This is a genomic window from Nocardia sp. NBC_00508, assembly GCF_036346875.1.
Taxonomy (GTDB): Bacteria; Actinomycetota; Actinomycetes; order Mycobacteriales; family Mycobacteriaceae; genus Nocardia.
This window is the reverse complement of the sequence record NZ_CP107852.1, coordinates 3,265,165-3,322,038: the sequence shown is the minus strand read 5'-3', so window position 1 is coordinate 3,322,038 and position 56,874 is coordinate 3,265,165. Positions and strand designations below refer to the sequence as shown.

At 68.6% G+C, this 56,874-nt stretch carries 49 protein-coding genes and 1 pseudogene (1 of these 50 only partly in view); 24 read left to right on the top strand and 26 right to left on the bottom strand.

Going from position 1 to position 56,874, the window contains the following annotated elements:
• The 4 genes in view from OHA40_RS14800 to OHA40_RS14785 are tightly spaced (at most 1 nt apart) and all read right to left on the bottom strand, a layout consistent with a single transcriptional unit that may run on beyond the window.
• On the bottom strand, positions 1-202 hold the 5' end (the start) of the coding sequence (locus tag OHA40_RS14800) for a CHAT domain-containing protein (protein ID WP_330233620.1). The gene continues 1,052 nt to the left of window position 1, outside the view; 202 of the gene's 1,254 nt are visible here — the first part of the coding sequence; its start codon is at positions 200-202; the stop codon falls past the left edge of the window.
• Positions 199-1,725 (bottom strand): tetratricopeptide repeat protein, encoded by a 1,527-nt coding sequence (locus OHA40_RS14795; RefSeq protein ID WP_330233619.1) that lies wholly within the window; start codon positions 1,723-1,725, stop codon positions 199-201. Before OHA40_RS14795 ends, OHA40_RS14800 begins: the two co-directional genes overlap by 4 nt.
• 1 nt (position 1,726) lies before the next feature.
• The gene (locus OHA40_RS14790; protein WP_330233618.1) at positions 1,727-2,749 is read right to left on the bottom strand and encodes a hypothetical protein; all 1,023 of its coding nucleotides are present in this window, start codon (positions 2,747-2,749) and stop codon (positions 1,727-1,729) included.
• The gene (locus OHA40_RS14785; protein WP_330234180.1) at positions 2,749-4,113 is read right to left on the bottom strand and encodes a hypothetical protein; all 1,365 of its coding nucleotides are present in this window, start codon (positions 4,111-4,113) and stop codon (positions 2,749-2,751) included. The genes OHA40_RS14790 and OHA40_RS14785 overlap by 1 nt, the downstream gene beginning before the upstream one ends.
• 564 nt (positions 4,114-4,677) lie before the next feature.
• Between OHA40_RS14785 and OHA40_RS14780 the strand changes: the two genes are divergently transcribed.
• The 3 genes from OHA40_RS14780 to OHA40_RS14770 all read left to right on the top strand — a co-directional run bounded on the left by OHA40_RS14780 (position 4,678) and on the right by OHA40_RS14770 (position 8,364).
• The gene (locus OHA40_RS14780; RefSeq protein WP_330233617.1) at positions 4,678-5,205 is read left to right on the top strand and encodes a lipoprotein LpqH; all 528 of its coding nucleotides are present in this window, start codon (positions 4,678-4,680) and stop codon (positions 5,203-5,205) included.
• A gap of 98 nt (positions 5,206-5,303) precedes the next feature.
• Complete coding sequence (locus tag OHA40_RS14775) at positions 5,304-6,104, top strand: hypothetical protein (RefSeq protein WP_330233616.1); 801 nt, start codon at positions 5,304-5,306, stop codon at positions 6,102-6,104.
• 196 nt (positions 6,105-6,300) lie between these two features.
• A complete protein-coding gene (locus tag OHA40_RS14770) occupies positions 6,301-8,364 on the top strand; it encodes a PhoX family protein (RefSeq protein WP_330233615.1) in 2,064 nt (687 codons plus the stop codon).
• A gap of 182 nt (positions 8,365-8,546) precedes the next feature.
• Here the strand turns inward: OHA40_RS14770 and OHA40_RS14765 are convergent, their stop codons facing one another.
• Positions 8,547-9,299, bottom strand: coding sequence for a glycoside hydrolase family 25 protein (locus OHA40_RS14765; RefSeq protein ID WP_330233614.1), 753 nt, complete (start codon positions 9,297-9,299; stop codon positions 8,547-8,549).
• 142 nt (positions 9,300-9,441) lie between these two features.
• Entirely contained in the window at positions 9,442-9,849 is a 408-nt protein-coding gene (locus OHA40_RS14760; protein ID WP_330233613.1) for an SdpI family protein, read from the bottom strand.
• 163 nt (positions 9,850-10,012) lie between these two features.
• Between OHA40_RS14760 and leuS the strand changes: the two genes are divergently transcribed.
• Entirely contained in the window at positions 10,013-12,859 is a 2,847-nt protein-coding gene (gene leuS / locus OHA40_RS14755; RefSeq protein WP_330233612.1) for a leucine--tRNA ligase, read from the top strand.
• A gap of 218 nt (positions 12,860-13,077) precedes the next feature.
• Here leuS and OHA40_RS14750 read toward each other — a convergent pair whose 3' ends face one another.
• Complete coding sequence (locus OHA40_RS14750; RefSeq protein ID WP_330233611.1) at positions 13,078-13,767, bottom strand: SDR family oxidoreductase; 690 nt, start codon at positions 13,765-13,767, stop codon at positions 13,078-13,080.
• 228 nt (positions 13,768-13,995) lie between these two features.
• Here OHA40_RS14750 and ggh point away from each other — a divergent pair, with 228 nt between their 5' ends.
• Complete coding sequence (gene ggh / locus OHA40_RS14745) at positions 13,996-15,333, top strand: glucosylglycerate hydrolase (RefSeq protein ID WP_330233610.1); 1,338 nt, start codon at positions 13,996-13,998, stop codon at positions 15,331-15,333.
• Positions 15,334-15,358: 25 nt separating this feature from the next.
• Here ggh and OHA40_RS14740 read toward each other — a convergent pair whose 3' ends face one another.
• The 4 genes from OHA40_RS14740 to OHA40_RS14725 are packed head-to-tail and all read right to left on the bottom strand — an operon-like array spanning position 15,359 to position 19,856.
• Complete coding sequence (locus OHA40_RS14740; protein ID WP_330233609.1) at positions 15,359-16,417, bottom strand: aminotransferase class I/II-fold pyridoxal phosphate-dependent enzyme; 1,059 nt, start codon at positions 16,415-16,417, stop codon at positions 15,359-15,361.
• Positions 16,414-17,460, bottom strand: coding sequence for a 3-oxoacyl-ACP synthase III family protein (locus OHA40_RS14735; RefSeq protein ID WP_330233608.1), 1,047 nt, complete (start codon positions 17,458-17,460; stop codon positions 16,414-16,416). The genes OHA40_RS14740 and OHA40_RS14735 overlap by 4 nt, the downstream gene beginning before the upstream one ends.
• Before the next feature lie 7 nt (positions 17,461-17,467).
• Positions 17,468-18,127, bottom strand: a complete 660-nt coding sequence (locus OHA40_RS14730; RefSeq protein WP_330233607.1) for an SRPBCC family protein — start codon at positions 18,125-18,127, stop codon at positions 17,468-17,470.
• A 49-nt stretch (positions 18,128-18,176) separates the two neighbouring features.
• On the bottom strand, positions 18,177-19,856 hold the full coding sequence (locus OHA40_RS14725) for a thiamine pyrophosphate-binding protein (RefSeq protein WP_330233606.1): 1,680 nt from the start codon (positions 19,854-19,856) through the stop codon (positions 18,177-18,179).
• Between the two features lie 138 nt (positions 19,857-19,994).
• On the opposite strand from OHA40_RS14725, the gene OHA40_RS14720 reads away from it, so the two are divergent.
• The 3 genes from OHA40_RS14720 (at position 19,995) to OHA40_RS14710 (ending at position 22,458) form a co-directional block, all read left to right on the top strand.
• Complete coding sequence (locus OHA40_RS14720; protein WP_330233605.1) at positions 19,995-20,525, top strand: EXLDI protein; 531 nt, start codon at positions 19,995-19,997, stop codon at positions 20,523-20,525.
• A gap of 191 nt (positions 20,526-20,716) precedes the next feature.
• Complete coding sequence (locus tag OHA40_RS14715) at positions 20,717-21,691, top strand: ATP-binding cassette domain-containing protein (protein WP_330233604.1); 975 nt, start codon at positions 20,717-20,719, stop codon at positions 21,689-21,691.
• The gene (locus OHA40_RS14710; RefSeq protein WP_330233603.1) at positions 21,688-22,458 is read left to right on the top strand and encodes an ABC transporter permease; all 771 of its coding nucleotides are present in this window, start codon (positions 21,688-21,690) and stop codon (positions 22,456-22,458) included. Before OHA40_RS14715 ends, OHA40_RS14710 begins: the two co-directional genes overlap by 4 nt.
• 60 nt (positions 22,459-22,518) lie before the next feature.
• Here the strand turns inward: OHA40_RS14710 and OHA40_RS14705 are convergent, their stop codons facing one another.
• From OHA40_RS14705 to OHA40_RS14695, 3 genes are all read right to left on the bottom strand, one after another.
• Entirely contained in the window at positions 22,519-23,298 is a 780-nt protein-coding gene (locus tag OHA40_RS14705) for a zf-HC2 domain-containing protein (protein ID WP_330233602.1), read from the bottom strand.
• The gene (locus tag OHA40_RS14700; protein WP_330234179.1) at positions 23,295-23,780 is read right to left on the bottom strand and encodes a sigma-70 family RNA polymerase sigma factor; all 486 of its coding nucleotides are present in this window, start codon (positions 23,778-23,780) and stop codon (positions 23,295-23,297) included. The genes OHA40_RS14705 and OHA40_RS14700 overlap by 4 nt, the downstream gene beginning before the upstream one ends.
• A 174-nt stretch (positions 23,781-23,954) precedes the next feature.
• On the bottom strand, positions 23,955-24,599 hold the full coding sequence (locus OHA40_RS14695; RefSeq protein WP_330233601.1) for a YqgE/AlgH family protein: 645 nt from the start codon (positions 24,597-24,599) through the stop codon (positions 23,955-23,957).
• A 137-nt stretch (positions 24,600-24,736) separates the two neighbouring features.
• On the opposite strand from OHA40_RS14695, the gene OHA40_RS14690 reads away from it, so the two are divergent.
• Positions 24,737-25,498, top strand: coding sequence for a lysophospholipid acyltransferase family protein (locus OHA40_RS14690; protein ID WP_330233600.1), 762 nt, complete (start codon positions 24,737-24,739; stop codon positions 25,496-25,498).
• Between the two features lie 92 nt (positions 25,499-25,590).
• On the opposite strand, the gene OHA40_RS14685 is transcribed toward OHA40_RS14690, so the two are convergent.
• Entirely contained in the window at positions 25,591-25,902 is a 312-nt protein-coding gene (locus OHA40_RS14685) for a GNAT family N-acetyltransferase (RefSeq protein WP_067477949.1), read from the bottom strand.
• A gap of 157 nt (positions 25,903-26,059) precedes the next feature.
• Between OHA40_RS14685 and OHA40_RS14680 the strand changes: the two genes are divergently transcribed.
• Together OHA40_RS14680 and OHA40_RS14675 are read left to right on the top strand one after the other, a co-directional pair.
• The gene (locus OHA40_RS14680) at positions 26,060-27,649 is read left to right on the top strand and encodes an alpha/beta hydrolase (RefSeq protein WP_330233599.1); all 1,590 of its coding nucleotides are present in this window, start codon (positions 26,060-26,062) and stop codon (positions 27,647-27,649) included.
• 403 nt (positions 27,650-28,052) lie between these two features.
• Positions 28,053-29,177, top strand: a complete 1,125-nt coding sequence (locus OHA40_RS14675; protein ID WP_330233598.1) for a glycerate kinase family protein — start codon at positions 28,053-28,055, stop codon at positions 29,175-29,177.
• Here the strand turns inward: OHA40_RS14675 and OHA40_RS14670 are convergent.
• Positions 29,174-29,524 (bottom strand): winged helix-turn-helix transcriptional regulator, encoded by a 351-nt coding sequence (locus OHA40_RS14670; protein ID WP_442944003.1) that lies wholly within the window; start codon positions 29,522-29,524, stop codon positions 29,174-29,176. The two genes, OHA40_RS14675 and OHA40_RS14670, sit on opposite strands and share 4 nt — an antisense overlap.
• An 86-nt stretch (positions 29,525-29,610) precedes the next feature.
• Between OHA40_RS14670 and OHA40_RS14665 the strand changes: the two are divergent.
• Together OHA40_RS14665 and OHA40_RS14660 are read left to right on the top strand one after the other, a co-directional pair.
• A pseudogene (locus OHA40_RS14665) lies at positions 29,611-30,546 on the top strand (NAD(P)-dependent oxidoreductase); the annotation flags it as partial.
• A gap of 232 nt (positions 30,547-30,778) precedes the next feature.
• Positions 30,779-31,228, top strand: a complete 450-nt coding sequence (locus tag OHA40_RS14660) for a nitroreductase family deazaflavin-dependent oxidoreductase (RefSeq protein ID WP_330233596.1) — start codon at positions 30,779-30,781, stop codon at positions 31,226-31,228.
• 40 nt (positions 31,229-31,268) lie between these two features.
• On the opposite strand, the gene aroQ is transcribed toward OHA40_RS14660, so the two are convergent.
• Both aroQ and OHA40_RS14650 read right to left on the bottom strand, forming a co-directional pair.
• On the bottom strand, positions 31,269-31,724 hold the full coding sequence (aroQ, locus tag OHA40_RS14655; protein ID WP_330233595.1) for a type II 3-dehydroquinate dehydratase: 456 nt from the start codon (positions 31,722-31,724) through the stop codon (positions 31,269-31,271).
• Between the two features lie 58 nt (positions 31,725-31,782).
• Complete coding sequence (locus OHA40_RS14650) at positions 31,783-32,379, bottom strand: hypothetical protein (RefSeq protein ID WP_330233594.1); 597 nt, start codon at positions 32,377-32,379, stop codon at positions 31,783-31,785.
• A gap of 424 nt (positions 32,380-32,803) precedes the next feature.
• On the opposite strand from OHA40_RS14650, the gene OHA40_RS14645 reads away from it, so the two are divergent.
• Positions 32,804-34,432, top strand: a complete 1,629-nt coding sequence (locus tag OHA40_RS14645) for an NTF2-like N-terminal transpeptidase domain-containing protein (protein WP_330233593.1) — start codon at positions 32,804-32,806, stop codon at positions 34,430-34,432.
• On the opposite strand, the gene OHA40_RS14640 is transcribed toward OHA40_RS14645, so the two are convergent.
• From OHA40_RS14640 to OHA40_RS14630, 3 genes are all read right to left on the bottom strand, one after another.
• Entirely contained in the window at positions 34,403-34,804 is a 402-nt protein-coding gene (locus OHA40_RS14640; RefSeq protein WP_330233592.1) for a DUF3054 domain-containing protein, read from the bottom strand. The two genes, OHA40_RS14645 and OHA40_RS14640, sit on opposite strands and share 30 nt — an antisense overlap.
• Positions 34,805-34,868: 64 nt before the next feature.
• Positions 34,869-35,957 (bottom strand): lysylphosphatidylglycerol synthase transmembrane domain-containing protein, encoded by a 1,089-nt coding sequence (locus OHA40_RS14635; protein WP_330233591.1) that lies wholly within the window; start codon positions 35,955-35,957, stop codon positions 34,869-34,871.
• Between the two features lie 4 nt (positions 35,958-35,961).
• Complete coding sequence (locus OHA40_RS14630; protein ID WP_330234178.1) at positions 35,962-37,482, bottom strand: adenylate/guanylate cyclase domain-containing protein; 1,521 nt, start codon at positions 37,480-37,482, stop codon at positions 35,962-35,964.
• Positions 37,483-37,621: 139 nt separating this feature from the next.
• Between OHA40_RS14630 and OHA40_RS14625 the strand changes: the two genes are divergently transcribed.
• From OHA40_RS14625 to OHA40_RS14605, 5 genes are all read left to right on the top strand, one after another.
• Complete coding sequence (locus OHA40_RS14625; protein WP_442944002.1) at positions 37,622-38,962, top strand: AI-2E family transporter; 1,341 nt, start codon at positions 37,622-37,624, stop codon at positions 38,960-38,962.
• Complete coding sequence (gene macS, locus OHA40_RS14620; protein WP_330234176.1) at positions 38,943-40,115, top strand: MacS family sensor histidine kinase; 1,173 nt, start codon at positions 38,943-38,945, stop codon at positions 40,113-40,115. Before OHA40_RS14625 ends, macS begins: the two co-directional genes overlap by 20 nt.
• 45 nt (positions 40,116-40,160) lie before the next feature.
• Positions 40,161-40,826 (top strand): response regulator transcription factor, encoded by a 666-nt coding sequence (locus OHA40_RS14615; RefSeq protein ID WP_330233590.1) that lies wholly within the window; start codon positions 40,161-40,163, stop codon positions 40,824-40,826.
• Positions 40,827-40,962: 136 nt separating this feature from the next.
• On the top strand, positions 40,963-41,607 hold the full coding sequence (locus tag OHA40_RS14610; protein ID WP_330234175.1) for a DUF1707 SHOCT-like domain-containing protein: 645 nt from the start codon (positions 40,963-40,965) through the stop codon (positions 41,605-41,607).
• A 5-nt stretch (positions 41,608-41,612) separates the two neighbouring features.
• Positions 41,613-41,981 (top strand): MerR family transcriptional regulator, encoded by a 369-nt coding sequence (locus OHA40_RS14605; protein WP_330233589.1) that lies wholly within the window; start codon positions 41,613-41,615, stop codon positions 41,979-41,981.
• Here the strand turns inward: OHA40_RS14605 and OHA40_RS14600 are convergent.
• Complete coding sequence (locus OHA40_RS14600; RefSeq protein ID WP_330233588.1) at positions 41,978-43,168, bottom strand: helix-turn-helix domain-containing protein; 1,191 nt, start codon at positions 43,166-43,168, stop codon at positions 41,978-41,980. The genes OHA40_RS14605 and OHA40_RS14600 overlap by 4 nt on opposite strands.
• Before the next feature lie 374 nt (positions 43,169-43,542).
• On the opposite strand from OHA40_RS14600, the gene OHA40_RS14595 reads away from it, so the two are divergent.
• Complete coding sequence (locus OHA40_RS14595) at positions 43,543-43,995, top strand: hypothetical protein (RefSeq protein ID WP_330233587.1); 453 nt, start codon at positions 43,543-43,545, stop codon at positions 43,993-43,995.
• A gap of 222 nt (positions 43,996-44,217) precedes the next feature.
• Positions 44,218-46,575 carry a DUF2339 domain-containing protein gene (locus tag OHA40_RS14590; protein WP_330233586.1) on the top strand — a complete coding sequence of 786 codons (2,358 nt, stop codon included), beginning with the start codon at positions 44,218-44,220 and terminating at the stop codon, positions 46,573-46,575.
• Positions 46,576-46,878: 303 nt separating this feature from the next.
• On the opposite strand, the gene OHA40_RS14585 is transcribed toward OHA40_RS14590, so the two are convergent.
• The 4 genes from OHA40_RS14585 to OHA40_RS14570 are packed head-to-tail and all read right to left on the bottom strand — an operon-like array spanning position 46,879 to position 52,881.
• Entirely contained in the window at positions 46,879-49,938 is a 3,060-nt protein-coding gene (locus OHA40_RS14585) for an MMPL family transporter (protein WP_330233585.1), read from the bottom strand.
• Positions 49,938-50,666 carry an NYN domain-containing protein gene (locus OHA40_RS14580; RefSeq protein WP_330233584.1) on the bottom strand — a complete coding sequence of 243 codons (729 nt, stop codon included), beginning with the start codon at positions 50,664-50,666 and terminating at the stop codon, positions 49,938-49,940. The genes OHA40_RS14585 and OHA40_RS14580 overlap by 1 nt, the downstream gene beginning before the upstream one ends.
• Complete coding sequence (gene trmB, locus OHA40_RS14575) at positions 50,663-51,475, bottom strand: tRNA (guanosine(46)-N7)-methyltransferase TrmB (RefSeq protein ID WP_330233583.1); 813 nt, start codon at positions 51,473-51,475, stop codon at positions 50,663-50,665. Before trmB ends, OHA40_RS14580 begins: the two co-directional genes overlap by 4 nt.
• Before the next feature lie 59 nt (positions 51,476-51,534).
• A complete protein-coding gene (locus tag OHA40_RS14570; RefSeq protein WP_330233582.1) occupies positions 51,535-52,881 on the bottom strand; it encodes a lipase family protein in 1,347 nt (448 codons plus the stop codon).
• Positions 52,882-53,033: 152 nt separating this feature from the next.
• Here OHA40_RS14570 and OHA40_RS14565 point away from each other — a divergent pair, with 152 nt between their 5' ends.
• The 3 genes from OHA40_RS14565 to OHA40_RS14555 all read left to right on the top strand — a co-directional run bounded on the left by OHA40_RS14565 (position 53,034) and on the right by OHA40_RS14555 (position 56,682).
• Positions 53,034-53,816, top strand: a complete 783-nt coding sequence (locus OHA40_RS14565) for an SDR family oxidoreductase (RefSeq protein ID WP_330233581.1) — start codon at positions 53,034-53,036, stop codon at positions 53,814-53,816.
• A gap of 66 nt (positions 53,817-53,882) precedes the next feature.
• Entirely contained in the window at positions 53,883-55,016 is a 1,134-nt protein-coding gene (locus tag OHA40_RS14560; protein ID WP_330233580.1) for a hypothetical protein, read from the top strand.
• Positions 55,003-56,682, top strand: coding sequence for a hypothetical protein (locus OHA40_RS14555; protein ID WP_330233579.1), 1,680 nt, complete (start codon positions 55,003-55,005; stop codon positions 56,680-56,682). The genes OHA40_RS14560 and OHA40_RS14555 overlap by 14 nt, the downstream gene beginning before the upstream one ends.
• Positions 56,683-56,874: the final 192 nt, after the last annotated feature.

The window sequence follows — 56,874 nt, the reverse complement described above, 5'->3', positions numbered from 1 at the left end:
CGAAGGCGCCGGTGGTCAGCGCGCGCTCCAGACCGCCGGACTCGCCGGGCCGCGGCAGCGCCTCCGCGAGCATGCCCACCGCCCGCGTGGCGGCTTCTTCCGGAAGCATGCTCGCGCCGCGCGCCGCGCTATCGCCGACCCAGCGCCACGACACGTATACGTCTCCGGCGTCCGCCATGCGGACGATCACGGTCGGCGTCATATCGTCAGTACCCGATCGTCGCGGATCACTCGGCCATAGCGCTGCTCGGCGGCGGTGATGAACGGCGCGAGCGCGATTCGGCCTTCCTCCGCCAGCGCCAGGCGCGGAGGCGGCGCGACCGGTAAGCCCGCACCGGCGGCAACGTCGGCGAGGGCGGCGCCGAGTTGCAGCGCGACGCTGCCAGGGTGGTCGTCGAACTCCCGCGGTGCATCGAACAATGCGAGCGGGAGCCGCGCAGCGCGGTCGCGTTCGGATCGGTCGATCGCCAAAGTAGTTCCAGCGCATTCTGTTTCGATGAGATCGGCGAGCAGCGGCCCGTTGTCGGACAGGAAGGCGAACCGGAACGCCAACCGCATGGCCGGGTCGGCTATCTCGCGGTTCCACTGTTCGCGCTGGGTGCCGTTGGGCAGGGTGTAGCGCACGGCATCGATCGCCAGGGCGGCGGGAACGGCGAGGCCGACCGCGTGTGCGAGCATTTCCGCGGTGGGTGCCTCGGTCGCGGCAATCGCCTCGTCCAGGAGCGTCGCGTGCCAGAAATCGAGCTGAGCGCAGTGCAGTCCGAGGCCGCGCTCGGCATAAGTCGTGAATGCCGCGGCGAACAGCTCCTCACACTCGGCGGGACGCCCGGTCTTGAACGCCACTGTGGACAATCGCATGCGCAGGTCGGCTGCGTCCAGCACGGCGCAGGACGCCATGAAGTACGCCAAGCTCCGCCCGTAGCAGTCCTGCGCGCTCGCGAGGTCGCCGCGGCCCTCAGCCAGAAAACCCATCGTCTTGAGCCCGATTCCGGCCCGATACCCGAGACCGGTCCGCTCGAAGTACTCCTGACTGGACCGCAGCGGAGCCTCCGCCTCGTCGTACCGCTCGATGCGGACCAGCATGGTCGCGAGGTTCTGTTCGGTCTCGGCGACCGCGTTGCGGTCGTCTACCGACTCGAACGCGGCAAGCGCCTGCCGCGCGAAATCGACGGCCAGGTCGCGGCGTCCGGTCTCGAAGTAGGTCGCGGCGAGATTCATCAACGGGTGGCCGGCCAGTTGCGGCGCGAAACGCCGTGCCGCCGCCAGCGATTCGGTGGCCAGCTCGGCGGCGTAGGCCCAGTTCTGGCGGTGCAGCGCGACGGCGGTCAGCGACAGCAAGCAGGCTACGCGCAGTACGCCGAGGTCGGTGTCGGTGTTGTCGGCGAGCATCGCCCGCGCCTGCTCCAGCGCCGCCTGCGCCTCGTCGAGTTCACCCAGGTGCTGCAACGCCTGCGACATGTTGACCAGCGCGTTCGGGCGCAATCGCGGTGCGTGGTCGGGCATTTCGGCCAACGCAGCGCGGTAGAGGTCGAGCGAGGCGGTGTGGTCGCCGAGTTCGTCGGCCATGCTCGCCGCGTTGATGATCGCGCCGAGCCGGATGTCGCCGGTGGTCTTGTTCGCGGCGTCCTCGAAGAGGCGCTTGGCCTCCGGGGTGTCCCCGCGGGCGTAGGCCGCGGCGCCTGCGGCGAGCAGCTCGCGACCGTCATCGCGACCGTCGTCGGCCATGTCAGAAGTCCGAATCGGTAGCAGCAGCGGCGATTTCGGCGAGCAACGGGGCGTCGACGGAATTGTCCGGCGCGTCGGCCGTGCGGCGCAGCCGCGCCGTGACCAGCGCGCGGATCCGGGCGCGACGGTCGGCGGCATCCGCTTCCTTGGCGTCCGGGCCGACGCCGGGCACGTAGATTTCCACAGCCACGCGCGACTCCGATCCGGCCGGCGCGGCGGTCTCGGCGTGCCAGAGTTCGCCGTCGCGAAGCAGCGGCACGTCGGCCGCGCCACCGGCGGCCCGGATTCGGGCGCGGGGATATAGGTGCGCTGGGACATCCACGGCCGACAGCGGTGCGGCGACCGCGCTGACCCGCACGATCGTCGTGCCCGCGGTGCGCACCACTGCCCAGGACACGGCGCGCTCCGAGGCGTCGAGCAGGCCCGGTGGGCAGCGGTGCCAGTCCCAGCCCGCGGTGCCCCTGGACAAGACGAGGGCGCCGGGCTCGACAGCCGCGACCGGTCCGGCGGCCAGCGCGTAGTCCTCCGCGCGGCTCGGTGTCTCGGCGCTGCCGCGTCTCTCGATCAGCGCGTCCGCTCCGTCGACGATCAGCTCGCATTCCTCGCTCAGCGCGGCGATTTCGTCCTCCAGCAGGTGCTCGTCCAGCGGCGCGATGCCATCCAGGGTGGAGGCGGGCCACCAACGTGCCGCCCAGCGGGCATAGCCGAGACGCCATACGCGTGCGGCGAGGTCCGGCAATGCGGGCTCGGCGGTGTATTCCCTTTCGCGCCCGTCCGATTCGTCGAGCGCGAGGGCTACCTCCGGGCCGTATACCGCCCAGATCCATTCCTGGGCGAGGGCGCGGTCATCGATCACCGCCGCCGGAATCGCGTGTCCGGCGAGCAAGCTCCAGGTCAGGTGCCCGCCTGCCACTTCGAGCACGAGCACGTCGATGCCGGCCGCGCCGTCTACAACGGTCGGCGCGCCGTCCGGGGCGATGGTCCACAGCCCGTCTCGATACCGGATCCGTACGGTCGTGCTCATCAACTCGCCTTCGATTCCGCCGCGTCCGGCTCGACCGCGCCGATCCGCACACTGAGCGCCCGTTTGACCCGCGTGCGATGGTCGAGGATGACCGAGCGCGCCACGCCGTCGAGCAGATCCCACAACTCGTCCGGGCCGTGGACCGCGAACTCCCGGACGTCCCTGCCGTGCAGGCGAACCCACAGTCGCCGCAGGTAGGGCCGCCACGGCGTGGTCAGCTCTGCGGCGATGGCGGCCAGTGGGCCGGTGGGCGGTTCGGCGGAACCGGTGCTCACCACCAGCCGTCGGGCCTGCAGCACGTAGGCCTCCCGTTGCCAGCGGCCGTTGATCACCTGGTGCGCGGTGGATTGCGCGGCGCCGGCGCCCGTTTCGGCGAGACGCAATTGACCCGCTGCTCGTCCCACTCGCTGATCAATCGGTGCCAGCCCGAGCGCCAGCGACGTCCCCGCCGTCGCGGCCACACGCAACGACTCGTCCAACAGTGCCCACGGCGCACAGCTCCTGGCGATCTCGACGTCGACCAGCTCCGGGATCGGCGGCAGCTCGGCGCGGTCGCTCGATGCCTGCAGGACGGTGAACACACGCTCGTAGACGGTGCGATCGAACGGCAGTCCCAAGGTCGATTTCGAGGCGGAGACGCCGATGACCGGTCGCAGCGGCACCGGATGCGCGGTCAGCCCGAGTTCCCGCGCCGCGGGGCCGGATTCGTTCCGCCACAGCTGGATTCCCAAGTGCGTTCCGGTGTGGGCGGCGACCAAACGATCCAGCGCGGGCTGCGCTTCGGTCGTGTCTCGACCGAGTCGTGCCGCGGCGCAGGCTTCCAGCAGCGCGTCCACTGCGGCGGCGTGGTCACCGCCGGACGGGTTCGTCAGCGGGCGCCGACGCCAGGCGAGGTCGAGCAGCCCGGCCAGCTCCCGTTCGTTGGTGTGGTCGTTCAGGTACTCCTTGAGCGCCTGGGTGGTGCGTCCGGCGGTGTACTCGTGGATCTCGCGCAGCGTGGCCTCGGCGATGGCAGAGGCCACCGCCAGGTCCGGCATGCCCGAGGTGGTCGCCAGTTCGAAGCAGCGCTGGAAGTACAGATCCTGCGGATGCCCTTCGGTGACCCGCAGCGCCCGGCGCACCTGCTTGAGCACGGTGAACCAGGCCGCCGTCGCGCGCAGCACGTCGGCCGCGGCCTGGATACGCGCTTCGAGCAGTACCGCGCCATCGGCCGTCAGGATCGGGTCGGCGCACAACGGATGCTGCACGGGGCGGATCACCAGCGGGTCGAGCACGAGCTTCACCGTGCGGCGCAACGGACCGCCGTGTGGGCCGCTGAGCGCTTCGACACCCTCGAGCCTGCGCCACACCTCGTCGAGCACCATGGCGCGCGGTCGTCGCATTCGACCAGGCTAGCTGTGTTTGATTTGCCGCGAATTCGTCGCGGCGTGTTCGCGGCCCCCTTATGGCTCGCGTCCGAGCGACCGCCGCTGGCGACTGCGTCGCGGACGCGGCGGCCGCTCGGACGCGAGCCGGGCCGCGAACGGGGAATGCTCGGTCTCGCTTCGCTCGAAAATCGCGGCGGGCCGATGTGGTGCGTGGGCGTAGCAAGTCGTGGTGTGCGCGGGATGACTGGTGCTGATGGCCGGGTGGTTGCCGCTGGCGATTTGTCGTGGATGGTCGGCTGTTCGGACATGAGCCGGGCTCTCCCTGTTCCCAGGGGCGCCAATGGCAAACGCTAGCTCTGCCTGCGCTCGAGAACGGGAGTTGGGCCGATGTTTTGCGTGGGTACGTGCCCGCGGCATCTGGATGCTCGCTGCCTACGAGGAGTGCAAAACCTGGGATCGGTAGGGCGCGAACCGTTCCTAGCTTTCTCTCATCGGCTCCGCACCGCGGGCCGAACGAAACAAAGACCGGGGCGCCGCGCCCACGAACCACAAGGACAGACCATGAACAGCATCCGCTTCGCCTCCGCCGCTCTCGCCGCGTCCGCCGCCGTCGCCCTGCTCGTCACCGGATGCAGCGACGACGCGAGCACTTCCACCGCCCCGCCCTCCTCGGCGCAGCCGGGCCCGGCGGCTCCTGCGGGCAAGTCGATCGCGTCGGTCGATGGCAAGGCCTTCGACGCGAAGTTCACCACCACTTGCGCCAGGCAGGGCGGCACGCTGGCGCTCGCACTGACCGACACCGACAACTCCGCCTACGGCAACCTCTCGGTGAGCGCGACCATTACCGACGCCGACACCGTGCAGGCGGTCGCGATCGCGGGCAGCAAGGGCGGCGACAACGGCCTCCCCTACGCGATCGGCTTCGGCAACGGCATGCCGGGCGGCTCGGCCACGGTCGTGAAAGACGGCAACAGCTACAAGGTCACCGGCGAGGGTGTGGGCGCCCCCGACCTCACCAACCCGCTGGCCGGGCCGAAAGCGTCGAAGTTCGAGATCACCTTCGCCTGCTCGTCCATCGTCGGCGCCTGATCGCCGCCTGCCCTCCGACCCGCACCCGTCATCCCGGTCGCCGCACCGGGATGACGGGCCGCGGTGAATCTTGAAACCGCACACCCCGAAGGAATGCCATGAAGAAGATCCGCCTGCTCGCCCTGGCCCTCGCCGCCGCGGCGATCGGCTACTACGTCCATCACGCGGTAACCTACGTCCCCACAAGCCAATACGAGCCCGCCGGAATGGGCTGGCTCGGCTTCGAGATGGCGCTGCCGATTCTCGCGCTGACGCTGGTGCCGATCGTCTTCGCATTCACGGGAGAAGGCATCGTCGCCGCGTTCACCGGTCGCAACAGCGCCGAGTTCCGCGCGGGGCTCACGGGGCTCGGCACGGTTCGGGCGGTGCGGCAGACCGGGTTGACCGTCAACGACCAGCCGCAGGTCCGCATCGAGTTCAGCGTCGAGGGCGCGGACGGCAAGACCTTCGATTCGTCGGCGAAGCTGATCGTGCCGCTCACCGAATTGGCCCTGCTGCGTCCCGGTGTGGTGCTCCCGGTGCGGTACTTGCCCGGCCGCACCGACAAGGTCGAGGTCGACCTGTCCGGCGACGCGTCCGCAGCGCAGGACGCGATCAACGAGTCGCTGATCCGCAAAGGCATCACCACCCGGCACAAGCTCGACATCGCCGAGCGCGGCGTCACCACCCAGGCGGTAGTGCAATCGCTGTCGGTCACCGGGGCGATCCGCGACGGTTACTCCGAGGTCGAACTCGGTCTGGTGGTCACCCGGCCGGATGGATCGACCTTCGCGACCCGGCTGACGAAGTTCCTCGCACCCGGCAGTGTCGGCCAGGTGCAGATGGGCCGCGTCCTGCAGGCGCACTATCTGCCCGAGAACGAGAGCGAGGTCGTCATCGCCCTTCCGGTGAACGCCTAGTGGGCGCGGTCCGTCCGCCGCATATCCGCCAATGGGAATGCCGCGTCGATTCGAGATCATCGGATCGCGCGGCATTCCTTCTGCCGGAGCCGGGCAATCTGAGGGTTACCTAATTGGGCGGCTGTTCACTTTGCCGTCTTTTCTGGATTGTCCGGATGGTTTACCGTGCGCCCGTCGGCCCAACCCAGGAGTCACCGTGAGTCTTCAGCCACTCGCCCTTTTCGTGAAGCACGATGGCCAGTCGTCGCGCGCAGCCGTCACATGTGAGTACAAGTGCGCGAACGCGTGCTTCCACGAGGCACCGAACACCTCCGCCGGTGCGTATTTCGGTGACATCGTCAGCTCCCTGAACCGGCGCGGGCTGATCAAGGGTGGCGCGGCCGCGGTACTCGCGGTCGGCGCGGGCAGCGTGCTCGCGGCCTGCGGCGACGACGAACCGGCCAACACCGGGTCCACCGAGCCCGCGGGCCCGCCCGGAACCGGCACCGACTTCACCGCCGTCGCGCCGAACAAGGAAGACGCCGTGGTGATCCCGGAGGGCTACGAGCAGTCCGTCGTGATCCGCTGGGGTGACCCGCTGTTCCAGGACGCGCCTGCGTTCGACTTCGACAAGCAGACCGCCGCCGCCCAGGCCAGGCAGTTCGGCTACAACAACGATTTCGCGGCCCTGCTGCCGATCGAAGGCCAGGCCAACGGCTACCTGCTCGTGGTCAACCACGAGTACACCACCGGCCCGCACATGTTCCGCGGCTACAACAAAGACGCTCCGACCGACGAGCAGCTCGCGATCACGATGGCCGCGCACGGCCTGAGCGTGGTCGAGGTCAAGGGCGAATCGGGTTCGGGCAAGCTGGTTCCCGCCTTCGGCAAGTACAACCGCAGGATCACCGCGACCACCGAGTTCAAGTTGACCGGCCCCGCCGCGGGCAGCGATTTCGTGAAGACATCGGCCGACCCCACCGGCACCAAAGTGCTGGGCACGTTCGCCAACTGTTCCGGCGGCCTGACGCCCTGGGGCACAGTCCTTTCCGGCGAAGAGAACTTCAACGGCTACTTCGCCAACGGCGACAAGGTGACCGACCCCGCCGCCGTGGCGAGGCTGAAGCGCTACGGTCTCGTGGCGGGCAAGACCGCCAATCAGTGGGAGCGCGCGGACAAGCGCTTCGACCTGGCTCAGGAACCCAACGAGGCCAACCGGTTCGGCTACGTGATCGAGATCGACCCGTGGGATCCGAACTCGACGCCGATCAAGCACACCGCGATGGGGCGGCTGAAGCACGAGGGCGCCAACATCTACGTCACGAAGAACGGTGACGTCGTCTCCTACACCGGTGACGACGAAAAGTTCGACTACATGTACAAATTCGTGTCCTCGCGCAAGATCCAGCCGGGCACCGGCGCGTCCAGCATGCGACACAACCTGACCATTCTGGACGCGGGCACGCTGTATGTCGCGAAGCTCACCGGCGACCACCCGGACAAGATCGACGGCACCGGCGCCACGCCATCGGACAAGGGCTTCACCGGCACCGGCCAGTGGATTCCGCTGCTCGAAACCGGCGCGGACGGCAAGAGCAAGTCACTGGTCGAGGGCATGAGCGCCGAAGAGGTCGCGGTCTTCACCCGGCTGGCCGCCGACAAGGTCGGCGCAACCAAGATGGACCGCCCGGAGGACTTCGAGGCCAACCCCTACACCGGCAAGGTGTATGTGGCGCTGACCAACAACGACAACCGGGGCGCGGAAGGCAAGCAGGGGCCGGACGAGGCGAATCCGCGCAAACTCAACAAGAACGGCCAAGTCCTGGAGATCGACGACAACCACACCGGCACCACGTTCACCTGGTCGCTGCTGCTGGTCTGCGGCGATCCCGCGGCCGCGGACACCTACTTCGCCGGCTACGACAAGTCCAAGGTCAGCCCGATCTCCTGCCCGGACAACCTGGCCTTCGACCCGTATGGCAACCTGTGGATCTCCACCGACGGCAACGCCCTGAAGTCGAACGACGGCCTGTTCTCCGTGGTGCTCGACGGACCGAACCGCGGCCAGACCAAGCAGTTCCTCACGGTGCCGCGCGGCGCGGAGACCTGCGGCCCGGTGGTCACCGAGTCGCGGGTCATCGTCTGCGTCCAGCATCCCGGCGAGGCCGACGACGCGACCCCGGACAACCCCCTCTCGCACTGGCCCGACGGCGGCTCGGCTCAGCCGCGCCCCTCGGTCGTGGCGGTGTGGAAGAAGAGCGGCGGCCGGATCGGCGCCTGATACCGCAGCCGCGACCGGCCCCCTGCAACCACGGCCATCCCCACCCGCGGCTTTCCCCCATAGGTGGAGCCGCTGCTCGACTGGGCGGGTAGCGGCTCCACCTCCCGCACCTACCCCGAACTTCGCACCGGCGACGGACTGTTCACATCCGCGGCGGCTGCCACCAGAGGTGCGAAGTGTGGCTATCCGCTTCCGGTAAGGCCACCCGTGTTTGCGAAGCGGGCGAGATCGCCTTGCGCGCCGCTGTAGACATTGAGGTCGACCCGGCCCGAGATACCGGGGATGGAGCCTCGGTCGGTGGTTTGCCAGAACGTCCAGGCCGACCAACCGCCGGGGACTTCGGGTTGCGCGTTGCCGCGGTAGTCGGCGATCCACAGGGGATAGCTGGAGAACTCGGCGGTGTCGGCCATCGCCGTGCGCCAGAAGCTGGGATAGGTGTAGATGATCGGGACCCGGCCGGTGAGGGCTTGGACGGTGGTCAGATAGCGGCGGGTCCAGTCGATCAGGGCTGGCGGGTTGAGTCCGCCGGAGTCCTCGAGATCGAGTACCGGCGGTAGATCGAGGGGACCGTTCTGCCCGAGCGCCACCGCCGCGTACATCGCGGCCTGCGGTTCGGGCGGAACCTTGGGCCTGGCGTAATGGTAGGTCCCGCGCGCCATGCCCGCGGCGCGCATCATGAGGCTGTCGGCCACGAAGTAAGGGTTGATGTAGCTGATCCCCTCGGTGGCCTTGATCATGGCGAAGTCGTGCCCCGCCCGCTTGACGGCGAACCAGTCGATCATGCGTCCGTCGCCGTGCTGCCAGGACGATACGTCCGGGCCGGTCGGTGCGGCGGCCGCAACCGGAGCGATAGCTGAAATGACGCTGAACGGCGCGGTTAGCGATAGCGCAATGCTGAGGCAGTGGATTGTTGAGCTAGGCCATGGGATTTCCATGCCATTTGACGCTAGATAGCTGTGCGCTATGTGGCTAGTGTTACTGATGTGATAGTTGCGAAGAATTAACTAGCGCGAAGTGAGTCAGCCGGTGGACAGGCTGCTGTCCCCAGAGGCGCGCAACCGGAGCGCGGTGATTACATCACCCGGCAGGCTGGCAGGCGTCGCGTAGGGAGCATGCGCCGCAGGAGCTGCCGCAACCGCCGACCTCGGCCGGTGGGGCGATGGCGTCCGCCCTCTGCGCGGCGGCGGTGGCGCCCGCGCCGAGAGTGAACAGCGCGACGACGGCCGCGCAGGCCGCGACGACGAGCGCGAGGATTCCGCTGGTGGCCAGCGTGACGAGACCACCGGCGAAGAGCAGGGCCCCGGCCGCGATCGAGGTGGGGGCGGCGACGCGGTTGGCGACGCGGAACGTTTCGTCGTTCGACAGCGCGGCCTCGGTGTGCACCCCGAAGAAGCGGTTACGCGGCAACCGGCCGGTCAGCCCGAGTGCGCCGGTTGTGACGGCCACGACAGCCGACACGAACAGGACGAGAGCGACGACGAACACCCACGCAGGCTAGCGCATCGGTGCCGACCGGCCGCCGACGGGCCGTGCGCCGCCGGCCGCGGCCGGAAGTCCGGGCCAGCCCGATTTCCGGTGCTGCCGACCGGACGTTCTACCCTGATAGACGAAGTTTGTCGGGGATCGGCGACCACAAGAAGGCAGGACCGTGCAGGACACACGTGCAACCGAAAGCGATGTACCAGAGCACCGGTACAACGCGGAGCTTGCCGGGCGCATCGAACGCCGATGGCAGCAGACGTGGGGCGAGCGCGGGACCTTCCATGCGCCGAATCCGGTCGGGCCGCTGGCCGGCCCCACACCCGCGGACAAGCTGTTCATCCAGGACATGTTCCCGTACCCCTCGGGCGCGGGCCTGCACGTCGGGCATCCGCTCGGCTATATCGCCACGGATGTCTTCGCGCGCTACCACCGGATGCACGGCCGCAACGTGCTGCACGCCCTGGGCTACGACGCGTTCGGCCTGCCCGCCGAGCAGTACGCGGTGCAGACCGGCGCGCATCCCCGGGTGACCACCGAAGCGAACATCGCCACCATGCAGCGCCAGCTGGACCGGCTCGGCCTCGGTCACGACCGGCGCCGCAGCTTCGCGACCACCGATCCGGAATACTACCGTTGGACGCAGTGGATCTTCCTGCGGATCTACAACGCCTGGTACGACACGGAGTTGAACCGGGCCCGCCCGATCGCCGAGCTGGAGGCCGAATTCGCGTCCGGCGCACGGGTTGTCCCGGACGGGAAGTCCTGGACCGCGATGTCGCCCGCCGATCGTGGCGCGCTGCTGGACTCGTATCGACTGGTGTACCAAACGGATTCGGTGGTCAACTGGTGTCCGGGTCTCGGCACCGTGCTGGCCAATGAAGAAGTCACCGCCGACGGACGCAGCGAGCGCGGCAACTTCCCGGTGTTCCGTAAGCGGCTGCGGCAGTGGATGATGCGCATCACCGCCTACTCCGATCGACTGGTCGACGACCTGGACCGGTTGGAATGGCCGGAGAACGTGAAGGCCATGCAGCGCAACTGGATCGGACGATCCCGCGGTGCGCAGGTGAAGTTCGACGCCGACGGCGAACAGATCGAGGTCTTCACCACCCGGCCCGACACCCTGTTCGGCGCCACGTATGTCGTGCTCGCGCCGGAACACGAGCTGGTCGACAAGCTCACCGCGGCAGCATGGCCGGAGAGCACCGACCCGCGCTGGACCAACGACGGCGCCGCCACACCGGCCGATGCCGTCGCGGCCTACCGCAAGTCGATCTCGGCCAAGACGGATCTGGAGCGCCAGGAGAACAAGGAGAAGACCGGCGTCTTCCTGGGCAATTACGCGATCAACCCGGCCAACGGCAAGGCCCTGCCGATCTTCATCGCCGACTACGTGCTGAGCAGCTACGGCACCGGCGCGATCATGGCGGTGCCCGGACACGACCACCGCGACTGGGAATTCGCCTCCGTCCTCGGGCTGCCGATCATCGAGGTCATCAGCGGCGGCGATCTGGCCACGGGCGCCCATGCGGGCGAGGGTGTGCTGGTGAACTCCGACTACCTCGACGACCTGTCGGTCGAAGAGGCCAAGGCGGCGATGATCGCCCGGCTGGAGGCCGACGGCCACGGCAAGGGCACCATCCAGTACAAGTTGCGCGACTGGCTGTTCGCCCGTCAACGCTACTGGGGCGAACCGTTCCCGATCGTGTACGACGAGCAGGGCGCGCCGCACGCGCTGCCGGAATCCATGCTGCCAGTGCGGCTTCCGGAGCTGGACGACTTCGCCCCGGTGACCTTCGACCCGGACGACGCGGACTCCGAACCGTCCCCGCCGCTGGCCAAGGCGACCGACTGGGTGGAAGTCGAACTGGACCTGGGCGACGGGCCGAAGCGGTACCGCCGCGACACCAACGTCATGCCGCAGTGGGCGGGCAGTTCCTGGTACGAAATCCGCTACGCCGACCCGACGAACGCGGAAACGTTCTGCGCCGGGGAGAACGAGGCGTACTGGCTGGGCCCCCGCCCTGCGGAACACGGCGAGAACGACCCGGGCGGCGTCGACCTCTACGTCGGCGGTGTCGAGCACGCGGTGCTGCACCTGCTGTATGCCCGATTCTGGCAGAAGGTGCTGTACGACCTGGGTGACGTGTCCGCGAGCGAACCGTACCGGCGGCTGTTCAACCAGGGCTACATCCAGGCGCACGCCTACACCGACGCGCGTGGCGCCTACGTGCCCGCCGCCGAGGTCGTCGAGCGGGACGGCACGTTCTTCTGGACCGATGCCACCGGGACCGAGATCGAGGTGTTCCAGGAGTACGGCAAGATCGGGAAGTCGTTGAAGAACGCCATCTCTCCCGACGATATGTGTGATCTGTACGGCGCGGACACCTTCCGTTTCTACGAGATGGCGATGGGTCCGCTGGACACCTCGCGGCCGTGGGCCACCAAGGACGTCGTCGGCGCGCACCGCTTCCTGCAGCGCGCGTGGCGCCTGGTGGTGGACGAGGAGACCGGTGCGCTGCGAGTCATCGACGCCGCGCCTACCGAGGAGACGCTGCGGCTGCTGCACAAGACGATCGCGGGTGTGGACGAGGATTTCGCCGCACTGCGCGACAACACGGCGGGCGCCAAGCTGATCGAGCTGACCAATCACCTGACCAAGAGCTATCCCGGCGGCGCGCCGCGCTCCGTGGTGGAGCCGATGGTGTTGATGCTGGCTCCGCTGGCCCCGCACATCGCCGAGGAGCTGTGGGCACGGCTCGGCCACACCGAATCCCTGGCGCACGGCCCCTTCCCGGTCGCCGATCCGGCGTTGCTGGTGCAGGAGTCGGTGGAGTACCCGATTCAGGTGAACGGCAAGGTACGCAGCCGGATTCAGGTGGCCGCGGACGCGGACAACGCGGCGATCGAGGCGGCCGCGCTGGCCGACGAGAAGATCACCGCGCTGCTCAATGGGGCGGCGCCGCGCAAGCTGATCGTGGTGCCGGGGCGCTTGGTGAATATCGTCGCCTGAGTCGACAGGCGGTCGGTTGCGCGGCGGTACGTCACGCGTGACCGGCCGCACCGCTCGACGATGTCGGCCGGTTGCCCGTCACAGTGGGCGACAGCGGCGTGCCGATCTGCTGATGCCGAACCGTCTGCGGCTTACCTGCGCGGACGGTCAGGTCCGGGTCGGCCATCGCAGCGCGACTGGAGCATGCGCACGGCCGAACTGCCGACTTGCCGTCTCGATCAGTACGGCCGCAGCACGATCTCGGTGGGGTGCGCATCTCGCGGGGTATCGATGGCGGCGCGCACCGCGTAGGCCACTGTCTCCGGAGTGAGGAACTCCTCGGGCCGATACTCGCGGCCCTCACCCGCGATGATCTCGCGCTGCATATCGGTGTCGATGCGACCCGGATGAATCGAGGTCACGCGCAGATCGGGTTCTTCGAGCCGCAGCGCGTCACCGAACGCTCGCAGCCCGAATTTGCTCGCGGCGTATGAGGCCCAGCCCACGTTCGCGCGCAGCCCCGCGCCCGAATTGATCAGCACCACATGGCCATTGCCGGCCCGCAACGCGGGAAGCAGCAACCTGGTCAACTCCGCTACGGCGATCAGGTTGGCTTCCAATGTGTTTCGCCATTGCTCGACCGTGGAGCCTGCGACGGTACCGAGGTCGGCGATACCGGCATTGTGCACCAGCACATTCAGCTGCTGAATCGGCGCGGTCGCAGCGGCGACGGCCGGGTAGTCGGTCAACTCGACCGGCCAGCCCTTCGCGTCGGGCAGCTCCGCCAGAATGCCGCGCAGTGACTCCGTCGATCGGGCGCCGAGCAGGAGGTCATGCGTCGGCGCGAGCTCGCGGGCGATGGCGGCGCCGAGCCCGCGGCTGGCGCCGGTGATCAACGCGGTCGGTTTCGAGATCGCGGCGGAAGTCATGGCCCCCACCGTAACCGGGAGTGGAAGCAAGGCGTAAAAACCCGTAGCAGTGGACGAAGGACTAGCGGTGCGGGCATGAATCGACCGACAATCGCGAGCAGCGATCACGGGACAGGGCATTCGAGAGTGAGAACCTTCGAATACGAGCCGGCCACCGGCCGGCGGGACGGAGCCGAAACGGACACCGCTGAACGGGCATATCTGCGGGTGACATCGCAGAATAAGGGGATGGCACACCCGGGCTTCACACCAACCCAGCTCGCGGCCCGCGCTGCCTACTTGCTGCGCGGGAACGACTTGGGCACGATGACCACCGCGGCGCCACGACTGTACCCACATATGTGGAGCTGGGACGCGGCATTCGTCGCGGTGGGACTGGCTCCGCTCAGCGTGGAGCGGGCGGTGATCGAGCTGGACACGCTGCTTTCGGCGCAGTGGAAGAACGGCATGATCCCGCACATCGTCTTCGCCAACGGCGTGGACGGCTACTTTCCCGGGCCGGCCCGCTGGGAGTGCCGCAAACTGGCCGCGAACGCACCGGACGGCCCGGACACCTCCGGGATCACCCAACCGCCGGTCCACGCCATCGCGGTACAGCGGATCCTGGATCATTCGCGCAGGCACGGCCGCAGTACCAGGGCGGTGGCCGAGGAGTTCCTCAACCGGCGCTGGCCGGACCTGGTGCGCTGGCACCGCTGGTTGGCGCACGCCCGCGATCCCAAGGAGACCGGCCGCATCACGCTGTATCACGGCTGGGAGTCCGGGATGGACAACTCGCCGCGCTGGGACCGCGCCTATGAGCACGTGATCCCCGGCGACCTGCCGCCCTATCGCCGCGAGGACGTGCTGGTGGTATCCGATCCGAGCCAGCGCCCGACCGACCGGGAGTACGACCGCTACCTGTGGCTGGTCGAGCAGATGCGCCGCGCCGGCTACGACGACTACCAGCTCGCCTCGACCATGAGCTTCGCCGTCGAGGACGTGTTCGTCACCGGGATCTTCGCACTGGCCTGTGAGGTCCTGGCGAACATCGGCGAGGAGTACAAGCAGCCCAACGCCGACGTGCGCGACCTGTACGCGTGGGCCGACCGATTTCGAGCGGGCGTCATCGCGACCGCCGATGCCCGCACCGGCGCGGCGCGCGACTTCGATGTGCGGTTGCGGCGGTGGATCAATACCGAGACGCTGTCGATGTTCGCGCCACTGCTGTGCGGCGGGCTGCCCCGCCCCACCGAGCGCAGCCTGCTGCGGCTGTTCGAAGGCCCACGCTTCTGCGGGCACCCGGATCTGCGCTACGCGCTGCCGCCCTCGACCTCGCCGGTCTCCAAGGACTTCCGTTCCCGCGAGTATTGGCGCGGCCCGGTGTGGCCGGTGATGAGCTGGCTGTTCTCCTGGGTCTTCGCCAGGCGAGGCTGGGCCGAGCGCTCGTTCATGCTGCGCGCCGAGGGCCTACGCCAAGCCAGCGACGGGGCCTTCGCCGAGTACTACGAGCCGTTCACCGGCGAACCGCTCGGCAGCATGCAGCAGTCCTGGACGGCGGCGTCCGTCTTGGATTGGCTCGGATAGGCTCCCGCGCGAACGCTTCGCTATCTCATGTCACAGTTCGATGGTTACGGTTATGTCGGATTGGGGTGAGGGCCTGGAGGACGGTGCGGTCGGCGTCTGGGTCGCCGACGGCAACGCGGGCACTGCCGTCGGGGTAGCACTTCGCGGCGATTCCTGCGCGGCGCAGGGCCGTGGCGATGCCTGGGCCGGGGAGATAGAGGAAGTTGGCGTGGCTTTCCGGGACCGCGATGCCGCGGGCCAGGAGCGCGCCGCGGAGGGCGTCTCGCGCTTCGGTGATGCGGAGGGTCCGGGCGGTGAGTTCGGGTTCGGCGGCGTAGGAGGCGGCGACCGCGGCCACGGCTGCCGCGCTCACCCCGAACGGCAGTTGCAGTTTGCTGACCCGCGCGATCAGTTCGGTTCTGCCGAAGGCGTAGCCGATGCGCAGCCCAGCCAGGCCGTACGCCTTCGAAAAAGTGCGCAACACAAGGAGATTGGGATACTTCCCGATCAGTGCGAGCGGGTCGGCGAATTCGGCGGCCCCGAGGAATTCGACATAGGCCTCGTCCAAGAGCACCGGCACCCGGGCGGGGACGGAGGACAGGAACGCCTTCAGCTCGTCCGCCGGAATCACCGTTCCGGTCGGATTGTGCGGGCGACACACCACGACCAGCGCGGTCCGCTTGTCGATGACTCTCAGCATCGCCCGCAGGTCCTGCTTGCCCGCCGTGTCCAGCGGCACCGGCACGGCCGCAACGCCGGTCATCTCGCACATGATCGGATATCCGTCGAAAGTCGGTGCACCATAGACGATTTCCGCGCCCGGCGGGACCAGCGACTGCAGGATCTGCATCGCCACTCCGGTCGCGCCCGATCCGACCACCACCTGATCCGCCCGCACGCCCACGTGCTGTGCGATCAGCGTCGGCAGCCGCCGCGGCAGGAACTCCGGGTACCGATTCGCCTGGGCCAACGTCATATGCACGGCCCGCAGCACCGAGGGCAGCGGTGGGAACGGATTCTCGCTCAGGCTCAGGTCGAATCGCGGCGGCACCCGCGGGGACAGGTGCCGCGGAGGCCGGGTGTCGTCGGCGATCCGCACGCTCATCGCGCGGCTCCCCAGCGGACCGCGGCCGCGCCGGCGAAGTCGCCCGCGTGCGCGAACGCCGACATCAGCACCAGCGATCCGTTGGCCAGTCGGCCCGCTCGGTTCTCCACGTCCAGGGTGACCGGGATACCGGCGGCGAACAGATTTCCGCATGCGTCGAAGGTGTCCGGATGCCGCTCCGGCGGAAGCTCCAACGCGTCGTGCCAGTTGCGCAGGAACAGGCGATTCGGCTGGTTGGTGACGAAGGCGTCGATCTCGCTTCCCTTCACGCCGATCCGATCGCAGACCGCGAGCGCCACCTCCGGGACCAGCCGGTTGCCGCGGGCGAACACTTTGGTGACCTTGGACTCGGTGAAGCTGACGCAGCCCTGCCCCTCGCCCGGCTCCCAGTACTTGCGCTCGCCATTGGTGGAAAAGTCCATGTCCCCGGCGAATTCGGGATAGGTGCGGCATTCGATGTCGAGAATCGGTGCGCTGTCGTCCTTCCGGAGCAGTCCGACACCGCAGCCGTCGCCAGGCACCGGCGCTTGGGCCAGCTTGCGAATGTCGGTCTGAGTGAACACCGGCCCGGCACAATTCTGTGTCGCGGCGATCAGCGCGGTGCGGGCGGTGGTGGTCTGCAACACCATGCGAGCCATCGCCATCATGTGCACGAAGGCCGCGCAACCGCCGTTGTGCACGTCGTAGGCGAACGAGGGCCGGATGCCGAGCCGCCGCGCCACTTCGGGACCGCAGCCGAGCACCGGGTTGTCCGGCAACTGCGTGTGCGTGATCAGCACGTCGACGTCGGCGATGGCGTCTTCGCCGTGGCGCTCGATCAGCGGCGCCACGGCCCGCTCGACCATGTCCACCGCGGTCTCGTCGCGTGCCACGTGGTGGCGGCCCTTGGGCGAGCGGAACATGACGTTCTTCGCCATCCGGTCCGAGCGGGCGAACTGGGTGAAGTATTCGGTGCCGACCGGCTCGCCGGGCAGGTAGCTGGACACGTCGACGAGGCTGACGGGCGGTAGTCCGGAGGTGTCGTGGTGCGGGGGAGTGATCATGTTCGCCTCACTTCATCCAGTCGGGCTTGATGGGCAGGCCGTGGGCGGCTCGGTACTCGCAGATCGCCTTGAGGTTGTCCATCTCCAGCTGATGACCGGCGGAGAACATATCCCAGAAGTCGCCGACCCACACCGGCCGCTTCGGCGGCGCTGTCTCGGGGTAGGGGTTCTCGTCGTAGAACGGGTGCTTGCAATTCACCCACAGCACTACCGAACCCGGCTTGTTGAACACCACTTGCGCGTCGACCACGCGCAGCAGGTAGATCATCCACAGGTGCTGTCCCTGGTCCCACGCGCAGTGGTAGTCGACGGTCATCGCCTCGGGGTGTGCGACGGTTCGGGTGAAGATCTCGGTCTCGGAGCCGAGCCGGTCGTGGGCCAGCCACAGTCCCGGTTCGTCGGTCTCGACGAATCCGCGCAGACTGTAGCTCCACTCCTCCAGCGATCTGGTATCGGCGAGATATTCGTACACCTCGCGCGGCGGTGCGGCGATGTAGGCCTGCACCGGACAGTATTCGCCGAAGATCTGGTCGTGCGGATACACCGAACGCAGCATGTCCATGATGATCGGAGTGGTCGCGTCCTTGTCGGAGTTCTCGATGCGCAGCACCCCCGGCAGTACCTCCGGGATGTCGCTGAGCGCGGGCAGGGAACTTGTGGTCACCATGTACTCCTCTCGGCAGGCACCAGCGGGCTGGCTGGGCGAGCCTGGTTCATCAGGGGTTCCTGGATTGCTCGATGGTCGTCAGGAAGGGCAAGAACGGGGGAATCTCGTCGGGGTCGCATTCGATCGAAAGGAACGACGGCCCTTCGGTTTCCAGGCAGTACCGCAAGGCGTGGTCGAGCTCGCCGACGGTGTGTGCCGAGAACGCGGGCAGCTCGGGAAACATGGCCGCGACGCCAGCGCCCAGGTACGCGGGACGGAATCGGTTGAAGCTGTAGCGATCCCGGTAGTACAGCTGCTCTCTGGTCACGCACATGGCGTGCGCGTTGTTGTTCAGCACGACGAAAGTGACCGGCAGGGCGTGCTCGATGGCGGTGTGCAGTTCCAGGCCGTGCATGAAGAACGCGCCGTCACCCCCGATGACCACCGTGCGTCGCACGCCATGCGCCGCCGCCTTCCGCGCGAACGCGGAGCCGATCCCGGCGCCGAACGCATAGCCCATCCCGCCCATGCCGAGCGCGACGACGAACCGCCCGTCGCGCGGGACCCGGAGATGGTGCACGACCGCGGCGCCGGTATTGCCCGCGTCCGCGAACACGTCGGTGCCCTCCGGCAATGCGGCGTCGATCGTCTCGACCACGTCGCGGTAGCGCAGGCCGGGACCGGAAGAGCCGGGTACGCGCAGCGGTGTCAGCGGTTGTGCCGTGCCGGCGCGTTCGGGCTCGGCTGCGCCGCCGGACAGTTCCTCGGCGAGGTCGGCGAGGGTGTGCGACAGGTCGGTGCTGGTCGCGTGGATGGCCGGCAGGTAGGGCGGGGCGACGCCGATGCTCGCCACTGTGCAGTCGGTGAGCAAGGGTTCGAGGCCCGCGCGCGTGGGAACCGGCAGCCGGGTGCCGACCAGCAGGCACAGGGCCGAGGACCGGATGGCCGCGGCCAGCTCGGGATGGCCCATGGTGCCCGCGACGCCGCAGAACGCGGGGTCGGCATTGTCGTAGGTGTCCTTGGCGTCGGGCGCGACGCCGACGGCGGCGTCCAGAGCGGTGGCCAAGCGGGCCAGCTCGTCGCGCGCGTCGTCGCGCGCCACCTGGTCACCGGCGATGATCACGATCTTTCCGGTCTGCCTGGCCCCGGCGAGCGCGTCGCGCACGCGAGCGATTCCGGCTCGGTCGGATCGGTGCGTCCTGGCGGACAAGCGGAACGGCGCGACGTCGCCCAGATCGGCCTGCTGCACGTCTTTGGGCAGGAGCAGGACCGCGGGCCCGCCGCGCCGTGCGGCGCCGACCGCCCTGTTCACCTGATCGGGCAGGTCGGCGCCGGTCTCCACGCGTGCGCAATAGGTGCTGACCGCCCCGAAGAGGCGGACCGCGTCGATGGCGCCCGCGCGTCCGCTGGTGTCCTGGAAGGCGCCGTTGCCTTCCAGCGACGTCGGTGGCTGCCCGACCAGCGCGAGTACCGGAACCCGTGATGCGAACGATTCGGCAAGTCCGGCAACGAGGTTCATCGCCCCTCCGCCGGATGTCGCTGCGACCACCCCGAATCCGCCGGTGCTGCGGGCGTAGCCGTCGGCCATCGTGGCGGCGGAGAACTCGTGTTTGGCGATCACACCGGTGACGTCATCCGATGCGTCGAAGATCGCGTCGTATAAGTCCTCGATGTTGGCGCCGTCCACGCCGAAGATGTGTCGCACCCCAAGCGCCGAAACCGCTTGCACGAGATAGTCCACGACCCGCATCGGCACTCCCTTCCGCTGACGAACATTCGGCTGCGTACACGAGTGAATACGGGCTAGGTCGCCGGATGGTTCAACGGCGGATCAGGAGATGCGACCGCCACCCTTGCGTGTACGTATACATCTACGTATAGTGAGTTCATGCCCAACAAGACGATCTACGTTGCCGATGACGACCTGCCGCTCTTCCAGCGCGCGCAGGAGCTGGTCGGCGGCAACCTCTCGGGGGCGGTGGTCACGGCACTGCGCCGATTCATCGAACTCGAGGAGGGGCGGCTGGAGGGCTACGACGAGATCGTGCTCAAGGTGGGTCGCGATGGTGTGCGACAGGTTCGCTTCTCCGGCACCCTGCTCGGGGAGTGGCACGACGTCAACGATACGCGGATGGAGCACGTCCGGGTGTATCGCAGCCGCAAGGGCAAGTACGTGATGCATGCCCAGTATTCGAACTGGGACGAGTACCCGTCCGACGCGGGTGCGAAGTGGCTGAAGGACTGGCGGGACCCGAAGAGCTGGCGCAGGCTGCTCGGCGTCGGGGAACAGGATTGGGGCGAGTTCATCCTCGTCGTGGTGGATTCGGTCGACGAGCTGAAGGGGCAAATCCCCGACAAGTTCTATCGGCGGGTCGCCGATCTGGCCGAAGGGCCGACGATCGAGGACCTGGACATCTAATGGGCGCTGCCGGACGTAGTCCGTCCTCAGCCCGCGCACGGCCGGAGCGAAGGCGGAGGTACGCCTAGCCGGCGCACCCAGCGCGACAAACGAATAACCCACCGGTAATCGCCGCACCCGACATCGGGGGCGGTGCAGGTGAAACATGCTCACATTCGCATGAAGGCATATAATTCCGGAAAGGAAAAATCATGGGGAACGGCCATCGCGCGCCCGCCGTCTGGGCACGGGGCCTGCGCAAATCGTTCGGTGAGCAGGTGGTGCTCGACGGAATCGATCTCACCGTCGCGGAGGGCACGATCTTCTCGCTGCTCGGTCCGAACGGCGCGGGCAAGACCACCACCGTGCAGATCCTCACCACGCTGATCGACGCCGACGCCGGTGAGGTCCAGGTCGGCGGGCACGATCTCGTCGCCGAGCGCAAGCAGGTGCGGGCGCAGATCGGCGTGACCGGCCAGTTCTCCGCGGTCGACGAACTGCTCACCGGCCGGGAGAACCTGATGCTGATGGGCGATCTGCACCATCTGCCGCGCCGCGAGAGCCGGAGGCTGGCAGCCGATCTACTGGAGCGCTTCGATCTGGTGGACGCGGCCGAAAAACCCGCGTCGACCTACTCCGGCGGCATGACCAGGCGGCTCGATCTGGCCATGACGCTGGTCGGCGATCCACGCATCATCTTCCTCGACGAGCCGACCACCGGACTCGACCCGCGCAGCAGGCGGTCGATGTGGAGCATCATTCGCGGGCTGGTCGACGACTACAGCGTCACGGTCTTCCTCACCACCCAGTATCTGGAGGAGGCCGACCAGCTCGCCGACCGCATCGCGGTGCTCGACCACGGCGAGATCGTCGCCGAAGGCACCGCCGCGGAACTGAAGCGGCTGGTGCCGGGCGGGCATATCCGCCTGGAGTTCGCCAACCGGTCCGCCCTGGTCGCGGCGGCCGACGCGCTCGGGGCCGCCGCACCGACGACGGATGACGACGAGGAAGACCTCACTCTCGCGGTGCCGAGCGACGGCGGCGTGAAATCGCTACGTGCGCTGCTGGATCGGCTCGACTACGACCAGATCGAGGTCGAGGGGCTGTCGGTGCACACCCCCAACCTCGACGACGTATTCCTCTCCCTCACCGGCCACCCCACCACTGAAAAGGAAACCGTGCGATGAGTGCCATGTCCTACGCGCTCGCCGATTCGGCGACCATGCTGCGGCGCAACCTCGTGCGCGCCAAGCGCTACCCCAGCATGACTTTCGGCGTCATCATGATGCCGACCATCCTGCTGCTGGTGTTCAACTTCGTCTTCGGCGGCGCGCTGGAGAAGTCCTCCGGCGGAAACTACATCGACTATCTCGCGCCCGGCATGCTGCTGATGATTCCGGCGTACATGACGGTCTCGGTCGCGGTGTCGGTCGCCACCGACGCGACCAGGGGCATCGTGAACCGGTTCCGCACCATGGACATCGCGCAATCGGCCATGCTCACCGGCCACGTGGTCGGCGCGCTGATCCAGGCGCTGGTCGGCATCGCCGCGATGGCCGCGATCGCGCTGCTGATCGGGTTCCGGCCGAACGCGAACCCGCTCGAGTGGATGGCCGTGTTCGCCCTGCTCGCGCTGATCATGCTCGCGCTCACCTGGCTGTCGGTGGCGCTCGGCCTGCTCGCTCCGAACCCGGAGAGCGCGAGCAACACGCCCTTCCCGCTGGTGATGCTGCCATTCCTCGGCAGCGGGCTGGTCGCCACCGACACCATGCCGGCCGGGTTGCGCCACTTCGCCGAGTACCAGCCGTTCACGCCGTTCACCGAGACCCTCCGCGGCCTGCTGATGGGCACCGAGATCGGCAACAACGGCATCATCTCGATCGCCTGGTGCGTAGGTATCACGGTGGTCGGTTACCTGTGGTCGTCTTCGATCTTCCGGCGTCAGACGCGCTGATCGGGTTGCCGGACAACGATCCCCCTCGGGCAGTGTGCCCGCGGGGGATCGTTCGATCGATCAGACGGTGCCGAGGAGTAATACCTTGCCGGTGTTCGCGGCACGGATCTCGACCGACCGGACCTGATCTGGTGTGCCGTCGATGGTGCGGTCGATAGTCAGCTCGGTGCCGGGGCTCGCAGGCCACTGGTCGAGTTGCTGCTGCTGCCCATTGGCGCGGGTGACGTACAGGGCCAGATTCCAGTTGTAGCGCTGCTGCTCGCCCGGCGGGTAGCTGCAAGACATCACCACCCGCGTCTGATCGCCCGCCGGAAAGAGTTTGAAGCTCGCCGAAACCGGCGACGCCTCCAGCGGCTCCATCGGGCGTTCGACGAAAGCCTGCTCGGTGGTGCCCGGCCCGTCCGGCCGATCCGACTCCGACATGGTGACGGCGATCGGCACCGCGATTGCCACGGCGGCCGCGGCCGCCGCCACCGCCACGCCGACCGTCGCCCACCGGCTGCGCCGATTGCGCCGTTCGGCGGCGTCGGCAAGCCGCGCCGGCGGTGGTGGCGCGGGCGGCAGTTGCGGCATCGGCGGAGGTGGCGGCATCGGCGGAGGTGGCGGCATCGACCGAACGGATTCGGTCGCGGCATCGGCAGGCGGCACGATCATCGCGAGCGCGGTCTCCGTCTCGACCAGGGCGAGCATGCCGGGCAGACCCGCCAGCTCGGCCACCGATGACCGGCATTCGATGCAGCCGGCGAGGTGGCCTTCGTACTCCAGGCGCTCAACACGGGTGAGGGAGCCGAGCACATACGGCGCGTCCCACGTGCTGTAGTCGTCGGTGATATCCGTCATTGATTCGTCACCCCCATCTCCTGTAGTGCCAGGCGCAATGCGCGCATGCCGTAATGCATTCGGGATTTCACCGTGCCCGCCGGGACATCGAGTTCCTCGGCGATCTGGTGGGTGGACAGTCCTCGGTAGTAGGCCCGCACGATCACCTCGCGATGGTCGGCGCTGAGCCTGCTGAGGGCGTCGGCGACCAGCCACCCGTCCAAGGCGCGGTCGGACTGGTCCGGGGCGGCCCGTTCGGGCGGGCTGTCGGTGCGGAACTCGCGCCTGCTGCGGGCGCTGCGATGCTCATCCACGGCGAGATTGCGCGCCACGGTGAACAGCCACGCGCGCGCCGACATGGTGGATTGATCCAAGACGTTCGGGCGTTGCCAAGCCCGCAGCAATGTTTCCTGCACGATGTCCTCTGCCCGCCCTGCATCCCGGACCAAGCCGAGCGTGTACCGCCATAGCGCGGTGGCGTGTTCGCGATAGAGAGCCCGCATCAATTCGGACTGATCGTCGGGCCGATCTTCTTCGTTGCGCACAACTAGATACCTCTCCGCTTGTGTTGCGGGGCCGGTGTGTGGGCGCACCCGATGAGTCACCCATGCTCTCGCCGGATCAGTTGTCGTGTCACATACCGTGTCTCCTTCGGTCCATTCGAGGAGTACACGATCTCAGTTGCGTTCGAGTTCAATCGGGTGTGTCGCGAGCAGGGACAGCGGCAGCGGCTGGCGGCGCAGCACGTGCGCCCACAGATCCGGGCGGCCCGTGCTGATCGGATCGGACGGCAACGCCGACAGCACGATCCAGTCGTTGTTCTCCAGCTCGCCTTCCAGCTGGCCGAAAGTCCAGCCCGCATAGCCTGCGAAGATCCGGATGCCCTCGACGAGCGGGCCGACCCGGTCGGGATCGGCGTCCAGGTCGACCAGGACGACGCGCCCATCGATGCGGCGCAGCCCGGGTACGCCATCGATCTGCGCGCCCACTCGGACGGTGCCGATGCACAGCGCCGCGTCCCGTTTCACCGGGCCGCCGATGAACAGCGTGCGCGGCGCGGCGACCGCGTCCGTCCAGCGGGGCAGCACGTCGTGTACCGCCGTATCGCTCGGACGGTTGAGCACGACCCCGAGACTGCCGGCCTCGTTGTGCTCGATGATGTAGACGACGGTGCGCCGGAAGGTGGGTTCGACCAGCTCGGTGGCCGACACCAGCAGCGTCCCGGCACGTACCACCTGCTCGCCGGGCCGGAAATCGCGCCGCCTGCGGTCGCCGTGCCCGCCGCGAGTCTTCCGATCATCCGGGTCTTCTGCGCGTGCCACTCCGACATCATCTCAGCTGTTCGCCCACAATGCGCCTTCTGCGGCCGACTTCTGTCTTCCAGATTTGCCGGACGGGTCGCGGACCGGAGCCAGGAGGCCTCGTTGCGCTGTCGCCGCCACATCGTAGAGTCCAGGTCATGGAACCGCCCGAGGTGCGCCTCGAGAACAGCGACACCGTGTACGACTTCTACCGAGATCATCGCCAGAACCGGCTGAAAGCGTGGGGGGCCTACGCCATTCTCGGCCGCCGCTACCATCCGCGGGTCGGGTACGCCGAAGGGGCACGCGCATCGCTTCGCGCGGTGATCGGACAGGGTCGGCCCCTGCTGATCGCGATCAACCACCTATCCGAAAACGATCCCTACACCGTCGCGGCGGCGGCGTGGCGCAGTGGGCTGCGGCCGGTGATCGGGCGGGTGCGCGTACTGGCCAAGGACGAGCTGTTCGTCGATCCCGACCAGCGGCGCAAGATCGACATGATGGGCGGCATCCCGGTGTTCCGCGGCAAGGACCACGGCATCCGCGCGGTGAACGCCGCCGGTCAGCGGATGATGGACATCTGCGCGGAGCGGATGGCTCGCGGCGACGGCATCGCGGTGTTTCCCGAGGGCACCTGCAACGACGTGGACCCGGCCCGGGTGCAGGCGGTGGGCAGCGGCATCGGGCACATCGCGTTCCGCGCGATGAAGCTCGGCGTGGAACCCGTGCTGCTGCCCATCGGGCTGAGCTACGGACCGCGCGAGGACCCCGCGGTGCAGGCGACGAAGGAAGAGGCCAAGTCGGCCAGCTTCTACTTCGGTGTCCCGGTGCTCGACCTTCCCCCGCGGCCCGGTGACATCGCCCGTTTGGTGCGCGACGATCTGCAGGCGGCGCTCGACGGCGCAGTGGCCGCGTATTGAACGGTTATTCCTGCTGAACGGTCATGCCCACGCCGCGCCGACGCGCGGCTCCGGCATGACCGCATCGGCGGCCAGGTCGATCGATGGCTCGTTCACTGCGGCAGGTTCAGCCGGTCGCGCGCCCAGTGCGGCACCATCGCGAGGTATTCCGGTCGGGTCTCGATGAAGTGGTGGACCGTGCGGCACATGGGCAGCGCGCCGAGCTTGTCGTCGCGCGTGCTGTTCAGCGCGGTCTCCACCAAGAGCCGCGCGTAGCCCTGGCCCTCGTACCGTGGATAGATCTCGGTGTGCACGAACGCGCGTTCGGAGGCCGTGTCCTGGTATTCGGCGTAGCCGGCGATCGCACCGTCGACGTAGATCTCGAAGCGTTCCAGTGCGGTGTTGTTGCTGACCTCGGTCGACATGGCTCGACGCTACTCTGTGCACCGCTATCGGGGTAAACCACGTGCTCGGCCGGGCGGAATCCCGCCGCCGACTTGTCTGTCCCGGCGGGCCTGCGCAGAATGCTCTTGGTCGGGCCCGTTTTTCGCACGAGCGCGGCAGGCCCGGGGAGGTACGGACATGATGAGGACACTGCGAGTTTCGCGGGTCGCGGCAGGCGTCGTCGCCGCGGCCCTGCTCGGTGGATCGATCGTCACCGGCCTCGCGGACGCAGCGCCCGGCGTCGTGTTCGGTGCGTGCCCCGACGGGGCCGTGCCCGCCGACCGCGGTGTGCGGTGCGCCGTGATCAGCGTGCCGATGGACTACGCCGAGCCGAACGGACCGAAGATCGACCTGACCGTCAGCCGGATCGCCGCGACCGGCACGCGGGAAGGCGTCCTGTTCGGCAATCCCGGCGGCCCCGGCTCCGACGCGCTGGACTACTGGTCGCGCCGGGCGGACGTTTTTCCCGCCGAACTAGCCGCCCATTATGACCGGATCGCCGTCCAGCCGCGCGGACTGCGCTGGGCCACTCCGCTGGAATGCGGAGCGGGCGCGAAAACCGCGGAGGGCGAACAGGCTTCGTTGGGCAGCGGTAACCGCGACGCTATCAAGAAGGCTTGCGATGCCGCGCAGCCCGGCTACCTGGACACCATCACTACCGAGAACACCGCACGCGATCTCGACGCCGTGCGCGCCGCGCTCGGGCTGGAGCGGATCAACTACTTCGGCACGTCCTACGGCACCTACCTCGGTGCGGTGTACGCGGCGCTGTTCGGCGACCGGGTGGACCGAATGATCCTGGACTCCAATGTCAACCCGGATTGGGTATGGACCGAGGAGTTCGCCCAACAGCAGGTCGCGGGCAAGCAGCGCCTGGACGATCTGTTCGCCTGGATCGCCGAACACAACGCCGAGTACCACCTGGGTGACACCGCCCTGCAGGTCTACCGCACCTGGGTCCAGTTGGCGGCAGCCCAGGGCGGTGGCTGGTACGCCAACCTGACCCCGCCCCCCGCGAGCCTCGCCGACCTGCCCGGCGCGCTGCCCGAACCGCTGACCGAGATCGCCAAGGACGGCTACAGCGGCAGCGTCGAGCAGCTCGGCAAACTGCAGAACCTGTTGCGCACCTTGATAACCGGTGGTGTCTCCGCGCAGGTGCCGCTGCTCGGCGCGACCACCGTGGCCAGCTACACCCGCACGTTCTGGCCGACCTTCGCCCGCGCGATGGCCGACGCCGTCGCAGACCCGGCGAACGTGCGGCGACTGCGGGCCATCGAGGGCGCGACCTCGGCCGACCCCACCGGCCGGTTCGTGTTCAGCGCGATCACCTGCAACGAGAACGCCGTGCCGGGCAGGCCGGAACTGCTCGGCGCCGCGGTCGGCACCATCGCCTCCGGCGGCAACGCCATGGACGCCCGCGCCGACCTGGTCCGCTCCGGAATGGCGTGCGGTTCCTGGAAGCCCGTGACGAAGCCGGTGCCGATCACCGGGGCGGGCCTGCGTATCCCGCCGCTGGTGCTGCAGAGCCGCCACGACGCGCTGACCAAGTACGAAGGCGGCCCGGCCATGGCCGAGGCACTGGGTGGCGCGCTGATCATCGTCGAGGGCGGCGACCACGGCACGTTCGGTCGCGGCAATCCGGCGGTGGACGAAGCCGTGCTCACGTACTTGCGGACCGGGAAGGTCACCATCACGCAGGCGGACCAGGCTCCGCTGCCCGGGAACTGACGCGCAACTTGCGGCAGTCCGCGTGGCGCGGTGCTGGCGGCCCGCTCCGGGTTGTCCTCGCGGCGTTCGCGTTCGCACCGGAGAGTCTCGGCCCGCCTTGTGCGGCTGGCTCAACTTTCGCAAGGCCGGGCGCGGTTCTGGGACCAACTCCGTCCGCCTGCGCCCATTGGGGCGGTGCGCTGGTCGACGAGGTTGACACGATGCCCCGTGTCGTGAGCGCGTCGAACTCGACCATCCGCGTTGCAGGGGCGGGATCGGATAGACCCGGCCGCAGACGGCTTCGGTGAGGTGTCGCACTGTGCGCGCTGGACGCTGACACCCTGGATCGCCGGTCGCCCCGATTGGCGGGCCAAGGCCGCGGGGCCGTAGTGCGGCCACCCCCGTCGCGTCCGAGAATGTCGGGGTGACGCAGATATCCGCTCCTCGGGTGATCCTCGCCCCGGACAAGTTCAAGGGATCGCTTTCCGCGCCTCAGGTGGCGGCGGCGCTGGCCGCGGGATTGACGCGGAGCGCACCGGACGCCGATGCCCGGCTGGTCCCGGTTGCCGATGGTGGTGACGGCACGGTGGAGGCGTTTGTCGCCGCGGGTTGGACACGCGTGGAGCTGACCGCTCCGGGACCGACCGGTGTGCCACGTCGCGCGGCCTATGCCCGGCACGGGGCGCGGGCCGTCGTCGAACTGGCGGCTGTGGTCGGTTTGTCGGCCTTGCCCGAGGGGCGGCTCGATCCGCTCACCGCGAGCACGTACGGGTTGGGCGTCGTCCTGGCGCACGCCATGGACCACGGTGTGACCGACATTGTGCTCGGTCTCGGCGGCAGCGCTTCCACCGACGGCGGCGCGGGCATGCTACAGGCACTGGGCGCCCGCATCCTGGACGCCGACGGACAGGAATTGCCCGCAGGCGGAGCAGCTTTGACGCGAGCCGCGGAACTGAACCGCTCCGCCCTGCACCCCGGAGTCGCTGCCACGACGTTCACGCTGGCCTGCGACGTAGACAATCCGCTGCTGGGGCCGACCGGTGCGGTCGCGGTGTACGCGCCGCAGAAGGGCGCGGGTCCGGCGGAGTCAGAGGTGCTCGAATCCGCGCTGGCCACTTGGGCGTTCGTCGCGGGTCCCGATTTCGCGGGCCACCCCGGTGCGGGAGCCGCGGGCGGTACCGGTTTCGGCGCGCTCGCCGTGCTGGGTGCACGGGTACGCAGTGGCATCGAGGTCGTACTCGAACTCCTCGAATTTCCCGACCTGCTCGCCACCGCCACCCTCGTCGTCACCGGCGAAGGCTCGCTCGATCGACAGAGCTTGCACGGCAAGGCGCCCGTCGGCGTATGCATGGCGGCTCGGAAGGCGGGCGTCCCCGTGATCGCTGTCGTCGGCCGCGCTCTCCTCGAGCCGGACGAGATTCGGGCCGCGGGCTTCGCGGGCTGCTACGCGCTGGCCGACCTGGAACCCGACCCGGCACGCTGCATGACCGACGCGGCGTCGCTGCTCGAACGCGTCGGCGCGCGTATCGCGACCGAACAGCTGACTTAACTCGCGGACGCCAACAGGTTCGCGGCCAGTTCGTGCCGGTGCCGGTCGCCCCACTCCTCGAGCGGGCGCAGGGCCACGGCGAGTTCCTTACCGAGCGGGGTGAGCGAATATTCGACCCGCGGCGGGACTTCCGGATAGACCTCGCGGTGCACCACGCCACCGGCTTCGAGCTGGCGCAGGTTCTCGGCGAGCACCTTCTCGCTGACCCCGGTGAGCAGCCGGCGAATCTGGCCGAAGCGCTGCGGGCCGGCCCCGAGCACCCACATCAGGTGCAGTTTCCACTTGCCGCCGACGACGTCGATGGCGACCGTCATGCCACACACATCGTGATCTGCGTCACTGCTCATGCCCACCGTGCTCCTTTGACCTGTTTTCGAACCTCGAGGTAAGCAACCGCACCTCGACGTTCGGTCTTCCCGACTCTACCTGCGGGAACGACGATGGATTCCGGCGCCGACAGCAATCCGAACGACAACCGAAGGGACACATCATGTCCGAGCAGACCACCGCCCGCGCCGTCTCCGTCGTCGGGCTCGGTCCGATGGGTCAGGCGATGGTCCGGGCCTTCCTGGACGCAGGCGTCGAGGTGACGGTGTGGAACCGCAGCCCCGAGAAGGTAGACGCCATGGTCGAACTGGGTGCGAAGCGCGCCGCGACCGTCGCGGACGCACTCGATGCCAACGAGGTCATCGTGCTCAGCCTCACCCACTACGCGGCCATGTACGACGTGCTCGGCCAGGCGACCGATCACCTGAAGGGCAAGGTGATCGCGAACCTGTCCTCCGATTCGCCGGAGAAGGCCCGCAAGGGCGCGGAGTGGGTTCGCTCGCACGGCGCGCAGTTCCTGTCCGGCGGCGTCATGTCGGCGGGGGACAACATCGTGCATCCGGCGTCCTACATCTTCTACAGCGGCCCGCGCGAGGTCTTCGAGGCCCACGCCGAGTTGCTGCGCCCGTTGAGCCCGCAGGAGTACCTCGGTGCGGACGACGGCTTGGCGCAGGTCTTCTACCAGGGGCTGTTGACCACCTTCCATCCCTGGCTGCTCGCCTTCGATCAGGCGATCGCGATGATCGAGCGCTCCGGCCACGACATCGCCGCTTTCGTCCCGTTCGCAATCCGTTCGGCGGCCGCGTACCCCTACTTCATGGAGGAGTTCTCGGTCGCCAACCAGAACGGCGGCTGGGCCTCCCTGGCCAGCCTGAAAATGATGGACGCGGGCGCGCAGCACGTCATCGACGCGAGCGAGGAGGTCGGCGTCGACGCGACACTCTCGCACACTGCTCAATCGTTCTGGCGCAAGGCCGTGGCCGCCAGCGAGCAGGCGGGCAAGCCGATCTCCACCTACGCGCTGTTCCGCGGCGACGCCTAGGTCTGCCTTGCTCGACCTCGCAGAGCTGGTCGAGCTACCGGCGGCGCGGGCTGAGCAGCCAGGGTCGCCCACCTGGGCTCTCTGGCTGCGCTGGGTGCCCCGCCTGCCCGTCCGCCATGTCCGGCGCACCGATGTGAGCCAAAAGAGAGAGAGCGGTGCTCTTGACTCGGCGGCCCGGGGCGTGGAACACTTCTCGCTATAGAGAGCAGTGCTCACGATAGAGGAGTAGGGCATGGACTACAGCACCCGCTACATCGGCCCGGCCGGACTGGATCCGTTCTTCAACCGGATCGTCAATCTGCTGCCCGAGCTGGGGATCAGCGTGATGGGATCGCGGCTGCTCGCGGTGCGTGGACGCAAGAGCGGTGAGTGGCGGACCACGATGGTCAATCTGCTGGTGCGCGAGGACGGTGAGCGTTTTCTCGTGGCGCCGCGCGGACATACGCAATGGGTGCGTAACCTGCGGGCGGCGGGCGGGGGCGAGCTGCGGCTGGGTCGCAAGGTCGAGGCGTTCACCGCCACTGAGGTGGCCGACGCCGATAAGGTGCCGGTGCTACGGCTCTACTTGCAGAAGTGGGGCTGGGAGGTCGGCAGGTTCTTCGAGGGCGTGACGAAAGACGCCACTGATGCCGAACTCTCCGCCATCGCACCCGGGTTTCCGGTCTTCCAGCTCGCCGAATGAGAAAAGTCCGCGACGCTCGGCGCCTCGCGGACCGGACGAATCAGACCGGGCGGGCCAGGAATTCGATGGCGGCGGCGTAGCCCTGGATTCCCATTCCCGCGACCACGGCGGTGGCGATCGGGGAGATGTACGAGTGGTGCCGGAACTCCTCACGTGCGTGCACATTGCTGATGTGCACCTCGACGATGGGGAGTTCCGGAATCACCAGCGCGTCCCGTAGTGCCACCGAGGTATGGGTGAGTCCGCCGGGATTGATCACGATGCCCGACTCGACGCCCCGCGCCTGATGGATGCGATCGATGAGCGCGCCCTCGGAGTTGGACTGGAAGGCGACGATCTCGCGGTCGAACTTCGCTGCGGTTCGCTGGCACAGTTCCACGACGTCGTCCAACGTCGCCGCCCCGTACACCTCCGGTTGCCGGGTGCCGAGCATGTTCAGATTCGGGCCGTTGAGCACGAGGATCGGGCCCGGCGTCGCGTCGGCGGTCACAGCCATGCACAGCAACTTACCGAGCGTCCCGGATACCGCGCCTCCCGGACCGGCCCCGACCGCGTTACAGTCCCTGCGGCCCCTCCGAGCGCAGGTCGTCGACCTTGCGCATCGCGACGCGCAGTTCCTCCAGCCACGCTTCCGCATGCTTGCCGGCCAGTTTCACCGTCCAGGCCAGCGCGTCGGCGCGGGAACGGGCCACGCCCGCGTCGACCAGGGTGTCGAGCACCTTGCGTTCCGGCTGGCGCAGCCTGGTCATGACGGGAACGGCCAGGTGGGTGAACATGATCCGTTCCCCGTCCACCGCGACACCCCAGGCGACGCTGCGCTGGTAGCGGTGCTGCGCTTCGTTCGCGATCTGCATGCGAGCCGGGCGGGTGGACTCGCGGAACCGGGCCACCGCGCCCTCTTTGGTCGCGCGCGGTACTTCGTCGGTCTGCGCGTCGGCGTCGTCGGCTTCCGGCTTCTCCGGCTGCGGGAGGGGCAGCTCACCGATGACGACGATCTCGTCCCGGTCCACCTCGATGACCGGAGGGCCGACGAACCAGTCGCTGGGCAATCTTCCGGCGAACCAATCGGGCACGTCCGCGGGATCCGGCAGGTCGGCCTGCTGCCAGCCGCCCGGTCGTCCGAAACCGCGGCCCCGATGTGCGTTTCTCATGGCGGGTCACCTACTTACTGTGGTGTGTTGCTTTACTGATTACAAGATTACTTGGTAAATCCGCACGCGGGTTCCGCTCTGTGCGAACGGGGGTCGCATGCTTCGAATCGGGGCAAATGGGGTATTTATTGATTCGAAACGTCTGGTGCGGCGGTAACCGCGCAACTTTTCGCGGAGGCCGGTACGGTAGCGGCGCCGGTTGCCTTCCCGCGGCTGGACGATGATCATGAAAGACCCCCCGAGATGCGAGATCCCGGGGCAAAATTGGGATGCTGAGCATGGGTAACGTCCGCGCTACGGAGGCATCGCGGTCTGGTCTTTTTCGGGTACGGTGGTCTTGTTACTGGAGTGACAAGAGTGAAGAGTGGGATGCATGGATGTGTGGGGATCCCGCCGCTTTCGCGTTCGAGCCGCAATGGCACTCATGGGGGTGGCATCGCTCGCACTCGCGATCGGGTCGTGTGGGATACACGAGAAGCAGAATGAAGCCGAGGTAGTCGTAGAGCGCTTCACGGATCTGCTCGACGATCAGGACTACGCCAAGGCGGCGGACCTGACGTCGTACCCCACTGCGGCTTCGGCAACTTTGAAGCAAATGTTCACCGGACTCCAGCCCGGCAAGGTCGACTACCGCAAGACCCAGTTCATCGGTCTGGACGCGCAATCCGGGATCTTCAGCATGGACGTCGAGTGGAGCTTCGGCGAGAAGAAGACCTGGAACTACAGCCTGCAGGGCACCGTGCGCAAGCTGGCCATCGGCTGGCGGATCTCCTGGGAGCCCGCGGTGGTGATGCCGCAGCTGGCGCACAACCGGACGGTCCGGTTGGTGCGGACCCTGCCGTCGCCGGCCCCGCGGGTCAACGACATCGTCGGTGAGCCGTTGATGACCGAGCAGATCATCAACGTCATCAAGCTCGATCCAGCGAAGTTGCCCGACCCGGTCGCCTCGACCAACGCACTGGCGACGGCCATCGAGCCGGTCGCACCCCTGATCACCGGGCCGGCGCTGATGCAGCAGCTGGCCACCTCGCAAGGCAAGCCGATCGTCGCGGTGAACTTGCGCGAGGGTGATTTCGCCATCCTGGAACCGCGGATGGCGCCGATTCCCGGCGTGGTGATGGAGAAGCAGCCGCGGCTGATCTCCGCCGACCGCAGGGTCTGGTCACCGATGCTGGACGCGTTGCGCAAGGTGCAGCAGGAAAGCCAGGAGGCGCACTCCGGGTGGGGTGTCCAGCTTTTCGAGCAGGACGGCCGGTTCATCACACAGCTCGCCGGGCAGCAGGGCCCGCCGGGACCGGACATCGCGGGCACCATGGACCAGCGCTTGCAGCGTGCCGCCGAGGACGCGGTGGTCAGCGTGGGCACACCCGCCTCGATCGTGGCGATCCAGCCGTCCAGCGGCGCGGTGGTCGCGGTCGCGCAGAACAGCTACGCCAGCGAGCATGGACCGGTGGCGTTCACCGGGTTGTATCCGGTAGGCGGCGCCATGGAGCTTTTCCGCATGGTCGCCGCATCGGCCAAAGGGAAGGCGCCGCAGGAGGTCTCGGTGCAGGACGCGGCCGAGGCGGCGACCGCCCTCGGCGTCGGCATCGACTTCAAGGTGCCCGGCTTGGACGAGGTGACCGGCCGGCTGACCATCGCGGGCCGTAGCGCCGAGCAGGTGGTCCAGGGCGCTGGTTCGGACGCGGTGCTGGCCAGCCCGTTCGGCATGGCGATCGCCGCGGCCACGATCGCGCGCGGCGCGGTGCCGCCGCCGATGGTCGAGGTTGCTCGACCGAGCACCACCGACGCCCAGCTCGCTCCGCTGAAGCCCGAGACCACCGATCGGCTGCGTGGCATGCTGCGCGACGCGACGAATGCGCCGGAACTGGCGAGCGTGCGACGCTACCGGGACGTCAACGCCTTCGCCGCGATCGCCGGGCGAGACGGATGGCTGATCGGGGCGATGGGCGATCTGGTCTTCGCTGTCCACATCAAAGACGTGGACAGCAGGGACGCGACCCCACGAATGGCGGCCAGGATGTTACAGGCGCTGGCGACCCCGGAGCCGTGACCGGGTCAGGGCTTTGAACACCGCGCGCCAGCCGAGCAGGAAGAGCGCGAGCACGATGCCTGCGACCAGCACGAAACTGACCGCCGTGCCCTGACCGCTGACCACGCGCAGCAGCATGCCGCCGACGAGTGTGCTGACCCAGACCGCGATTCCGGTGGGCCACAGGGCAGTACCGTCGAACTCTGCGGCGCCGGCCGTGCGCCGCCATCGGCTGGACGCGACGATGAGCCAGCCCGCGGCCAGCCCGGTGGCGAACGGCCAGAGGGTGCGCAGGAGCCCGGCGAGCACCGCCTCATCGTGGCTGCGCCTTCCGATCGCGCAGAAGACGATGACCAGCAGCGCGTCCGTGACCAGCGGCAGCAGTTTCCTCACGTGGGCAAGCGTAGTGGGGCGACGGGATGCGGGGTCACGGCCCAGGCACGCCATCGGCCGCCGCTCACAGCCGCCGTTGCTCGAATTCCTTTTCGAACTCCGCGTCTTCGGCCTGCGGTCGCCGGAACAGGAACAGGAATACGATCCAGCCGACGATGGCGACCAGGACGAAGCTCACCACCCGGTAGACGAACGCCGCGGCGACCGCCTGCGCGGCGGGCAGACCCGCGGCGACGGTGAGGCCGTAGATCAGTGTCGCGTCGACGTAGACGATGCCGCCGGGCGCGAACGGGATGGACCCGACCACCTTGCCGACCGCGAACGCGAGCAGCAGCCCCGCGATACGCGGGTCGGCGCCGACCGCGTAACAGGCCGCACCGAGGCAGGCCACATCGGCGAAGCGATGGACCAGCGCCCACACCGCGACCAGAACGCCGTCGCGCTTGCCGAGGTCTACCGACTCCAGCTGGTCGAGCACGTCGGCGATCTTGTTCGCGCCTCGGTCCTTCGGGCGCTTGCGCAGCCGGTTGACCAGCGCGAGCTGTCTCCGCAACAGCGCTTCGAGCGAACCGGGATTGCGTGAGACGTAATTGCCCGCCCATACCAGCGCGACGATGGCGGCCAGCGAAAGGATCAGGTTGAATGGGCCGACGTTCCCGCCTGCCAGCAGCGTGCCGCCGACGCCGAGCAGCGCGAGTCCCAGCGCCGCGACCACACCGGAGAACACCAGCTGCCAGGAGGCGACGATCGGACTCGCGCCCCAGCGCCTGGTCTGCCGGTAGGTGAAGGCGGTGGAGAACACCTGGCCCGCGGGCAGGCTGACCGACATCGCGGTCGCCCCGTAGACAACCGCGACGGATTTCCGCTGACTCACCGCGACCCCGCCCGCGTTGAGCAGCTGCTTCTGCACTCTGGCGAAACCGCTCATCGACACCGCCTGCAGCCAGATCGCGACCGCGAGCCAGCCCCAGTGAATTTCGGTGAGTTTGCGCCACGATTCGTGCAGGCGCGGCCAGAGATACACGCCCTCGGCGATCAGCAAGGCCAGCAGGGCGGCGCCGAGCACCCATTTCAGCCACCGGAGTTTGCGACGGCGGGAATCCGCCGCGGGCGGCGGCGCAGGTTCTCCTGCCAGTTCCCCGTTGGCCGTCACGCGGTCAGCCTAACGAACGCGCCGTTTCGACGTCGGTACCCCCGGGCGCGTCGTCCCATTCCCGTGGCCAGGCCAACAGCGTTTTTCTGCGCCTGCCGCGCAGCTGTACCTCGTCGCCGGTTTCCCATCGGTCCTGCTCGCTTCCCTCGGCGAAATACAGCGCGCTGCCCGACGCCAGTGTCCGGCCGGGCCGTTCTTTGGCCAATTCGGTGAGCCGGGACGCCTCGTTGACCGGATCTCCGATCACCGTGTATTCGAAACGGTTCGCGGCGCCGATATTCCCGGCGACGGCGAGACCCGCCGAAACGCCGATTCCGATGTCGAGACCGGGCACTTCCCGCAGGGTTTCGCGCAGTTCGCGCGCGGCGGCCATGGCTGCGGTCGGTGCGTCCGGGCGGTCCAGCGGCGCGCCGAAGATGGCCAGCGCCGCATCGCCGACGAATTTGTTCACGAACCCGTGGTGGCGGTCGATCACGTCGACCACGATGCGGAAGAACTCGTTGAGCAGGCTCACTACCTCGGTGGGCGGGCGCTCGGCCGCCGTCGCGGTCGAGCCGACCATATCGACGAACAGCACCGCGACGAACCGGGTCTCGCCGCCGAGTTCGGTGCCGTAGTCCAGCGCGCGCTGCGCCACGTCCTCGCCTACGTGCTGGCCGAACAGTTCTTGCAGCTGGCGGCGCTTGGCGGCCTCGCCCATCATCCGGTTGAAGCCGACCTGCAGCAGCCCGATCTCGCTGCCGTCGAAGACCTCCACCTGGACGTCGCGCGCGCCCGCCTGCACCTGGTCGATCGCCTGGCTGAGCTGGCGTATCGGGTCGGAAATGCTGGAGCCGGTGAGCATGGACAGCGCGAGAGCCTGCATGATCACCACGCCGCACAGCAGCAGGATGGAGATGGCCAGTGACTGTGCGGAGAACTTCACATCCGAGGAGATCTGGGTGACACACAGCAGCACGATGGCGATAGTGGGCGCGAATGTGCCCATGCCCCAGGTCATCGCCATTCTGGTGCCGACGCCGGGGGTGAGGGTGTGGTCGAAGGTCCCTTCGGTCAACGCCTGGGCCGCGACCGGACGCAGGATGCGTTCGCCCAGCATGTAGGTGAAGCCGAACACGATGGTCGCGGCCATGCATTCGGTGACGATGACCGCGCCCGCCAGCGCGGGGGTGTCCCGGATGATCAGCGCGGCCAGGACGGCTCCGCCGATCAGCCACAGCGCGAGATGCAGGATCGCCTGGCGCAGCGGGGCATGCAGCGCGGCCATCTGCTCCTGGCGGCTCGGCGGACCGCCGCGCACCTGCCAGCGCATCACCGGACGCAACATCAGGGCGGAAGCGGCCATGCTGAGCAGGCCGCCGGTCAGGAAGACCAGGGCCGGGATCAGCAGGCCGGTGCGCCTGACACCGGAGGGCTCACCCTCCGGGACGGGTAGCCCGTACTGGATGAACGCCCATACCAGCACCGCGCCGAAAGCGTTCGCCAGCAGCATCGATGTCAGGTACAGCGGCCAGCGCGTTCGCATGGTCTGTTTGACCGCTTCCAAGGGCGCCGACACGAGGACCAATCTAGCGTTTCGCTCGGTCGGCGTGTCCGGGGTGCCGAGGGCCGCCGCGCGGGCTGAAGACGGACTGCGTCCGACCGTGCCCATTAGGCTCACGGAGGTGACCGACCCGAAGTCAAGTCCAGCGCGGAAAATCGGCCTGTCGCGGCCTGCGGCGGACACAGTGCACCCGGTCGTGCGCGTCGCGGCGGAGTGGGGCTGGCGGCTGCTGGTGCTGTTCGCGCTGGTCATCGCGTTCACGGCGATCGTGCAGAAATTGGCCACGGTGGTCATTCCGCTCGCCATCGCGCTGCTCGCGGCGGCCCTGCTCGCGCCGCTGGTGGACTGGATGCAGCGGCTCGGCGTGCCGCGGGCGGTCGGTGTCTTCGTCGCGCTGGCCGGGTCCCTCGGTGTGGTCGCGGGCATCATGACGTTCGTCGTCGAGCAGTTCGTCGCCGGTGTGCCGCAGTTGTCCGACAAATTCACCGACAGCATCCATCAGATCCAGGATTGGCTGATCAACGGACGGCTGCATCTGAGCAACGAGCAGATCCGCAGCGCGGGCGACGCCATCGTCAAGGCCATCCAGTCCAATCAGGCCAGCCTGACCAGCGGGGCGCTCACCACCGCGACCGTGATCGGCGAGCTGCTCACCGGCGCCTTCCTGACCTTGTTCATCCTGATCTTCTTCCTCTACGGCGGGGACCAGATCTGGGAGTTCGTCACCAGGATCGTGCCGACGGAGCACCGCGAGCGGGTGCGTACCGCAGGGCAACTCGGATTCGGCACGCTGGTCGGGTTCGTCCGCGCCACCGTGGTGGTCGCCGCGGTGGACGCCATCGGCATCGGCGCCGGATTGGCGATTCTCGGCGTGCCGCTGGCGCTTCCGCTTGCCTCGCTGGTGTTCATCGGCGCGTTCATCCCGATCATCGGCGCGTTTCTCGCCGGATTCATCGCGGTGTTCATCGCGCTGGTGACCCAGGGGCTGGTGACGGCCTTGATCGTGCTCGGCATCATCATCGCGGTGATGCAGCTCGAGGGCCATGTGCTGCAACCTCTGCTGCTCGGCCGGGCGGTCAGCATTCATCCCCTCGCCGTCGTGCTGGCCATCACCGCGGGCGTGGTGATCGGCGGCATAGCCGGGGGTCTGCTCGCGGTACCGTTCGTCGCGGTGATGAATACCGCGATCCGGTCGCTGCTCGAAGGCCCCGAGGAGCTGTTCGAGGAGCTACAGACCGGCGATGACCATCGCGGGCTGTATTCGGCCGAACCGGATCGACCCGAGCCCGGCCGGTTCGACGTGGCGGCGACGCTGGTCGAGGCGGCGCACCGGCAGGCGGCGGAGCGGAAAGCGGCCGAGCAGGAGACGGCGGGACCGACGGGCACCGAGCGGAAAGCTGCGCGGCAGAAGCCGGAATCCGAGGAGAGAACGGAATCCGATGATGGCGCGGCGCACACCTGAGCTGCGCTCGGCCGACGTGGCGACCACGCCGCTGTGGCGCGCCGCCCAGGCTCTGCGGCTGGTCACGCTGCTGTACGCGGTCGGTCAGCAGATCGCCTCGGTGCCCTACTACACCAACCAGCGGTTGAGCTGGGTGCTCATCGCGCTGATGGCCGTGTGGTCGGGGGCATCGGCGATCATGTTGTCGCAGTGGCAGTTCCCCGGCGTCGCCCGGTTGCGTACCTGGGTGGTGATCGGCGATCACGTGGTGGTGATCGGGCTGATGGCCGCCACCAGGCTGGTCGCCGACTACGGCTGGTACCACGGACACCAGACGCTGCCGACCACGCTGTGGGCTACCAACGCCGTGATCGGTGCGGCGATTCTGCGCGGACCGATCGCGGGCGTGCTGTCGGGTGCGTTGATCGCCGCGGTGTCGCTGACCGTGCGCGATCAGTGGGGCGAGGACGTGTGGGCGGATGCGACGGTGCCGGTGCTCGTCTCGGTGGGGCTGGCCTTGGGGCTGGCCGCAAACACCGCGACCCGCGCACAAGATCAACTGGAGCGCGCGGTCCGCCTGACCGCGTCCGCCGAAGAGCGCGAACGTCTTTCCCGTGAGGTGCACGACGGCGTGTTGCAGGTGCTCAGCTACATCAAGCGCCGTGGTCACGAGATCGGCGGCCGCACGGAGGAACTGGCGCAGCGCGCCGGCGAGCAGGAGGTCGCGCTGCGGGTGTTGATCTCCGAGCAGGCCGAGCACCGCGACGAAGGCGGAGCCGAGGTGGACCTGCGGCCGCTGCTGACCGCGCACTCCACGCCGAAGGTGTCGGTGTCGACCCCGGGTGATCCGGTGCAGGTCGGGCGCTGGGTAGCGAACGAGGTCGCGGCCGCCGTGGCCACGGCGCTGTCCAATGTGGAGCTGCACGCCGGTCCGGATGCGAAAGCCTACGTGCTGCTGGAGGACACCGGCGACGAACTGGTGATAAGTGTGCGCGACGACGGCGTCGGCATCCCGCCGGGCCGGTTGGCCGAGGCGGAAGCCGAAGGGCGGATGGGGGTGTCGCGGTCGATCGTCGGGCGGATCGCGGCGCTCGGCGGCAGCACGGACCTGCTCACCGAGATCGATGGTGGCGTCGGCTTCGGCACCGAATGGGAATTCCGGGTGCCGAGATGAGCGAGCGCGGCGAGGCGCGGGCATGAGGGAGGACGGGAGGCGCTGATGACGGACCAGCCGGCCGAGACCATTTCGGTGATGGTGGTGGACGATCACCCGATGTGGCGGGACGGTGTCTCCCGCGATCTCACCGAAGCCGGATTACACGTGACGGCCACGGCCGACGGCGTGAGCGCGGCAACCAGGCGAGCCGCGGCGGTGCGACCGGACGTGGTGCTGATGGACATGCAGTTCCCCGACGGCAACGGGGCCCAGGCCACCGCCGAGGTGTTGCGCGTTTCGCCGCGCAGCCGGGTGCTGGTGCTCTCGGCGTCGGCCGAGCGCGACGACGTGCTGGACGCGATCAAGGCCGGGGCCTCGGGATATCTGGTCAAGAGCGCGTCGGCGGCGGAGCTGATCGACGCCGTTCGCGCCACCGCCGCCGGTCAGGCAGTATTCACGCCCGGACTGGCGGGGCTGGTGCTCGGCGAGTACCGGCGCATGGCGACCGCGCCCGCGCAGCCACACGAGCCGCACCGTCCCGCCCTCACCGAGCGGGAGACCGAGGTGCTGCGGATGGTGGCGAAGGGGCTGTCCGCCAAGCAGATCGCGGCGCGGCTGGGCCTGAGCCATCGCACGGTGGAGAACCATGTGCAGGCCACGCTGCGCAAACTGCAGTTGGCCAACCGGGTCGAATTGACTCGCTACGCCATTGAACAGGGGCTCGAGTAGTCCAGCGGATGCCGGGAATCGGGGATCGCCCTGATGCGGGCATGGCCGCGTGCTCGGTAACCTCGATTGCATGGGTGGCCCCGAATCGGTATCCAAAGCGGTCGGCTCCGGTGGCGAGAACCCGGCAGCGTCCACGGTGGGCGACCGGGAACTGCGGGTGTCGGACGCGGAGCGCGAACACGTCGGACAGCTCTTGCAGCGCGCGGTCGGCCTGGGCATGCTCTCGCTCGGCGAGTTCACCGAACGGATGGACACCGCGCTGGCGGCGAAGACACGCGGGGAGCTGAACGCCGTGCTCATCGACCTGCCCGGCGTCCGCCTGATCGGTCAGCCCGCCGCGCCGCCGTCGACCTTCGTGAACTCCTCGCCTGCCTTCGTCAAGCCGGCCCCGCCGGTTCCCGGCCCGAATACCGCGGGCAACGTGATCCGAGCGCGGATGTCCGCGGTGAATCGCCGCGGCCCGTGGCAGGTGGCGCCCACGCTGTATCTGAACAACTGGATGTCCGGGGTGACCCTGGACTTCACCGAGGCGATCATGTCGACTCAGGTGGTCGAGGTGCGCGTCGACGACTTCTTGGGTTCGGTCACGCTGATCGTGCCCGCCGAGGCCACCGTCGACCTGAACCCGCTGGAACTCATCGGTTCGAGCGTGCAAAACAAGGTCCGCACCGGACCGCCGCACGGCCCGCTGCACCTGGTGGTGCACGGCCGGATGCGGTGGGGATCGGTCACCGCCAAACATCCGTTCATGGCGCAGTGGCGCCGGTTGATGGGACGGTGAGCCGAATGCGGATCGGGGAGCTCGCCGAGCGCACCGGCGTCAGCGAGCGCTCGCTGCGCTACTACGAGCAGCGGGGCTTGCTGGCGTCCGAGCGCACGCCCGGCGGCCATCGCGACTTTCCGGAGCGGGCGGTGGACCGGGTCATTCACATTCAGGAACTGCTCGCGGCGGGCCTGACCAGCACGAAGATCGCGCGGATCCTGCCGTGCATGCGGGATGCGGACGGCGGCCCCAATGAGTACGCCACTCCGGCGCTCGCGGCCGAGTTGCACACCGAGCGGGAGCGGATCACCCGCACGATCAATGATCTCGTGCGATCGCGCGAGGTGCTGGACGAGGTGATCGACCGGGCGGCCGAGCGTCCGGCGGTCTAGGTGTTGACCCCGATGCGGCGGGCGAACGCGCGCAGCGGCACCCGCCGGTCCTGGTCGAGCAGTTCGGACACGATATGCCGGGGCAGCGTCTGATATTTCAGCCAGTCCGCTCCGCCCACCCGCTCCGCGGTCAGCAGTGCGTCCAGCGCGCGCTGGTGCCGGCCGGTGCGGGTCAGCGCTACCGCGGTGTCGGCCAGGTGGCGGGCCCGCGATGCCTGCGGAAGACTGCCGTTGACCGGCATTTCCTTGGCGGCGGCCAGCGCCTCCGGGTAGCGCTCCGAGGAGACGTTCACGTCGACCGTCTGCATGACCACTTGCGAAGGGCCGAAATAGGTCTCGTAATCCTGGCGATCTCCGCCGATCCGCAGCGCGACCTCGCTCGCGGTCTGGACCAGCGACAAAGCGCCGTGCACGTCCTGCGCCCGGCCCGCGGCGGTCGCGCCCTGCAACACCAGTGAGCCGTAGGCGGACAGATGGGCAGGCGCGACCTCGCCGGAGGGCTCCAGGTTCGCCGCCGCGTTCAATGCGACGCCGCGTGACTCGTCGTAGCGGCCCTGCACCAGCAGCTGCCAGGCCACCGAGCCGCGGATGGTGGCCAGCAGCAGTTGGTCGTTGCCCAGCTCGGCCGTGGTGAGTGCCTGGCGGATCGCCAGGAACGCGGGATCGGTCTGGCCGAGATGCACCAGGGTGCAGCCGGTTACCCAGTACATCCTGGCCAGCAACTCGTTGGCGGGGGCGACCGAGCCGTTGCGGGCCGCGTGTACGGTAGCGCGTAGCTGGGTCAGTCCCGGGGGAAGGATGGAGGTCAGCAGCTCGTAGCGGCCCGACCAGTAAGCGCCCCAGGCGTACTCGACCGCTCGGCGACCGTCGTCGAGGCTGACCGCCTCTTCCTCCTTGGTCTCGCCGAGCAGGTCGTCGACCGGAGTCAGCGCGCGGCGAATGGCGACGATGCCCGCGTCCGGGTTGGCGGACGGCACGCCGTGACGTTTGCCGATGAGGTCGGCGATGTCCACATCCAGGGCGCGCGCGATCTTCTGCAAGCTGGCGATCGAGGCAGTCTGGCGGCCGCCCTGCTCGAGCTTGCGCACCAGATCCACACTGACCCCGGCCTGATCGGCGAGCTGGCGCTGGGTGAGCGCCTTGCCGCGGAACTGGCGGATCCGAACTCCGATCGACGATTCGTCCATGTACCCAAGTCCTTTTGTTAAATCTGGGTTTCAGAGTACGACGCTATGCCATCGAACTCGACCTAAGTGGGACATTGCGTACGACTCGTTGGCTGCTGGTTGGAATACCGTTGCCTTTCTGCAACTTTGACAGCAAAGGGCGGCGGCAATGATCACCATGCCGAACACCACCGTTGAGGCCGGGCGCGCCGATCGCGCGTACGGGCTCGGTGTACAGACCACGCGACCGGCGCGCTACAGCATCACCCCATCGGCACGCCTCCTCAGCGCCCTACCCGCGTGCACCCGAGCGCGGGTACACGACCAGCCCGAGTTGCTACGCCGAAAGTCCGCCGTTCTGGGTGGATCCGGCTTCTACGGGGCGGGGTAGGGCCATGTTCGAGCGCTGTCTTTCTCCCCACGACGTCGCGCACCTGCTGCGGCATACATACGGGCTGCCGGTTCAGCTTCTCGCCGGACGCCCGATGATCACCACCGGCTCCATTCTCGGCGCGATCGTCATGCCGCCGGAACTGGGCCGAAAGGTGCTGACCCAGCTGGAACGCAACCACACCGCACCCGTGGTCGCCGATCCGGGCGAACGCAACTGGACCTTCCTGGTCGCTCCGCCGAGCCCGGCTCGGCCCGTGGATGTCCCGATCCGGCGCGGCCTCGCCGGCCACCAGGTCACCGTGGTTCCCGGCGGCCGGATCATCCTGCTTCCCAGCTCCGACTCACCGCTCGGCTGGCACTGGGCCGGCGAGCCCGCGCCCGGCGTCCTTCGGATGCCGCCTCGTAGCGCGGTGATCGACGCCGTGCACGAGGTCATCGGCCTGCGAGCCTACTGACCATCTGGCGCGGACCGGCCCTCACTCGACTGCCCGGGTGGGGGCCGGTCGTGTTCGCGGGAGGTGGTGCGTTCTCGCTACCGGCGATCCGGTAGATCTGCGGCTGCCACTGTCTTCGCTCGGCGCGGCTGGAGACAGACTTTGTGCGGCTGCGCTCTTTACCGGCTGTCTACAGGGGTTATTACTCATGCTCGCGCGCCTGTTGGGAAGCAGCATGAAGTCATGACAACCTCTATCGATCCGGCGCTGCTCGCGCGGCTCTCCGGCGAGTTCACCACGCTGGGGACGCGGCTGGGTGTGCTCGGGCGTGATCTGGAGCTGCTGCGCGAGCAGGTCGTCGCGGATGCTGCCGCAGTTCAGGGGGTTAGCGGGCAGCGGGGACGCACGCCATCTGGCGTCCCGGGAACAGTCGAGTCGCCGGAGCCTCCCGACACCTACTCGCGTGCGGCGCTGACCGGGCCGATGTACGGCCGACCCGGCCATCTCGCCCAGAGCGGTTCGATTGAGTGCGGGCCTGACGGTGCGGCGTCCGGAAAGCCTGGCGATCTGGCGCCGGGAGCGGCTGGCGATCTCGCTCAGCGGATGTCGGTGCGCGGGACCGGCGACCGGGTCAGCGGATTGATGCCCAGCTCGGCCGGGCATCCGGCATCTGGCGCGACCGGCCATCCGGCTGCTGGTGAGGTCGGCGGTCCGGAATCGGGTACGACCGATATGGCCGCCCAGACTGCGGCTTCGACGACGCCTGGTGCGCCCATGGCGGGGCCGCCGGCCACGCCGCCTTGGCCTGGTCCTTCTTCGGTGGCCGGCGCGCCGATTCCCGCGCCGCACCCCCCATACGCTTCGCCATTCGCCCCGCCACGCGGCGGGGCATGGGGTGGCGGCGCTCCTTGGCCGCCGAACGCGCTGGGGCCGATGCCGGGAGCCGCGCCGCCGCGTCCGCCGGTCCCACCGCGCGCGGCTGGGCCGCGAGTGCCGCACACGCCATGGTGGCAGCGCGACGGGGTGATCAGCCGGATCCTGGCGTTGGCGGGTGTCGCGGTGACGCTGATCGGCGTCGCGATGTTGCTGGTGCTGGCCGCGCAGGCGGGATTCTTCGGACCGGTGCCGAGGGTCGTTGCGGGCGGGGTGCTCTCGGCGGCGCTGGTGGGCGCGGGTGTGCGGGTCTTCGGCCAGACCGGCGGACGGGTCGGCGGTATCGCCTTGGCGGCCACCGGTATCGCCGGTGCTTACCTCGACGTAGTCGCGGTGACCGCGATCTACCACTGGCTGCATCCGGTGCTCGGCCTCGCGGTCGCCTTCGGCGTCGCCGCCGCGGGCGTAGGTCTCGCGATGCGGTGGCGGTCGCAGCCGTTGGCGGTGCTGGTGGTGCTAGCCGCGGCGGCGCTGTCGCCGGTGCTGACCACTCGGCTGGTGCTGCTGGCATTCTTGATCGTGTTGCAGGTGGCCTGCGTACCGGTGCAATGGGCGCGGAACTGGCCCTATCTGCACGTCGCGCGGACGATGCCCGCGGTACTGGCGACATTCGTATTCGTCGCCGGTGCGGTGCTCGGTACTCCGGCCGCGAGTGAGCGGGCCTGGTTGCTCGTCGCCGCGGCGGCGGTCGCGCTGGTCGGGCTCGCCGGGACGATCGTCGTCGTCCGGCATCGGCCCGCCGACCTCACCGCTTCGCTGACGATGGCGGCGGCGCCGGCCCCGATCCTGATCGCGCCAGGGATGTATGCGGAACGGCTCGACGCGGTGCTGGTGGCGTCGGTCACCGCCGCGGTGCTCTTGCTCGTCGCCGCGGTGCCCATGACGCCGAAGCTCGGCGCGTACCTGCGGATTCCGGGCCATACCGCCTTGGTCACCGCCGTGGCGGGTTCGATCGCCTTGCTCGAGGCGTGCGTCGGCGTTTCCGAGACGAAGACGCTACCGATCGCTCTGCTCATGGTGGCGCTGGCCTTTCTCGGTGTGGCGGGCCAGCAACGGTCCCGAGTCGCTGCGGGAATCGGGGCGGCCTTCGCCGTCCTCGGCGGATTCGCGCTGCTGAACGTCGCGGGCCCGGAAATCCTTGCTTCGCAGCATCGTTCGGAGGCGAACTTGGGCTCGGCGACCATGCTCGGCGCGGTGCTCGCCCTCGGGGTGGTGGCGGTGGCGTTGTGGTGCGCGCGACGGCTGCCCGGCATGGCGGCAGGCGGCGAGTGGCAGTGGATTGTCGCGAGCGCCGCGGGACTCTACGCGGTGACCGCGGCGACGGTGTCCATCGGCGTCGCGACCGGCACGCGGAACGGATTCCTCGTCGGCCACAGCGCCGCGACCATCCTGTGGATGGCCGCCGCCACCGCTGCCCTCCTGCTCGGACTCCGCAGGCTCGCCAGCGCACCCGCGGTCGCCAAACTCGCCCTCGGATCCGGGCTGCTGGTCACTGCGGCCGCTTTGGCCAAGCTGTTCCTCTTCGACCTGGCCACCCTGGACGGACTCGTCCGCGTCGCCGCGTTCCTGGTCGTCGGCATCCTGCTGCTCCTGGCCGGAACTCGCTACGCCCGCGCCTTCGCCGATGCGGAGACGGACAGCGATGCCGGTGACGAGGCGGTCCACTGAGACGTACGGCGTCGCGAGCGCGTGTGGCCGAGCCGCACGCCCCGGACCTCGGACTGCCACTCGCCGAGCGACATCCGACTGTCCTGGATGCCGCTGAAGAGGCCGGGCGATCCCGGCAGATAGCCGCCCGAACTGCCCCCGGATCGGATATGCGCGAGGCCGTCATTGCGCATCGTCGGCCGCAGGTGCCGGGGGCTTGCGGCGTACGACTGCGCGAGCACGCTCGCGACGTGCTGTGCCTGAATCGCTGGGGTGGCGCATTCCCAAGGGTGCAGCGGCCTTCCGGCTACCGGGCTCGGCCGTTCACTCACGTTCGCGGCGGCGCAGCAGTTCGTTCACGCTGACCGTGCGGCCCTCACTGTCATGATGGCGACCGTGACCCTGGTTCTGCCGGGCGCTCTGACGGCGGGAGGAGCGGAGTTCCGCCATCCAGTTCTCGATGCTGCTGCGGTTGGTGTCCGGGCCGTTGTCCGGGTCCGAGGACGGTTCGATCTCGGGTGCGCGGTGCGCGGGACCACCGGTCTCGCTCGGGGGGGTGGGCAACAATGGGCGGGGCTGCGAAGTGGGCTGATGCGGCAGGTCGAGGGATGCGGCCCGGGGGTCGGGCGGCATGGCGGGGTGGTGTGGCAAATCGACGGTCGGGTCCTGCGAAGTTCCCAGCAGCGGGTGCGCTTCCGGCGCTTGGGTCGGACGCGGCACCGGCGGCGTGACCGAGGGAACCGTGGGCCGCGGACTCCGTTCCGGAACGCCCACCGAGGGTGCGCCGACGTGCTGCCCATTCGAATCCTGCGGTACTTCCGCGGCTCGAGCCGGCCGAGATACAGCGGGTTCGTAAGGAATCGATGGCGAGGCCTGCGCCGGCGCGGTCGACGCGAGATGCGAAGCGTTCGGGATCTGCGCAATCCGCCGCGGGCGGATCGGGTCTCCCTGCGTGGGTGCGGAATTCGACGGTGGCGCAGGGCGCGTCCTGGTCGGATCGTGCGGTGCCGGCGCAGGAGGCGCCTGCGGTGTGGGCGCAGGCGGCCGTGTCCGATCGAACCGCTGCGTGGGCGCGTCGGCTTCGATCTCCGCGACAGTGCGCGGTTTGCGCCTGCGCGGCACCTTGTTGGCCGCGGCGATCGCGGGGATCTGCATGGTCACCGGGTCGGTGACCGGCGTGGTCTCGACCAAGTCGACGACATCGCCGCCGCCGGGACGTTCGTCATCGAGGATGGGTTCGCCGAGGCCGATCTTCTGCTGGACTTTCTTCATCCAAGTAGGGGCCCACCAGCAGTCGTCGCCGAGCAGCTTCATCGTGGCGGGCACCAGCAGCATGCGCAGGATGGTCGCGTCGATGAACAGCGCCGCGATCAGCCCGTAGGCGATGTACTGCATCATCACCAGGTCGGAGAACGCGAACGCGCCGACCACGACGAGCAGGATGAGCGCGGCCGCGGTGATGATGCGTCCGGTGTGCGCGGTGCCCGCACGCACCGCCTCGGTGGTGGAGGCGCCCTGGGTGCGCGCCTCGACCATGCGGGACAGCAGGAAGACCTCGTAGTCGGTAGACAGGCCATAGATCACCGCGATGATGAGCACCAGCACCGGTGACATGATCGGCTGCGGCGTGAAGTTCAGCAGGCTCGCGCCGTTGCCGTCCACGAAGATCCAGGTCAGGATGCCGAGTGTGGACCCGAGGCCGAGCGCGCTCATGAGCGCGGCCTTGATCGGCAGTACCAGCGAGCCGAAGGTGAGGAACATCAGTAGCGTGGTCACGAACATGACCAGCGCGATCATCGCCGGCATGCGGTCGAGCAGCGCGTCGATGCTGTCCTTCTGGATCGTGGGCTGGCCGCCGACGTAGAGCTGGACGTTGTCGGGCACGTCGATCGAGCGCAGGTATTCGATGGTCGGATCGGCGTTTTCCGAATCCTCCAGCGTCGCGCTCGTTCGGTAGACGTCGGGTTGGCTGTTGGATCGGCTCGGCACGTCGAACTTGCCGGTGAGGCCGGGGGCCTCGCTGGCTTGCTTCCACACCTTGCCAACCGCGTTGCTGTCGTCGGAGACCATGACCAGCTGGACCGGATCGGTCTTCCTCAGTGGGAAGACCTCGTAGAACTCCTCCAGTGCCACGCGGGTCTTGTTGTCCGGCGGCAGGTATCGCTCGTTGATGCCGCCGAAGGCCAGGTTCTTCACCGGAATGATGAGCAGCAGCAGACCGATGCAGATCGGCACGGCGATCTTGAGTGGATGCTTCATCACCCACTGCGTGGTCTTGCCCCAGAAGCCGGTCTCGACTTCCTCCGCGGTCTTGGTCTTGGACTTGCGGAACGCCTTCAGGCCCAGCATGTCCACGCGCGGGCCGAGGACGGCGAGCATCGCGGGCAGGATGGTGATGGCGGTCAGCGCGGCCAGCGAGACCGTGGCGATGGTGCCGTAGGCCACCGATTTCAGGAAGCCCTGCGGGAACAGCAGCATGCCGCCGAGGCTGGCGATGATCATGGTCGCGGAGAACACCACGGTGCGGCCCGCTGTCATCACCGAGCGCCGGACCGCCGCACGGGTGTCGTAGCCCTCGGCCAGTTCCTCGCGGAACCGGCTGACGATGAACAGGCCGTAGTCGATGGCGAGGCCGAGGCCGATCATCGAGACGACGCCGGAGACGAACGAGTTCACCTCGGTGAACTTCGTCAGGAACATGATGATGCCGTTGGCGCCGATGACCGTGAGACCGCCGACCACCAGCGGCAGGCCCGCGGCGACCAGTCCACCGAAGATGAAGAACAGCAGCACCGCGACCGCCGGGATGGCGAGCATCTCCATGCGCTTTTGGTCGGCGGCCATGGTGTCATTGAGCGTGCCAGCGACCGCCTGCAAGCCGGTAACCTGGACGTCGACGCCCGGAATGTAGAAGACGTCCTTCACTTTCCGGAAGTTGCGCACCATCTCGGTGTCGTTGTCGCCGACGATGGCGATCGAGGCGAAGGTGTACTTCTTATCCTTTGAAGCAAAGAGCGAAGGAGATGCCTGCCCGGTCTCGGTCTGCCAGTAGGCGCCGTTGACCTCGGCGATCTCGTCCGGGTGTTCCTTGGGCAGCCGGTTGAGGTTGTCGACGATCTGCTGCCGGAACGCCGGGTCGTCGATCGTCTTGCCCTCGGGTGCGGTGTAGAGCACGATCACGTCGCTGCTGTGATCTCGCCCGAACGCCGCGTCCGAGATCCGCGCCGCCTCCGCCGATTCCGACGTCGGATCGTCCCATCCGCTGGAGCTGAGGTGATGTTCCAGGCCGAAGCCGTATCCACCCAATGCCAGGAGGGCCGCGCTGACCATGCCGATGATGGCGAAGCGCAGCCGGTAAGCCAGATCGCCCCAGCGTGTGAACACTAAGCGACTCCTTGCGCGGGGCGAGAGGTGAGCAGTGCCGACAGCGGCCGGAACGGCTGCAGCCAGGCACCCTCGTCGGGCAGCGATTCGAGGCTCACCCTGGGCAGTGGTTCACGGAACACGCCCGGAATGTCCTCGAGGTCTATGAATTCGAGGGTATCGGATGTGACGGCCCAACTCGCGTGCTCGCGGAAGCCGAGCACTTGCACCGGTATGCCCTTGGCGGCGAGTTCTTCCAGCGGTTCGCGAAAGGCCTGGCCGTCGGCCGAGGCGACCATGATGCCGGCCAAGCCGGCGCCCCGACTGCGTAATGCGATGTGCGCCAGCATGTCGGCGTCGACATCGGAGTCGTCGTCGATCTTGGGTTTGGCAAAAACCGCGTAGCCGACGTTGCGCAGCGCCTCCACCCACGGCCGCACGACGTCGGCGGTACCCGGCGCGATGTTGGTGAAGACGGTGGCCTCGGGTTCGACGCGATGCAGGTTGCCCACCGACAACTCGGCGGTTCTGGCCAGCAGCCAGCGGCCGAGGGCGTCGAAACGCGGGCGATAGGCGGCGGTCGGCCGCCCGCCCAGGATGGCGCCGAGGCCCATGTCGAGGTTCGGGGCGTCCCAGACCAGCAGGACCCGGCGCACGTCCGGCGTCGCGCCGCCCAAGCCCTCGGCTCCGCCTCCGTGCACCTCCCCGGCAACATCGACCACCTCGTGGGCCATCTCACTGACGCTCATTGGTCGATCTTCCCCCATATGAGCTCTGTGATGGCGCTACCGGCGCGATGTGCCTTGCCTTCGAATTTCGTGACGGGCCGTTCGAACCCGATCGGCGCGGTCGCCCTGTGCTGCGCGCTGACTCCGCCCGTGGTCTCGTTCAAACCCCTGAACAGCGGTTCCGCCATGCCGACCTGATGGATGTGTTCGGCGTAGCCGGCGTGGTCGGTGGCGACGTGCAGCACACCGCCCGGCTTCAGGCGGCTGGCGATCAGCTTCACTGTGGCGGGTTGCAGCAGCCGCCGCTTGTGGTGGCGCGCCTTCGGCCACGGGTCGGGAAAGAACACGCGGACGCCGGTCAGCGACTCTTCGGCAATCATGTTCTCCAGCACATCGACCGCGTCGCCGCGCAGCAGCCGGATGTTCTCGATCCCCTCGCGCTCGATGCGCTGCACCAGCTGCGCGAGGCCGGGCTGGTAGACCTCGATGCCGATCAGGTTCAGGTGCGGTTCGGCCTGCGCCATGGCAGCCGTCGCGGTACCCGTGCCGCAGCCGATCTCGATGACCAGCGGTGCGTCGCGGCCGAACCAGGCGGCCGCGTCCAGCGGCTCGTCGGCGACCTCGCGGCCGATCGTGGGCCACATCCGGTCCCAGGATTGCTGCTGGGTCGCGGTCAGTGCGCCCCTGCGCGACCGGAAACTGGTGACTCGTGGGTACAGGCGGGAGCCGGTCTTGTGCCGATGCCCGCCTTCGGCCGAAGCCGAAACTGTGGACGGCGGGCCCGGAACTGATTCGGCAGTATGGTTCGCGGCGTCGTTCACGGCGTCCATTGTCCAGCATCCGGCGATCTGTGCGGCAGGCGGTTGTGCACGGACGGCTGAGCAGGAGGTCAGGCGGCGCGCGCGGGCGCGATCCTGGACTCGGCCGGTTGCTGCTGGCGCAGCGGACGACCCAGCGCGACCTTGGCCGCGGTCACCGCCATCTCCAGCAGGCCACGCACGCCCGACGGTGAGGCCGCGACCGACCAGACGGTCGTATCGCCGACGTCGCTCAGCGGTTGCCCGGCGAACCGGTCGGCCAGCCAGTCCAGGCTGATCGGGGTGGACAGCGGCAACAGCGAAAGGTGCTCGCTGAGCCGGTCGCGCACGTAGGTCACCACAGCTCCGCCCCGGCGGTATCGCTCCACTTGCCCGTCGATGGCCGCCATGTGGATGACCTGATCGTGCACGGGTTGCACCACGAGCAGCGGGCAGGCGGGTGTCGCGTTGCCGAGTCGCAGATCGTCGAACATCGCGTTCAGTTCCGGCGTGTCGAGTACCTCGGCGAGCGGGCGGCTGAGGAAGTCGTCCACTTTCTTGTGGGCGAGCCCGATGACGGCGCCGACCGGTGTCGCGTTCTCCGCGTGCACGACGAACCGATGGCCGTCCGGACTGAGCTCGTGGTCGATCAGCCTGCTCAGGGCGGGATACAGCCTGCGCAGGGCGGCGATCACGATGGCGGGCAGGCCCGCGTAGGCGGTGCCGTTGAGCCGGTCGAATATCTGGCGGGGGTCGCCGACCGGGGCGCCGAGCACCGCGCCGACGATGTCGAGTTCGGGGGCGTACGTCGGCGCCATTTCGACCGTCCACGAGCTGGCCATGCCGCCACCGGAATAGCCCCACACCGCGACCCGGGTGTCCGGGCCGAGGCCGAGCGGGCCGAAGCGCAAGGCGGCGCGGATGCCGTCGAGCGCACGGAAGCCGGGTTCGCGCGGGGCGCCGAAGTTTCCGTGCGGGCCTTCGTGGTCAGCGATGCTGACCGCCCAGCCACGCCGCAGCGCGTTCGCGACCAGCAGCCATTCGAGCTGGGTGACCGAACCGAGCGCACGGGCGCCGTAGCGCAGCGCGTACGACGGCGAGCACTTCTCGGTCACCGCGTCCATCGCGGTCTGGAACGCCAGCAGCGGCCGGTCCTCCGCCGGGTCCGCGCCGATCGGCAGCAGGACCGTGGTGATCGCCGCTTCCGGGGCGCCGTGCAGATCACAGCTCCGATAGAGGAGCTGCCAGGCCGCCACCTGTTGCGGGACTATGCCGAACAGGGCGATGTCGATCTTCCTGCTGCGCAGGATGGTGCCGGGTGGCTTGGCCGCAAATCCCTTCGGCGGTCGGTGGAACGGGTCCACGCTCGGCAGCAGGGGCTTGTGGTCCCCGGTACAAGCGGGTTCCGGGTCGACAGCGCCGATGACTTCCGCGGTCATGACACCTCCTCAACATCGAGGTCGGTCGGTCTCGAGTTCAAAGCGTTATCTAAATATTGCGTTTTGATAACGATGCAACCGTAGAAGGGTATATGACGGGTGACAGGTCTGGGAACCCCTGGAAATCGGACTGCGGTCCTAGAATTCTCGGCATGAGCAGACCGGCAGTGTTCATTACCGGCGCGGCGGCAGGAATCGGGCGGGCCACGGCTTTGCTTTTCGCCGCGCAGGAGTATCACGTCGGGGCCTACGACATCGACGAAGTCGGCCTGACCAGGCTCGCCGCCGACATCACCGGCAAGGGCGGCAGCGTGCGCACCGGCGTGCTCGATGTGACCAACGACACGCACTGGGCGCAGCGCCTCGAAGAGTTCCATGCCCAGAACGGGCGGCTGGACATTCTGGTGAACAATGCGGGCATTCTGCGCGCCGGGCCGTTCGATTCCATTGATCTGTCCGCTCACCGCGCGATTGTCGAAGTCAACCTGGTCGGTGTGCTCGCGGGAACGCACAGCGCGTTCCGCTATCTACGCGACACCCCCGGCGCCCAAGTGGTCAATCTCTGTTCCGCCTCGGCGATCTACGGCCAAGCCGAGCTCGCGAGCTACGGCGCGACCAAGGCGGCGGTCAAGAGCCTGACCGAAGCCCTGGATCTCGAATGGGAGCCCTACGACATCCGGGTGATCGCGATCTGGCCGTTGTTCGTGGACACCGCGATGGTGGAGGGCGTGACGACCGGGACGACGAAATCGCTCGGCGTGCGGTTGACCGCCGATGACGTCGCCGCCGGAATCTGGGCGGCCACCCGCAAGCGCTCCCGGCTGCCGAAGGTGCACTACGAGATCGGCGCGCAGGCGAAGGTGCTGTCCGCGGCCGCGAAATACGCCCCGAACTGGGCCGTGCGGACCGCGAACAAGTACTTCAGCGGCAGCTGAACGGTCGAGCCTGTCCGGTGCCCCGACTTCTGACAGAATTGCGCACCGAATAAGGGGGTATGCAGCATGCCGACAGCCACTGAATCCGATGGGCCACTGCGTGGGCGGGGCGTCCCCGCGCCCGACCACGATCAGCTCGACAAGCTGCTCGCCGAGTTGCGTTTCGGCGAGGGACGCGACCCGCAGGTCGGATACGCCGCCGCGGCAGCCGTCAGCGCCTGGCGCAAACCGCCGCGAATCCAGGTGACCGGGCGCGCTCACGCGGGACGAACCACGGTGCTGCACGCGCTCGCGCTGCTGTCCGCGGTGGAAACCGATCCGGTGGACGAGCCGGGGGCGCCCGATCCGGAACTCGACGCCGACATCGTCGTCTACGTTTTGTCGGCCGCGCCCACGCCCGCCGACCGCAGAGTCTTGGCCACATTGCCGCCTCAGCGCACGGTCGTGGTGCTGAACAAGGCCGACGCGATCGGCTCGCGTTGGGGTGACGCCGTGGCGGCGGCCGAACAGTACGGCAGGGAACTGCGGGTTCCGGTGGTTCCGGCGGTCGCGTCGCTGGCGGTGCGCACCAGGGCAGGCGCAATGACCGACGCCGACCTGGCCCTGCTGCGCAAGCTCGCCACCCAGGCGGACCCGTCGCTGGTGCTGTCGCCGGATCTGTTCGTCGCGCCGGGGCCGGATCTCGCCGAGCGCGAGCAGTTGTTGCAGCGGTGGGACCTGTATGGCGTGGTCTGCGCCTGCACGGCCCTGTGCCACGCTCCGGAACTCGCGCCGCAGGCGCTGCTGCAGATTCTGCACGCGGCCAGCGGCATCGACGCACTGCACCGGCTGTTGCACCGCCGCTACGAGCAGGTCTCCGCGCTGCGCGGCGGCGAACTGCTCGATGAACTGGCCCGGCTCGCCGCCCGCGCGGTTCCAGGGGATGGCGGCCGCGCTCGCGACCTCCTGGAGTCCTATCTCTATGGCGACGATGCTCTCTGGCTCGGGCTCTGCGCGGGCCTGGCCCGGCCGGAGGTGACCCACCTCGCCGCGGGCTATCCCGCTCCGGCGCCCTCGGATGCCGACGACGCGATGTCCCGCGCCGCCCGGTGGCGCGCCGTCGTCACCAGCGATATGCCCCCGGCGGCCCGCCGCGCCGCTTTACGCGTGCACAACGGGTACATCCGACTATGGGAACGGATGAGCAGTGCCGGTCTCTGACCCCTCGGAATCACCGACGGAGACCACTGTCGACCCGGCCGTTCCGCCGGCAGACACCGGGGGCGACGCCGGAACCGGCCGAGCAGCCGATCCCGGCTCGCCGGCCGATGTTGAGCCCGCTGCGGGCTCCGGAACCGTGTTCATCCCCTCGCCCGAGGTCGAGGCTGTGGTGGCGCGGTGGAATCCGCAGGGTTTGGCGCTGCTGCGCGCGCTACACGGCTCGGGCGCCGCAACGGTGGTCACGGTGATCGGCCCGGCCGATGTCAACACCACACTGCTGCGGACCGAGCTGGCCCGGTTCGAGCCGCGCATCACGCTGTCCGAGCCGATGGCCGACCCGAGCGCGGCCGTGGCGACGACCTCGCCGTCCGACCGCGGTCAGCCCTCCGTGGGCGCGCTCTCCGGGCTGGCGCTGATTCTGCTCGACGCGGGCACCACCATCGGCGCGGACCTGCTGGAGGCGATCGGCAGACTGCGCGCGGACGGGACGCGCATCCTGCTCGCCATGAACGGCATCCACGCCTACCGGGACTGGCGTGCGGTGCGAGCGCGCAATCTGGAGCTGCTGGCCGCCAGAGGCGCCGCCGATCTGGACATCGTGCCGGTCTCGGCGCGGCTCGCCGCGGCCGCGCGCACCGCGGGCGACGCCGGATTGCTGGATCGCTCCGGCCTCGGATCCCTGCACGCGCAGCTGACCGCGGCGGCCGCGGGCGCCGCCGCGGCGACCGGCGACCGATCGGCCGCGGTCACCGGCCGGGTCCTGGCCGATACGCGCCAGCGAGTGGTCGAGCAGGTGGGCGCGTTGCGCTCCGGCGCCGAACTGGCGCGGCTGCGCGAGGAACGCGCCGTGCTGCTCGCCGGCCGCGACGGCGGGCGGGCCACCGCCATGTCCACCCTGCGCGGGCAGTTGCACCTGGCGAGAGTGGACCTGATGACCGATATCGGCGCGCGGATTCGCGCGCTGCACACCGCCGCTCGCGCCGAACTGGATCGATTGCGCCGCGCCGATCTCCGCGGTTATCCCGACCGGCTCCAGCAGACCGTGACCGAGCTGACCGGCGGTGTCGACCGGACCATCGACCACCGTTTGGCCGAACTCGGTGGCCGGATCGAGGGCGCGGAGCGCGGTATGCCATCGCGACGGCGCGACCCGGCCCCGCGGGTCGGCCCGGACCCCGAGCCCAGACATCGGGGTGTCGAAGATCACCTCATGATCGCGCTCGGCGCGTCGGCGGGTGTCGGCCTCGGTCGCCTGCTGGTTGCTCCGCTGTCGCTGGTGCCCGCCCTCGATGTCGCGAGTGTCCCGGTCACCCTGGCGCTCGGCGGTGGCGCGGCGGCCTGGGTGGTCCGTGCGCGCGGGCAGCTGGCCGACCGAGCGCACATTCGGCAATGGGTGTCCGACGCGTTGGTCAATGTGAAAGCCCAGCTCGAGCAGCGGGTAGCGACCGCGCTGGTGGAAACCGAGACCGTGTTGGCCGATCTCGTGGTGCAAGCAAGCACCGCGCGAATGGTCGATACGGATCGTCGCGTCGTCGAACTGGAGGCGAAGCTGCGCCGAATGGCGGCTGAACAGCCGGGGCAGCTCGCCGCGTGCGAACGGGATATCCGGATCCTCGACCGGTCCATCTCGCCTGTTGAAACGAACGACCAATTGGGTACACAGTGAGGAACCCGATGCCGTACCGGTCGTCACATGGCGTTAACCTCTATTCAGGAACTTGGGCGTCCGCAAAGTCCTGATCGCCGCCCGACTGGGTGCGCTTTCGACCGGTCGGCGCGGGCGCCTTCCCGCCAACGGTGGCGCTAGGTGCATTCGCGCTGGTCATGGGCCTTGGGCCAGGCGGCGAAGCATCGAGTG

Excerpts from the sequence above, each read along its gene's own strand:
- OHA40_RS14735 (WP_330233608.1), bottom strand. The coding sequence starts at position 17,460 with ATGATCACTCCCCCGCACCACGACACCTCCGGACTACCGCCCGTCAGC.
- OHA40_RS14680 (WP_330233599.1), top strand. The coding sequence starts at position 26,060 with ATGATGAGGACACTGCGAGTTTCGCGGGTCGCGGCAGGCGTCGTCGCC.
- OHA40_RS14715 (WP_330233604.1), top strand. The coding sequence starts at position 20,717 with ATGGGGAACGGCCATCGCGCGCCCGCCGTCTGGGCACGGGGCCTGCGC.
- OHA40_RS14630 (WP_330234178.1), bottom strand. The coding sequence starts at position 37,482 with ATGCGAACGCGCTGGCCGCTGTACCTGACATCGATGCTGCTGGCGAAC.
- OHA40_RS14565 (WP_330233581.1), top strand. The coding sequence starts at position 53,034 with ATGAGCAGACCGGCAGTGTTCATTACCGGCGCGGCGGCAGGAATCGGG.
- OHA40_RS14700 (WP_330234179.1), bottom strand. The coding sequence starts at position 23,780 with ATGCGGGCTCTCTATCGCGAACACGCCACCGCGCTATGGCGGTACACG.
- trmB (WP_330233583.1), bottom strand. The coding sequence starts at position 51,475 with ATGGACGCCGTGAACGACGCCGCGAACCATACTGCCGAATCAGTTCCG.
- OHA40_RS14720 (WP_330233605.1), top strand. The coding sequence starts at position 19,995 with ATGCCCAACAAGACGATCTACGTTGCCGATGACGACCTGCCGCTCTTC.
- OHA40_RS14785 (WP_330234180.1), bottom strand. The coding sequence starts at position 4,113 with ATGGTGCTCGACGAGGTGTGGCGCAGGCTCGAGGGTGTCGAAGCGCTC.
- OHA40_RS14560 (WP_330233580.1), top strand. The coding sequence starts at position 53,883 with ATGCCGACAGCCACTGAATCCGATGGGCCACTGCGTGGGCGGGGCGTC.
- OHA40_RS14750 (WP_330233611.1), bottom strand. The coding sequence starts at position 13,767 with ATGACTTCCGCCGCGATCTCGAAACCGACCGCGTTGATCACCGGCGCC.
- OHA40_RS14605 (WP_330233589.1), top strand. The coding sequence starts at position 41,613 with ATGCGGATCGGGGAGCTCGCCGAGCGCACCGGCGTCAGCGAGCGCTCG.
- OHA40_RS14615 (WP_330233590.1), top strand. The coding sequence starts at position 40,161 with ATGACGGACCAGCCGGCCGAGACCATTTCGGTGATGGTGGTGGACGAT.
- OHA40_RS14790 (WP_330233618.1), bottom strand. The coding sequence starts at position 2,749 with ATGAGCACGACCGTACGGATCCGGTATCGAGACGGGCTGTGGACCATC.
- OHA40_RS14690 (WP_330233600.1), top strand. The coding sequence starts at position 24,737 with ATGGAACCGCCCGAGGTGCGCCTCGAGAACAGCGACACCGTGTACGAC.
- OHA40_RS14765 (WP_330233614.1), bottom strand. The coding sequence starts at position 9,299 with ATGGAAATCCCATGGCCTAGCTCAACAATCCACTGCCTCAGCATTGCG.
- OHA40_RS14710 (WP_330233603.1), top strand. The coding sequence starts at position 21,688 with ATGAGTGCCATGTCCTACGCGCTCGCCGATTCGGCGACCATGCTGCGG.
- OHA40_RS14590 (WP_330233586.1), top strand. The coding sequence starts at position 44,218 with ATGACAACCTCTATCGATCCGGCGCTGCTCGCGCGGCTCTCCGGCGAG.
- ggh (WP_330233610.1), top strand. The coding sequence starts at position 13,996 with ATGGCACACCCGGGCTTCACACCAACCCAGCTCGCGGCCCGCGCTGCC.
- OHA40_RS14580 (WP_330233584.1), bottom strand. The coding sequence starts at position 50,666 with ATGAGCGTCAGTGAGATGGCCCACGAGGTGGTCGATGTTGCCGGGGAG.
- OHA40_RS14725 (WP_330233606.1), bottom strand. The coding sequence starts at position 19,856 with ATGCGGGTCGTGGACTATCTCGTGCAAGCGGTTTCGGCGCTTGGGGTG.
- OHA40_RS14650 (WP_330233594.1), bottom strand. The coding sequence starts at position 32,379 with ATGAGAAACGCACATCGGGGCCGCGGTTTCGGACGACCGGGCGGCTGG.
- OHA40_RS14780 (WP_330233617.1), top strand. The coding sequence starts at position 4,678 with ATGAACAGCATCCGCTTCGCCTCCGCCGCTCTCGCCGCGTCCGCCGCC.
- OHA40_RS14795 (WP_330233619.1), bottom strand. The coding sequence starts at position 1,725 with ATGGCCGACGACGGTCGCGATGACGGTCGCGAGCTGCTCGCCGCAGGC.
- OHA40_RS14705 (WP_330233602.1), bottom strand. The coding sequence starts at position 23,298 with ATGACGGATATCACCGACGACTACAGCACGTGGGACGCGCCGTATGTG.
- OHA40_RS14645 (WP_330233593.1), top strand. The coding sequence starts at position 32,804 with ATGGGGGTGGCATCGCTCGCACTCGCGATCGGGTCGTGTGGGATACAC.
- macS (WP_330234176.1), top strand. The coding sequence starts at position 38,943 with ATGGCGCGGCGCACACCTGAGCTGCGCTCGGCCGACGTGGCGACCACG.
- OHA40_RS14685 (WP_067477949.1), bottom strand. The coding sequence starts at position 25,902 with ATGTCGACCGAGGTCAGCAACAACACCGCACTGGAACGCTTCGAGATC.
- OHA40_RS14730 (WP_330233607.1), bottom strand. The coding sequence starts at position 18,127 with ATGGTGACCACAAGTTCCCTGCCCGCGCTCAGCGACATCCCGGAGGTA.
- OHA40_RS14570 (WP_330233582.1), bottom strand. The coding sequence starts at position 52,881 with ATGACCGCGGAAGTCATCGGCGCTGTCGACCCGGAACCCGCTTGTACC.
- OHA40_RS14595 (WP_330233587.1), top strand. The coding sequence starts at position 43,543 with ATGTTCGAGCGCTGTCTTTCTCCCCACGACGTCGCGCACCTGCTGCGG.
- OHA40_RS14660 (WP_330233596.1), top strand. The coding sequence starts at position 30,779 with ATGGACTACAGCACCCGCTACATCGGCCCGGCCGGACTGGATCCGTTC.
- aroQ (WP_330233595.1), bottom strand. The coding sequence starts at position 31,724 with ATGGCTGTGACCGCCGACGCGACGCCGGGCCCGATCCTCGTGCTCAAC.
- OHA40_RS14670 (WP_442944003.1), bottom strand. The coding sequence starts at position 29,524 with ATGAGCAGTGACGCAGATCACGATGTGTGTGGCATGACGGTCGCCATC.
- OHA40_RS14740 (WP_330233609.1), bottom strand. The coding sequence starts at position 16,417 with ATGAGCGTGCGGATCGCCGACGACACCCGGCCTCCGCGGCACCTGTCC.
- OHA40_RS14775 (WP_330233616.1), top strand. The coding sequence starts at position 5,304 with ATGAAGAAGATCCGCCTGCTCGCCCTGGCCCTCGCCGCCGCGGCGATC.
- OHA40_RS14600 (WP_330233588.1), bottom strand. The coding sequence starts at position 43,168 with ATGGACGAATCGTCGATCGGAGTTCGGATCCGCCAGTTCCGCGGCAAG.